The organism is Kitasatospora sp. NPDC092286, assembly GCF_044755565.1.
In the GTDB taxonomy this organism is placed as follows: domain Bacteria; phylum Actinomycetota; class Actinomycetes; order Streptomycetales; family Streptomycetaceae; genus Kitasatospora.
The window spans coordinates 1-54,866 of record NZ_JBIVRD010000037.1 but is presented as its reverse complement, the minus strand read 5'-3'; the positions used below and the strand labels follow the sequence as shown (position 1 = coordinate 54,866).

The following is a 54,866-nucleotide window of genomic DNA, read 5'->3' as shown; positions in this document are numbered from 1 at the left end:
GCACTCGCACCATCGCCGACCTCATCACCACCGGGCTGCTCGACACCACTGAGCTGCGCGCCGCGCTGCCCGACAAGCTCCCCGACCTTCCCCCGCGCATGCTCCAGGTCCTCACCCTGCTCGCCACCCACGAAGTCCGCACCGTCGCACGCCTGGCCGGTATCAGCCAGGACACCATCGGCAGCGTCATCACCCGAGCCGTCACCGCGATAGGCGCCAGCAGTCGCACCCACGCCGTCGTCACAGCCCTCCTCCTCAGCCGACCGGACCTCGCCGAATCCGGTGGCGTGCGGCGAGACTGATCGAGTACCCACGCCAGTACACCGCCGACGGCAGTCCGCCGTTGTACCTGGCCGGGACCAGTGCCGGCCGCCCGGGCTGGGAGGCCGGGCCTTGGAGCGGGCGGAGTCGCTCGGCGAGCACCGGCCGGCCCGGGAACTGTCGGACTGCACGGGGTCGCTGCGTGAGGTAGCGGAGGGCTTGGTGGGGGAGCCAGCTGGCTGCGCCGGTGGTTCCGTCGCGGTGACACCCCGCGCTTCGGTCGGCGGTTGATCTGGCGGCGGCCAAGGCGGCCAAGGCGGCCCGGGTCGGCGAGGCGCGCCCGGGCCGCGGCTTGCTACTTCGCGGCGGCCTTCAGCTTGGAGCCGGCCGTCACCTTGGTGCTGTAGCCGGCAGCGATCTCGATCGGCTCACCGGTCTGCGGATTGCGGGCCGTCCTGGCGGCGCGGTGGGTGCGCTCGAAGGTCAGGAAACCGGGGATCGTGAGCTTCTCGTCGCCCTTCCTGACGACCTCGCCGACGACCTCGGCGAACGCCGACAGCACTGCGTCGGCATCGTTCTTGGAGACCTCGGCACGGTCTGCGATTGCTGCTACGACCTCGGTACGGTTCATCGTGCTGCTCACTTTCGATCACGGAGTTGGGTTCCACCGCATGTTGCCAGATGCCTAGGACAGTCCGGTGAGCGGGAGGAACCGGCACGCCGGGCGTGACGGTACGAAAGGCCGCGTTCGATCTCTACCGAACAACGTCCTGGCAGGCCCGCTCCCGCACCCTGGACCACCTCGTCTCGCTCCTGCCATCGGATTCGGTGTCCGCGCCGATTCCGGCCAGGGTTTGCGGCATCCGGGCCGGAACCGGCGCGCACCAGCACGATGAAGCGCCGATCGGCCGAATCGTCCAACCGAGGTGGCCCTGGCTGGCAGGATGGCGGGACCGGCGTGTTGCCACCGGTGCTGGACAAGGAGAGTGCGTGGGATCACAGGTGATCAACGGTCGATTCCTGCTACTGGGAGGTAGCGCGCGAAGCGGCGGCCTGTCGGAGGTCCGCAAGGCGGTCGACACATCCAGCAGCGACAGCGACCGGCAGTTCGCTGCGGTCAAGCTGCTGAAGCGGCGCGACGACGAGATCATAAAAGTCTTCCTGGAACGAGAGACCGCCGCGCTCAAAGCCCTCGAGCACTCCCATATCGTGCGGATGCTGGACTCAGGCTGGGACCCGCTCCTGGAGCGCTACTACATCGCACTGGAGTGGGTGGAACGCAGCCTGAAGGACGATCTGCAGGCTGGCCGACCCGTCGGCTGGGACTCCTTCTTCGAGCGAATCGGCAAGTCACTGGCGAGCGCACTGGCGCACGCGCACTCCCTGAACATCGAACATCGCGACCTCAAACCGGGCAACGTGCTGCTCACCGACGCCGGAGTGTTCAAGCTCGCGGACTTCGGAATCGCCAAGATCCGCTCCAAGGTCGCCGTGAACGACGAGACCGTCGCCGAATACCGCTCCAACCTGTACTCCCCACCGGAGCAGGAGGACGCCGTCCCCTATGTCCGGGACGTGTTCGGCTACGGCGTCCTCGCCATCCAGACGCTGTCCGGCAGCAAGGCCCGCGACTACCCCGACCTCGTCCCAGCCCTGGACGAACTGGACCTCGCCACCGAATTCCGCGAGATCCTGCGATCCTGCATCGACTTCGACCCGCGGCAGCGCCCGGCATCGCCCGCGACGTCCCGGACCGCCGCACCAGCGGCCCGTCCGCGTTTGCACACCCGGCCGGAGCACAGCCGGACCCGCCCGTCGGGCCGGGCCTCCAGGACGAGGAGGAGCAGGGCGAGCCGGTCGGTGGGGGCGCCGCGGCCCGTGCGGGAGGCCAGCAGCCCGGGCGGGAGGCCAGCAGCCCGGGCGGGGTCTCGCGGCCGTCCCGGTGGTGCCAGCCCGGGCCGAAGAGCCGCTCGATGAGGCGCAGGAGCGTGGCCAGCGCGGGGCGGTCGAGGGCGAGCGGGTGGAGGCGGTCGCCCGCCCGCAGTGCCGCGATCTGCTCAGGGACTCCGACGAGCAGGCCCTGTACGGTTCCGGCCTCGCGGAACCGCTGGCGGGTGACGAGCGTGGATGCCGCTCGCTGGCGGGCGAGGGACTGGTGGACGGCGGAGGCGGACACACCGAGCCAGCGGGCGAGTTCGGGGGCGGCCGAGGTGGTGGCGCAGGTCCGGGCGAGTTCGGCCTCGACCTTGAAAGACGCGGCGGTGATCGCGCCGCACCGCTGCAGGTGGGGCCGGGCGTGCTGGACGGGTGGCTCGTGGCGGAGGTGCCGGTGGCCCGCAGGTCGGCGATGGTCTCCTCGACGGCGGTCATCGGTGCGAGGTCAGGGGGGTGGAGGGCGGGAGCGGTGCCGTCGCGCTGACCCTACGCCGCGGGCCGCCGCGCCGCCGCACCAACGAGGTACAGGCTTTCGACATTAGCGTCACCACTGCGTCGCGCAAGAACCTGGCGTCGTCATGGGCATCGCCGACCAAGCCACCCGATCGCCCAGCTGAACGATTTCGGTCATCGTCCCCATCGCATCCTCATGCTGTCGCTGTCGTGAAATGGCAGCAGCGGGCCCCGAGGTCCGGAACCCGCTGCTGCTCGTCAGTGCCCGTCCGGCATCAACCGAACGTCGGGACGATCTTCTTCTTGCCAGCCTCTGCCTTCCAGGAGATACGGGCGTCGAAGGTCTTGCCCTTGGACGAGACGAAGCCCGTGCCCTGGATGGTCTTGCCTGCCGCCAGGTCCTTGCGCTGCGCATCGGTGAAGGTCACCTGGCACCAGGACCGAGGCGGCTCGTCTCCGGAGCCGAGATCAGAGGTGATCTTCTTTGCTTTCGCGTCCCAGCTGACCCTGCAGCCGAAGGTCTTGCCCGTCCGCGCGCTGACGAAGTCGTCGATCTCCAGCGACTGGCCTGCCAGAAGCGCTGTGACCTCCGCCGGCGTGAACGTCCGGCCAGACCACTTCGTCGGCCTGTCCAGCACCTCCAGCTGGAACCCCACGAACTTGCGGCCCTTGAAGTCGCCGACACCGAGCGCACCGGTGGCCGTGAAGGGTTTGTCCTCCTTCGACCTCGCCTCGAACGAGATCGTCTCGCCCGCGAGCAGCTTCGCCACCTCGTCATCGCTGAACTTGTGGCCCGACCAGACCTTCTTGAAGGTGACCTTCTTCGGGCCACCCGGAGCGGCCTGCCACACGCCCTCGGCGCGGGCGGCGCCGACCTGCTCCTTCAGGCCCAGCTCAGCGCGCATGGACGTGGCGTTCCTCGCCATCGTGGCGATGTCCTCGCGCACCCAGTCGGCGACGACGGCCAGGCGCTCCTCGGCGGTCGCCGTCCCGGCGGCGATGTCGCGCATGTCGGCGTAGACCTTCTCGGTGAGTCCGAGATTGCCAATGCGCGTGCCGGGCAGGAGCCTCCAGCTCATCTCGCCGGCCTGCGCCAGCCTGAGCTTCCGGCCCGTCTCGGTCAGCAGCGGGTACTTCGCCCTGTCGTTGGTGACTTCCGAGTACGTCGACGTACGGGTCGCGCCCGTGCCCACGTCACGCTTTTCCAGCTGCTTCATGAGCCACTTCATCGTCGGGTGTTCGGGGCGCTTGTTCGCGCCCTCGAAGATGAACGGCTCAGCGTTCCGGCCCAGGCCCTTGCCGGACTCGTTCCCGTCGTCCTCGGCCGGGCCGTCGCCGGCGTCCGGATCGAACACGGCCTGCCAGCCGGGGCTCTTGGGCACGTTGGCGATGCCGACGAAGTCCGGGTACTTCTCCACGTGGCCCTTCTGCTGCTCGTAGAGGTAGTCCTCGGCAAGCATGGCCAGATAGCTCTTCGCGAGCATCTCGTAGATGAGCCGCCCGGCCTTGCCGTACTTGCGCTCGACCTCCTCTAGCGACGAGGGCACCTTCGGACCCGGACGGTTCGCGCCGTGAGCGCCCTGGGGCTTCACATGGGTGGAACGAGGCCGGCGGTGCGTCAGAAGCCCGGCGTCGACGCCGACCACCGAGGCGATCTTGTCGACCAGCGGCGTAAGGTCATTGAACTGCTCAGGCGTAATCGTCTTGTCCTCGGTGCGCGGGTACGAGACAACCTGGTCCTCGTACATCTTCTGGTAGGTCGAGAGCGTCAGGTTCGCCTTCACACCCTTGCCTACGAGCATCGAAGACAGGGAGGCAAGGTCGAGCAGCTTCGGCGGCGCGGTCTTCTTGTCCGCCTTGCTGTCCAGGACGACAGCGGAAGGGCCGTACTGCTGCGGCACCTGACCCTTCTGATCGAACCGCGACTCGTCCGGATTCGTGTACATGACGTCGTTCTCGTCGCGGAAGCGGTTCTGGAAGAACGGCTTCTTGACGTACGCGTCGTAGTCCTTCTGCTGGTCGCCGACGAGAGAGACCATCGCCGACTTCAGCCGGCCCTGGCGCAGCACGAGGTCCTGGCCGGACTGGCGGCCCATCGCCGTGGCGATACGGGTGAACTGCATCGAGAGGAAGTCCCACTGCGAGCGGTACATCGCCTTGCGGTAATCGCTCTCGTCCTGCATGGACTTCACAGGCCGGCGCTGCTCGAAGGCCTTCTGAATCGATGCCTTCGACTCATCCGTGAACTCCATGCGGCTGAACTGCTTGCCATGGAAGCCGAGTTCGTCGATCGCCTCCCAGAAGAGCAGGTCGCCCTCGCCGGACGGATCCAGGTCCGTGGCAATGACGATCTCGTCGCCGCGGCCGAGCGCGCTGCGCAGCGTCTTGATGACGTCCGCGACGTTCTTCTGCGGCTCGCGCTTCCACGTCAGATCATCGGGATCCCAGGGCAGATTGCTCAGGTCCCACTTCTGATAGGCGTCCGCGAGCGAGGAGTCCACCATCTTGTGCGGCTGGGCGAATTCATAGAGATGGCCCCGCAGACTCGCCACCTCATAGGCCGTGCCCTTGTAGCTGCCCTTCGTCCCGCCGAGGGCGCTGGCCATGTTCCTCGCTGCGCTCGGCTTCTCCGCCACCACGATCGCGACCATGCCTGACTCCTTCTCGTCATCGACTCGCAAGCGAGTTAAATCCTACTTGAAAGAGGTGATCGAATGGGAGTTGAATAGCTATTCAAGGAGATCCTTGGGTGGTGCTACGGGTGTGTAGAGAAAACCCGGTACTGGCGCGCTCTTCGGGCAATCACCGCTCGTCGAAAAAGGAGGAGACCCCGAGAAGAGACTTCTCGGGGCCTTCGTCTGTCGAGCGCTACTGCCGAGTCGGCATCGCCACGCCGAGCCGGACGCGGTACACCCGCAGTATCCTGCCGACGTCTCGAGCCCCTCAGGGTGCTTCAGGCCTTCCTCCAGCTCCTTCAATCGGATGGGCCGCACTCCAGCTACCTCAGCGACCTGCTTGCGCGTCGCCTGCCCCCTGAGCTTGATCAGCAGATCCGGCAGGTCTGCTGCGAGGTCCTCGAACATCCGGAACTTCTCCCGCTCGCCCATGCGCGTGTGGCCGAGGTGAATCGCGCCACAACTCTCCTCGCACCAGTACCAGCTCGTCGACGCATCTTCCCGGAGCCTCGCGGGGATCTCCTGCTCGCTCCGGTAGCGGCGCTTGAAGGCCCACGCCCCTTCACGCTGCGTCCGGCATCCGCGTGGCACGTCCTCGGGCTGCGAGGCCGGCGCGGCCATACCCGCACACTGCGGAGTGCAGTACAGGCCGAGGTACACCGGGTCCTGGGCGCGGAGGCCCAGACCCTTGCCGCACGTCTTGCAGCGCTGTCGGACGGGAAAGAGCTTCGCCTTGCCCGTCGTGGTCATCGAATCGGCCGTCCTTCCCGCTCGCGTTCAAGCTTCGACTGCTTCCTGGTCGCCTCCCGGGCCATGTCCCGGAGATAGATCGCTTCCTTGTGCGTGATCGGCGCGTCGTGGAGGTTGTGCGAGCCCCGCAGGAAGTTCTCCGTACGGTCGGCGATGGAGTACGCCAGCGCCTGCTCGACCACCGCGCCGGTCTGGCGCACCTCGCCCAACTCGTCGCGCAGCTTGCGCAACAACCCGTCCCGCTCGCGTTCAGCGGCCTCGATGTTCTTCAGGCGTGCCACCACGCTGCCCAGTAGCGGGTCGCGGGAGCGGAACAGCTCGACGGCACGCTCGGTGGCGGGATCGGTATCAAGGCGCAGGTCGAGCTGCGCCAGCAGGAACGCCGTCACCAGCGTGCCCTGGCTCAACCGCCGGCTGAACTCCCGAGCAGTGCTGTCGCTCACGCCCAGCTCACGGACTGCGGCTGCTCGCAGCTGCTCCCGCAGGGCGTTCATGATGCTCTCGGGCAGCGCCTTGATGTGCGGCTGGCTCTGCACGCCGACGAGCCGGAAGCCAGACTGGGGGAGCGTGGCGGCCTCGGCTGTACTGCCCGAACCTCCCTTCGAGGTCGCGCTCTGCGCGGCGTCCTGATGATCGGTGAACTGCAGCGATCCGGACGTTGCATGCTCGGGTTCATCCGGTGCGGCGACGACGTCATGAGCAGCGACTTCGGCTGTAGCGGCATCCTCGACGTCCGGCTGTGCCCCGGGAGCCGGAACGGCATCAGCCGCAGGGCCCGCCGGCGCACCGCCCGGGAGCACCCCGTCAGCGGTGTTCTGTCCGCCGCCGGCACCACCGCGCTGATGGGATCCGCCGGCCCGCTCGGAGTCGCCGGCGTCGGGCTCGTGGTCCGGCTCCAGGCTCGGGCGATCCGCTGCGGCTTCCACGTCGAGATCCGCCTGCGGACCTCCAACCGCGGGTTGAGAGTCGACGTCGCTGGCCTCATCGAACTGCACCTTCGGCTCAAGCGTTGCCGCCTCAGGCCCAGGCTGTGCCGCCTGGGCCTGGACACGCTTGAGCTCCTCGCTCCCACCGCGCCTGTAGGCGTCAAGGAATGACGTGTCCACCTCCATTACCTCGTTGGTAGGAGTGGTCGCCTCCAGCATCTCTGCGAAATCCCGACTCATGCGAGCTCACCGTTCTCGTCGTCCAGGAGATAGTTGTCGCCGCGGGTGAGCCCGATCAGCGAGTCGAAGCCCGTGGTGACGACGCGTTCGAGGTTCGCCGAGTTCTTCGCCAGTGCCGCAACCTGGTCGACGAGCTCGTTGAGCCGCGCGATCTCCAGGGTCGGCAGGTCGTAGTCGAGGTTCTCGCGCCGGATCTTCTCCACCACCGCCTCGGCCACGTACTCGTTCAACGAGGAGAACCCGCGCTTGTCAGCCCAGTACTCCGCCCGCTGCTTGTCGTCCGGGTCCAGCCGGATGAACATGCCCTGGCGGCCACTGCTGCTTTGCGTTGCGCCCTTCTTCGTGTCGCGCACGGACTGCGTCTTCTTCTTCAACTCCTGTGGGGCGGTCATGCGCGACTTCTCCTTGCCATGGTCGACTCATTCGATGGGGCGCTTTGTAGGCGCTACTCAATAAGTCATATTTGTTCTTTTCATTGGCATTCGAATGTCCGTAGAGTCGCTGACGTGCCCCGTCGGTCCTCCCTGGCGGGGCATTGCCGCAGCAGGCGACCCTGTCGGAGGAGGAAGGAGCTGAGCAGGGTCACCTGCTGCGGGCCACACCCGTTCTCGCTTGACCCGGCGCCACCTCGGCGCTGGTGGGACTCGGCGTCGCGTTCGTCGTGCAGTCGGCGAGTCCACGGGTGAACCTCGGCGGCTAGATCGCCTGGTTTTTGACATTGGGTAGATGTTCGACAAGCGACCCGGCGTCGGTGACCTTGGCGGTGCTCACAGTCGGACCCGGCGTAGACGGCGACCGTGGCGCCTGGGTTGTGCTGCCGTCGCCACTGGAGCATCCGGCCAGCAGACCGCCCGCGGCCACAGCGAGTGCTGCGGCCGCGAGCGCAGCCCTCCTCGTTCTCCAGGTCTTCATCGCTTCTCACCCTGTCTGCCCTGTCGCCGTCTAGTCGGATTGAATCGACTGGCCTTTGAGGGTACCTTACGCGAATGCCTATCGAGTGCCAGTCTGTGGCGAGTTGGAAAGGCTGTGAGGTGAGGAGGTGCAGAGGGCGTGCCCGAGCCCCGTCCGGCGCACAGGGTGCGTGCGGGCTGGTTTGGCTGACGGGGATCAACGGAGTTGATCCGGGCGCTCTGTGGCGCGTCGTGCGCGTGCCGACTGCGAGCGGCCCCCTGCCGGGTGGCTGTTCATGGGCTTTTCACCTCCTCCCGCGAAGGGCTGACTATGTATGCTGCGCACGTCCCCGCACCTATGAAGTCAGGTCCGGTCGTCTACACCGACCGGGAGCTCCTGTGCGTGCTCATCCGCCTGGCGCAGGGGGAGAGCACTCTCGGACGTCGCACGTTCGAACAGCGTCGCAGGGGCGCGGGCCCGTCGGCTCCGCTCTACGAGCGCCGCTTCGGCAGCTGGAGCCGCGCGCTGGAGCTCGCGGGCCTCGACGCGGTCGCACAGCCCGAGCAGCTGCGGGATGCGACGACGAAGTGGACCCAGGATCAGCTCATCGCCGCGATCCGCTGGTGTCTGCTGGTAACGGGGTCCACGACGCTGGCGGCCTACGAGGCTTGGCGCACGGATCCGGTGAATCCGAAGTCCGATGTTCCGCCGGCCACCACCATCCGCTTCCGGATGGGCAGTTGGTCGCGAGCCACCGAGCTGGCTTGCAGCTGAAGTCCATCGGCATCTGCGATGCCGTTCACGCCGCACGGCACACAGTGGATAAGCCCGAGTCGGCAGATTTTCCTGGGAAGGGGATTCATGGCGGATGTAGTCACCGTCTGCATTCTGGAGCCGTGCTGCGAGAAGTCGGAGCCGGGTTACACACCGAGACCGAAGCCTTACTGCGTGCGCACCCCGGGCTGGTCGGATTCGTGCAACCACCTCCGTAGCGAGCGGCGGAAGGCGACGGTCACGGAGTACGGGACGCGTGAGGAGGCCGAAGCCGAGTACCAGGGCAAGGCGCGCGGCTGGGGGTCGACGGATGGATGGTTGTACGAGGGCGAGATGCCGCCGGAGGGTGAGCGGTTCCGGATCATGCCGATCAAGGGCACCCTAACCACGCACTTCTGGCACGGGGAGCCGGTCGAGATCCCGTTCCTGACCATCGACCTGGCCCGCGAGTATGCCGAGGAGTACCACGAGTATCCCGACGGCGGGCACCACAAGCAGATCCTCTACAACATCGTCGGCGACCAGGACACGGTGGTGCGCTGGTCGTCCTACACGGTCAAGGTCGGAACTGAGCTGACCGCCGGCGACTGGGCATAGCACGTACTGAGCTAGCGAGGGAGCGTAGACCCGCTGCCTCCCCAGATCCTGTAGTCCCAGCGGAAGAGCGGCCGTAGAGCGGACGGCGAGACGGATGCGGATGCACCGGTCCCTGTCCGCCGGCTTCCGCTCCTTCATTCCGTTCCACCCAGCCGGGCTGTGCACAGGGCGCTACCCGGACCAGTCAGAGAAGGAGAACAGTGGTGCGCGTCTACGCGGTTTTCGACCTCGGCTTCAAATACGACGGGGTCGAGCACCCCGCCGAATTCGCCTGGGAGACGGGCGAACTCCCGGTTCCCCGGCGAGGAGACCGGATCGCCTTCGGTGAATTGATCACGGTCGTCGACAGAGTCCAGCACTCGTGTATGGACGCCGGATACATCGCCACACGCGACCACGAGGAATCTCCCGTGAAGATCGATCTCTGGTTGCGGCTGATCAAGGCCACGCGCCAGGGGAAGTACGAGCCGCAGGAGTTCCACTCGATCCTGTCCGAACTACCCAGTGTCACCGACCTGTGCGTGGCCGGCCTCTGGGAGTAGCCCCACCCTCTGACATCCGCGCCCGACCTTCGGAAGCGGCTAAGTGCGACACATCTGAACGGCAGTGCTGCCTCCGCGCCCGGCCTCGGCCACCCCACGCTGCCTGTCCTCCCCGACGGTGCCTCGTCCGCCTGTACTCACCATGAAAAGGAACGCCGTGTTCAAAACTCCCTTGGCTGCGCTCCCGCGCGACGCGGGCCCCGCCGATATCGCCGAAGTTCTCACCCAGCTTACCGAGGCCCAGGCCCTCCCCTTTCACCGGTGGGACCGCGCATACAGCGCGCGTATCCAGAACCTGGCCGGATGGCTGCACTGCGCCGCGATGTGGCAGGACCGAGACCTCGCCGAAGCCGCCGACATCCCCGAAGGGGACGGCCAGACCGTGCTCCACGCTCTGATCGACGCGCATGCAGCCATGCTGGCCCGCCACGAAGCCGAGCTCGCGCCGTACAAGGACGCCGACGGAGCACTGCTCGGCAACGACTACGACGCGGTCGCCGACCGGCACGCCGAGGAGGCCGTGGAGATGCTCGGGCTCGTCATAGCGGTGCTGGCCGGTGAGTTCGGACGGCCGGCGAGCACCCCGTAACCGCATCTCCCGCTCAGGCCCGGACCACAGCGGCAGCAGGCGGCCCGGCCCCGCCGTCCCCCCTCACCTCAAGGAGAAACTCACCCCGATGTCCACTCTCCCCTCTGTGTGGCAGGCCCACCGCGCCGCCCAGGTATACAGGACGGCCTGGGGCGAGCCGCACGAGCACTTCGACGGAGCCGAGACGCTGGAAGACTGCCCGCCCGGCAGCACGTTCGAGTGGGATGACAACCCCGCCGGTGACCGGCGCTGGTACGGGATTATGCGGGTCGAGGTACTCGTTGGAGGACTCGCGCGGCTGGAACTGTCGGACTTCTCTCTCGGCGACGTCGCCCTCGGGCTGGCATGCCTGACAACGGACTGACCCCGACAGGTGTGTGGTGGGGCCGACCGTCGGCCCCACCGTCACGGAGACGAAGCGTTCCTGGCCGCCCTACGTGAGCCGCTGAACTCGCTTCCGCTGTCACCCGCTGACCACCCGAGGAAGGCCAGGCCCGTGCCCGGCCAGCCGGACAAGGACCCCCGATGCCCATCGAACCCGACGTTGCCGCGCTCCTGGCCAAGCTCCCGGAGCGCATGCCGGAACTCCCCGTCGATCCGCGACGGAAGCTGCCCATCCCGGCTGTCTCCCAGCACGGCGACTCCCACGACTTCACCGCCATCAACTCCGAGCAGAGCCTGTGGCTCGCCCAGCAGCGCCGCTGCGCGATCTGCAGCGGCGACCTCGGCTACTGGGTGGCGTTCCTCGGCGGCGAGAAGCCGTTCCAGCTGCGCAGCTACTACGACCCACCCATGCACCCCGCCTGCGCCGAGGCATCCCTGACGCTGTGCCCGCACATCCGATTGGAGCGTGCCCGGCGGGCGAGCGAGAACCACGTGCTGGCCGGGGCGACAACCGGCGCCGGGTGGGTGGAAGCCAAGCCGCAGCGGTGGGTGCTGGGTATCACGCGCTCCTACGACATCCTCATGTCACCTGCACGGGGTGGCGGTCAGATTCCGGTATTTCGCCCCGCACCGTTCAAGTCGCACCGCGTGTTCGGGTACGGCCTTGACGGGCAGATCACCGAACTCTGACCCGGGGGCGGGTAACCCTCACGACGCGGCGCAACGAGAAACAGCCTGCCCGATTCCCCGCGCGGACCGTAGTGGGGCCGCACGGGGACCGCAGGCGGGGGAGTGAGGTGTCAGCGGCGGCGGTCCGCCGGGGCAGTTGAGCGCCGATCAGCAGGTTCCGGGGCACTGCCCCGCCTCGGCGCCGTCAGCCCTGCGGTACTGCCTCGAACCGGCCACGGCTGGGACGCTGCGCCCGACCCTGGCCGGCGAGACGCCCGAGCGTCGCCGTGACGTTGGCGAGGTTGTTGCTGGTCTCGTCCAAGCCCGCGGCCTGGAGGACTTCCTTCGCCCGAAGCGGTGCGCTGGCCTTGGCCAGGACGTCCTGGATGGCGTCCGAGAGGCTGCCGGATCGGCCGGCCGGAGCCGCCTTGCCGGAGGCCTTAGACGTTGCGGCCTTTTTCGAGGCCCGCTTGCGGGGCGCCGCAGCAGCTGCCGGTTCCTCGGCGGCCGGGGGCGCCGCAGCAGCCTTGCGGCCCTTGCGTGGCGTCTCCTTTCCGGGCTGCTTCGCGGCAGCGGCCCGGCGGGGGCGGGCCGCCTTCTTCCTCGCCGCTGGTGCCTCGCCGACCGGAAGCGGCTCCCGCTCCTCGACCGCAGGGGCAGGCTCGGTGGTCACCGCGGTGTCCGCCTCCAGAAGCGCTGGCGTGATCGACTGCAGGCTGCTGAGGGCAGTGCGTACCGCAGCGAGGTTCTCGGTGACCTCCGCCAACTTGCTTTCCAGGGCGGCCTGTTCCTCTTCGAGCTGGGGAAGTCGTGCCTGCAGCAGGGCGATGGTGGACTCGACGGCGGTATTCGTGCCGGAGGTGGTTGCCAAGGTTGGTGCCCTCATTCGTTGTTGCCGACGCGACCGCGTTCTGCATAGTCGTTGGGACGACTGTACGGCCCAGGTCTTCACCGCCCCCGGAAATCTCCCCAGCTGAGGGCCTGCCTGGGCCTGCTCCTGACGGGGCATCGCCTTGTGGAACGGGGGCCTCGTTCGACCCAAGTTGATAAATTTTTGTCATCCAAATTAGCGATTCGGCTTCGTGCTTGAAGTCGCACGCGACAAGGAGCACCCCCGTGAGCACCACCCCCGGCCTCCTGCGACCCGGCAACGCCGGAGCGAACACCGCCGCCGACCACATCACCGTCATCGACGCCGCCCTCGCCCAGATCCCCGACGCTCACCGCCACGGCACCCCGGTCCTCGTCCGCGCCGACAGCGCGGGCAGCGCCAAGACCTTCCTCGCCCACCTGCGCGCCCTGCGACAGCGAGGCATCCAGACCACCTTCTCCGTCGGGCACGCCGTCACCGAACAGGTCCGCAAGGCCATCCGGGTCCTACCCGATCAGGTCTGGCACCCCGCACCGGAACAGGACGGGACCCTTCGCGCCGGCGCCGAGGTCGCTGAGCTGTCCGGCCTGGCCGACCTCACCGGATACCCGGACGGCACCCGCATCATCGCCCGCCGCGAGCGTCCCCACCCGGGCGCCCAGTTGTTCCTGTTCGACCAGGACGAAGGCATGCGCCACCAGGTCTTCCTCACCGACACGCCAGTCGCCGGCGGTGGCTCGGTCCAGTACCTGGAGGTCCGCCACCGGGCTCACGCCCGGGTCGAGGACCACATCCTCCCCCAGACTCCGTCCGGGGGTACCCCCAGCGGCAAGACCACCGGCTTCGGCCGCTTCCCCTCCCGCCACTTCCACATCAACCAGGCCTGGCTGGAACTGTCCCTGACCGCGATCGACCTACTGGCCTGGACGCGAACCCTGCTGCTGGACGGCGAGCTGGCCACCGCCGAGCCCAAGAAGCTCCGCTACCGCCTCCTGCACGCCGCCGACCGGATCACACGCGGAGCCCGCCGCCTCTACCTGCGGATCGCGGGCACCTGGCCCTGGCGCCACGAACTGACCAGCGCGTTCAGTCGCCTCGTCGCACTGCCCCGACCAGCCACGTGACAGACGAAACCGCCACTGACCGCCCACCACCCGAGGACCCCGGGAGCAACCGGCCATCGCGCCGGGCCTTCGGCATGCCCACCGTCCGACAGCACCCTCGCGACCCTCCGCTACGAGGATCAGCCCAGCTCAACCACACCGAAGCGAAACACAGAGGCTAGGGGGTGTCCATGGGATATCTGCTCACCGGGCGTTACACCGACAACGGCCGGATCGCCTTGACCGGTGGTGAACCGGCCCCGGATGACTACGAATGGGATGACGACGAGGAGTTCCCGGAGGACTTTTTCGGGATGCACTACTCGACCACGGACGACCATGAGGAAGCGGTTCGGCTGGTCTATCAGGACAAGGTCGAAGGAATGCGGGACATGCCGGGGATCTCGGATGAGGTGTACGGCTCGGAATTGGACAACGAGGAGTTCGAGATGGCGCAGAACTGGACGCTCGGCGGCGAGATCGACATCGAGGACTGCGACCTGCTGAGGCTCGACGTGGCGACCGCAGACATGCCCGAGGACGAGATCAAGCAGTACGTCGAGGACCAGCCGGGACACCGGTCCTGGTGCGACACCGTCGAGACCGCGACGCTCAGCGACGCGATCAAGGTGATCTTCGAGACCTACGGGGACTTCGCCAGAGTCGTCACGCCCGGCGGCAAGGTCTTCGATCGGGCGGAGCCGGGTCCGGCCTCAGCAGCCCGGCGCGGTGCAGGCGAGGGTTCGATTCCCGCGCCGGGCGCGCAGCAGTCCATCACTGGTTCGGAAGGTAAGGGATGAGCGGGTACGGAAGCATTCGCACGGTACGCAACGCCATCGTGGAGAAGCTCACGGCGGAGGGGCGCGAGCCGAGCGCGTACAACATCACCGGGATCGCACGGGACGCCTTCACGGCGCGGAGCGGCGGCGGGTACGGCGCGGCCATGGAAGCCGAAGTCTGGCGGACCGCCGTCGACAAGCACCGCCGCCCGTACGGAATCGGCGACCTGGTGCGCGTCACGGTCAGCACGAAGAGCGGGCATGTGGAGCTGCACTACGGCAAGATCTCCCAGTTCCGGAAGGCCAACGGAGGTGCCTACCGCGGCCGGCCGGTCAAGCCGCGCTCCGCGTACGTCGAGCTGGACCACCACACCAGCGGCTGGCTGGGTCCGCTCACGGAAACCACCCCCGCGCTCGATGACTTCGAGATCGTCAGGGAGTGGGAGGCGATCCATCACGGCGCCACCAACGGGGAGGGCTACTACCGGTGCCTGCGCTGCGGGTTCCACTCGTACAAGGGCGCCGAGGTCATGATCCTGCACAAGGTCAGCGGCCAGCGCGTCCGCCTGTGTGAGGAGTGCTTCATCGACGACGAGCTCGGGCAGCTCGGGCACCAGGTCATGCTCTACGAGCGCAACAGCCGGCCCACCATCGCCGAGCTGACCGAGAACCCGGAGCTGATCATCGAACCGGCCGCCGACTCCTCCTACGAGAAGTCCGACGGCGAGGTGTACCGGGAGTGGGCGGACGCCTTCCCGTGGATGGTCCCGGCCAAGGCCGCCGAGCTGTACGCCACCTGGAAGGAGCAGACGGCGCCCGTTGCCGGGTGAGGTCGGAACAGCAGCAGTCCAGGGGCCCGGCAACTCCGCCAGGGCCTTTTTCGTTTCCGAAGGAGGTTGTGATGTACCGCATCGTGGTCGCCGAGCAGCACCGCAGCACGTTTCGCGGGTACCGGCTGGAGGACCTGGACGACAAGGACGCCGCAGCAATACGCGAGGGCCGCATGGTGCTGGCCGCCATCGGGCTGGAGAGGCGGCGCGACGACGGTGTCTGGGTCCGCAAGGCCGAAAAGATCAACTTCGTGGTCCCCCCGGATGTCGTGGGCGAGTACCCGCACTTCGAGGAGATCGCCGACGAGGAGACCCGGTTCTGGGCCTCCGACATGTGGGGCGCCACGCTCGAAGCGCAGGCCGGGGCGAAGGCCCTCTGGGGCCGGCTCATGACCCTCTGCACCGTGATCGAGACCGAGACCGAACCCTACGAACACGGCCTCAAGCACACCGGCTACGTCCTCATCCGCGACATGAGCGGCGAGCGCCGCCGGGTCTCCGCGGAATTGGTCTCGGTCGAGACCGACGAGGCGTGAACCACCCCTTGACTGGCAGCGCCCCCGCGCAGAGCGCGGGGGCGCCATCGCGATTGGAACCGAATGCAGACCGACAACACCTACAGCTACGCCGGGCGCGCCATCGTGCACCGGACCCCGATGCCGGACGGCCGGATGCTGATCCTCGCATGCGGCGGCACCCGGGACCCCTGGGCGACCGGGTTCCTCGGTGAGGACAACGGCGCGTACTTCGGCACCCGCGAGGCCGGGTGGCAGAGCTACGCGAAGCGCATGGCCGAGGGCCTGGGCCTCATGGTCGCCCCGGAGGGCTCCGTGGTCCTCAGCGCCGAGCAGATCAACCGGGTACAGGCCGGGGCGGCGGAGCTGGCGACGGCGCACGACGACTTCGAGAAGGCGCTCGGGACGGACAGCTGCGAGGCCCACATCCGCCTCAAAGCCGAGGACGACATCGCCGAGTCCGCCATCCAGATGGGCCGCCTCCTGGCGGACCTGGGGCTCTACACGCCTGCCAACACGCCTGAGGAGGACAGCGAAGACGAGCCTGCGGCGGCCGAGACGCCCCAGCACACGACCGGAACGTTCGTCGAGGCCGTCACCAACGACCAGAACTGGAACAGGTGAGTCATGCAGAACCGAGTGAAGCTCCCCTGCGGCCTGTCGACCGGGTCGGGCCCCCGGTTCAACAGCCGCGGAATGCTCGTCACGTGCAGCGCCGCGTTCTGCGACAACGAGGCGACGCACGTCCTGGAGTTCGTCCCGCGCGAGGGCAACCCGGAGCGATGGGGCGCGTACTGCGAGAACTGCCCGGAGCGCCGCATCGCGCCCGCGGCGGAGGTCGACGCCGCCCGTGAGCAGGGCGTGCGCCTCCAGGGCCAGTCCTTCGACACGACCAGGCTGCCGCTCTCGGACGAGCACTGGCGGTACCGCGAGTTCACCGACGAGGAGCGGGCCGAGATCGACCTGATCAAGAACGGGGAGCTGGTGGAGACCTACGTCAGCCCCGGCGTCTTCGAGTGGCGCAAGCCCAGCAACGAGAACGAGGAGAACATCCGCTGGTGACCGAGTCCTACTTCGACTGGTTCGAGGACCTGGCGCCCGAGCGGAAGCTGGAGCGCCAGGTCCTGCTGCTTGCCCTGGCCCACCCCTGGACCGGCGTCGAGTCCGACCGCCTGCGCAAGATCCTTCACCGTGAGACCACGAACCCGATCGCCGAGTTGGTTGACGTGACGTGGAGCCTCAAGCGCCGTGGCCTGCTGAACATCGTTCCTGAGCCCGACGACCCGGACGGCGGCCCGTGCACGTACACGCTGACGCCAGCCGGCACGGAACTGGCCGACGAGATTCTGGAGCAGGCCCGCGCCTGCGGCAGGCACTGGCGACAGCGGCAGCCGGACCTGCCGCGGACCGGGGAGATCGACAACACCGAGGGGAAGGGCGAGCGCACGGTCGTGTGGCACTTCCACAACATGGTGACCGACTCGGGCAGCCTGGCCTTCGCCACGTGGACGCGCGGTGAGCACTTCGTGCGGCTGTGGTCCCCGGAGGCTGCGTTCTGCGATGTGCTGGCGTGGATGCCACGTCGGCTGATGTCCTCGGATTCGGTGCAGGAAATCGTCGGGGCCTGGGGGCCGGTCGGACGTCGTATCCGCCAGTACCGCATCTTCCCCACCCCGGAGGCGTGAGCGTGCTGCCCGGACTCGCCAAGCACGTCGACCTCCTGCCCGCGCACAACGATTACACCAGCGGCTTCCTCGTCATCCGCAGGATCGCCCACGACACGGTCCACGGCTACGTGTAGAAGCACACCCTCCCGGACGGCACCACTCGGCAAGCCCCTCCCGGAGAGGGACTACCTCTGGGTTCTCCGGCCCCAGACGCAGTCCGGGGACCAGGACGTGTTCGAGTGGCTTGATCACCAGGCCGACGAATGGGTCAACATCCGGCCCACCCCCAAAAGCTAGTCGAGGCCCAGCCGAAAATTCCTACAGGAGAGTTCAACATGAGTCTGATTGGCACGCAGCGCGTCGAGGTGACGTGGGTGTTCTACCTGGCGATCAAGAATGGGCTGTCGTACGACGGGATGCTGCGTGAGGTCGACGGGCTTCGGTTCCGGCTGGCCAGCGGAGAGCGGATCGGGCACTCGCGGGTGTACGAGAACATCCCGGACCCTGCCGAGGGATACCCCGGCCGCAAGCTCATCGGCGAGCTCAGGACCGAGTTCGCGGGTGAGCTCCTGGACCTGGTACGCGAGATGAAGGGGCACCGGTGAACGACGTACAGAAGCACCTGGCGAAGATGCTGCGGATCGTCGGCATCGAGAAGATAACCACACGGAACACCGAGATGGTGTGGGTCCGCATCCGGATGTGGGAGCTCGCCGTCCAGTGCTCCCGCTGGGACGCTGACGCCGACGCCGAGCTACTCACAACGGTCAAGGAGGTCCGCGAGAACGTCGGCGTGACCGCAGCCGACGGCACGAAGAAGCTGACGGACGCACAGTTCGACAGGCAGCTCGCCCACAACGTTCGGGTCGAGGCCGAGAAGTCGTAGGCGTCTCTCGCCGCGCTTCTGCTGAAAGGGCCACGATGAACGAGTTGGACGACGAGACCGCCGGATCGCGGCCGTGGAGAACTTCGGACCGAAGGTGCTGCCGAAGATCGAGAGCGGGCCGAGGACGGACGTGATCGTCTACATCGACGGCGACGGCAACCCGCAGACCCAGTACTTCCTCGACGGCAAGGAGCTCGACTTCCCGTCCGTCCAGGGCATCCATGAGCACGTCATCGACCCAGGCCGCTCCGGACACGACCACGCGTGGGCCTGCTCGATGTACGACTCCGCGTCCAACTCGGGAATTCCCGCCGAGGTCCGCGCCAAGTTCGCCGACGCCATTGAGACCAGTGGCCACGACTGCCACAAGGAGCAGTGCACCTCCTGCGAGAACTGCGTCACGGAGACCTGCCCGCTGATCACCGACACCGCGCGGGAGCGCGTGGACGCCCGCGCCGCAGAGGAGGCCGAGGGCGCGAAGGAGACCGAAGAGTGAGCGTGCCCGAGATCCACCCGCGCGCCGTATCACTCGCCACGGAGCTCCTGGTGCTCGCCCCCCGGCAGCTGGCCCGAGGCGAGGTCCAGTGAGCCTCGCCGCCGACGGGCCGCACCTGCACCCGCTCACCCCGGCCGAACTCTCCGCTGATGGCCACGGTGGCAGGGCTGCCCGGACTGCACCACCGACTCTTCCTCAGTCGGCGCAGCCGCCCTTGCCGCACACCGCCGCACCGTCCACAACCCCTGCCGCGACTACGGCGATCACCAGCACCCCCATCACCATCCGGCTCGACTTCTGACGAGGAGGCCCTCATGGCCGTCCAGACCACCCGGACCGACACCTTCACCGCGCTCGACAGTTGCTTCACCGCGGAGCTCGCGGTCCTCATCGGCAGCGAACCGCCGCGTGGGCTCACCCCGAACCGGTTCATCTACCTGGTCGAAGAAGTCCGCGACGTCCTCGCCGACTCCAGTCTCGGCAAACTCCGGGCCGCCAGCGACCACTTGGACTCCGCCGCCACCCACCTCACCGACGCTCTGACCGAACCCGGCGCCGATCAGGCCGCGCTCCTGGCCCAAGCGCGTATCCACCTGCGCGGCGCGATCGCGTCGGCCAGTTGAGCCCCCGCCTGAGTTGAGCGCACTCTGTGCCGCCCCGGACCTCGCACCCGCCGGGGCCGGAGCGGTCGCAGTGGCCCCTCAACCCAGAGAGGAGACGGACGTGCCGCTGCTCTACTTCGAGGTGAATGTCCCGATGCGAAGCGCCGTGCAGACCGGCGTGCGCGGTCTGCACGTCTTCACCGGCCGGGCCGACAGCCGCAGTGCCGCCCTACGGATCGCGCACGAGGTCTACGACGCGACACGCGCCGCGACGGAGGTCGGACGGAAGGTCCCCCACGGCCGGCCGGACGGCTGGGGCGCCCGTGGATTCCGGCCTGGCTGGGCGCTCGACTGGCCCGCCGCAACCGCGGGCCGCTGGGCGAACCTCTACCGCTCAACCAAGCCCAGCACCTGCGAGTTGTAGCTCTGCCCCGGGACAGCCGCTCTGCTTGACCGGCTTCGACGGCTGCCCCGGGCCACCCATCCCGTACGAGACGAGAGGGATACCTCAGTATGCACTTCGTCCTGCGCACCAGGGGCCGGTTCGGCCCGCGCACCCTCCTGGTAGCCACCGCAGCCGTGCCGCTGACCGGCTGGGTGGTGCACGCCGTCGCGCTCCACATGAAGCTCGCCGCAGCGAAGAAAGACCCGCTGACCCGCCTTCTGCGCCGCGACGCCTATACCGCCCGCGCCCGCCGGCTCCTGGTCCGCCACGGCGACGACACAACCGCAGTCATGGTCGACGCGGACAGGTTCAAGCGGATCAACGACGGCCTCGGACACGCGGCGGGCGACACCGTCCTCGCAGCATTCGGCGCCCGGCTCACCGCCTGGGCGGGCCCACGTGCCGCCGTCGGCCGTCTCGGAGGTGATGAGTTCGCCGTGGTCCTGGAGCTGACCGCGGCTAACCTCGAGCAGCGCCTGGAGCAGCTGGTGCGGATGCTGCACACCCCGGTCACGCTGGACGACGGAAGCACCGTCGACGTGGCCGCGTCGGTCGGCGCCGCGACCCCGGCCTCGGTCGGTTCCCGCGACCTGACCGTGCTGCAGAGGGCCGCGGACGCCGCTCTCTACGACGGCAAGCAGTCGGGTCGCGCGGTCCTCGCGACGGCGCAGCACCGCACGGTGCCGTCCATCAACGGCCGCCGGGCCGGACGTCCGGGCACCAGCGTGTGGGGTGATCGGTGCCCCGTGATCACCGCCGCCAACACCGGGGAGGAATCCAAGTGAACGACACCCGGATCCCCGTTGCCGAGGTCCGTGCTGCGCAGAACAAGTGCCTGGAACCGCTGGGTCTCGACCCGGTGTCCGAGACCGAGTACGAGAACATGCACCACCACTTCGGCGACGACTTCATGACCGAGTACCGCTACAACCGCCGGGGCACGGCCGACAGGGTCGTGGGCACCGTCACTGAGTGGGTAAGCGTCGGCGAGTCCGTGGAGGCGACAAAGCGCGAGGTCCGCATCGGCGGCGCGCACCCGCGCACCTACATCGTCATTGAAATGCCGAAGGGCACCTACGACGGCGCGGACTACCGCATCACGCTGGACGGCGAACACATCGCCCACGCCGCAACGCTCCTGCGAGCGCTCTACCTGATCCAGCGGCACTTCGTCTACAGAACTGTCGAGCACCACGAGATCATGAACCGGCCGATGTTCACAGAACACATGGGCGACGGTCTCGACATCCTGGTGACCGAGGGACCGAGCTTCGGCATCAACCGGTACCCCGACGGCGGGTCGTTCATGTTCACGTACATCAACGACTACGACCCGTGCCGCGGCGAGTACTCCTACCTCGTCAACGACAACGAGGCCATGGCTACCGCGAACTGGGCCTTCATCGACGACAACGAGGAAGACCCGGCCGAGTGGCGGATCAAGTCCATCGACTACCACCCCGGCGAGCCGGCCGTCACCTACTGCTTCAACGACGCACGCGTGCCTGTCGACAAGGACGACACCTGAACGTCCGGTCAGCTTCCGCCCGCCCCTTCGGCGGCGTGGCGGGTGGCCGCCTCGCCAGCACGTACCGATGAGAGGACATCCGTGACCAGCAAGACCCAGGCCCCCGCGCTCGACGGCGTGAACTGGCGCAGGCGCGCCTCCGAGTTGCCCAGCCGCTTCAAGTACAACGTCGGGATACTCAAGCCCGAGGGGACCACCAGCGGGCTCGGCTACATGGTCGACTGCAACCAGAGCGAGACGAAGTGGGCCGCGTACTGCTACACCGCCGACAACTCCCAGTGGTGGGCTGCGCGCGGCAACGGCAACCCGCGGGACGTCCTCGCCCGCCTGGAAGTCGCCGACGGCAAGGACTATGCCGCCGTACAGCAGATCGACGACGGCACCGCCGCCTTCGAGCAGCTCGCCGCGATCGACTGGGACAACGTTCCGGTCGCGGCCGGCGACCACCATGTCTCCTTCCTGCTCGCTAGCAGGGTCCGCGACTACAAGGACTACTACCAGCCCGAGCACACGCACCTGCGCTCGACTGTCGAGGGCTGGCTCAGTCGCTACTCCGCCGTCCACGCCCACCGATCCGAGAACTGACCGCGGCCCGACGGCTCTGGACCACGCCCACCTCGGTGCCGGTGACCTCGCCCCGATCGACGTGATCGCCACGCCCGACGGCTGGAGGCTCGTGACCGAAGTCTGGGGAAGGACGACGAGCGCGAGTTCTGCGACAACTGCCCCAAGGTCCGGGCGGTGTAAGACAAGTTCCTCCATGGTTTCCAACTGCACATCCTGCTGAACCTCCTGCACGCCGACGAGACCGGACAGTAGGAGGAATGCCTCCAACCGCTCGGCTTCCTAGACCTCCTCCCCACCCAGATCCCGATCGGTACCACCAAGGACTGACCGTGGCCTGCTTCATCTACCTGTAAGCCACCCCCAAGCCCGACGACCCGCACTGCGACGGCGAGCTGCAGTACCCCGGGGAGATACGCCCCCCCACAAAGAGATCGCCGAAGCGGTCATACAGCTCCTCGGCAACCAGGTCCAGGGCCGCACGATCAGCCTGATCGAACTCGGCAAGAACAACGACAGCGCCGAAATCGAGACCAACCACGCCCTCACCGTGAAGGAGAACTGACAGTGCAGGAACCGACGTTCAACCCGCCCTATGGGGGAGCCAACCAGCACGTCACCGACCCCGCCAAGCACCACGGCTACCTCCACCTGGTCGCCTGGTCCGTCCACCTCGGCTCCTACAGCGAGTACATCGAGGGTCGGTGCGCCGAGGCGAAGGCCGCAGGCGCGCCTGCGGACGTCATCTACGAGCGCTCCGGCCCCGGCGGCGTCCGCACGGGTGAGTGGGTGAGGTTCAGCTCGATCGAAACCGACACCCACGACCGCGCCCACTCCTTCGTCAGCATGCAGGAGTACGTGGACGAGCTGGTCCACTTCCAGCACGCCCGCAGGAAGTACCACGCGCGGCGCAAGACCCTGCCGCCGTTCAAGTCGTTCACGGTCACCCTGACGGTGCCGCTCACGACTACGGTCACCGCGCTGAACGAGGAGGACGCCCGGCGGTCGGCGCTGGCCGGCTGGGCTCAGAGCCCGGACGGCACCGCAACGGCCCGCCTGAGCGGACCGCCGGGAGCATGGGTTGCGAACTTCAACGGCATCCCGACCGTCGAGGAGGCCCGACGATGAGCCCGATCGAGCCTGATCGGCGAAGCCGATTCGGGACTCGGAATGACGAAGCATTCGATCAGCGCAGCTGATTCGGATGAAGCATTGAAAGAGAACTTCATCTGATCAGCGAAGCTGATCCGGATGGTGGCATGACAGACAACTGACCATCTCAGCGACCCAACCCCACCCCACTGCGCGCGGACGGCGACATCGATCCGGGCGCTCTGCTGTTTCGAGGAGAAGACTCATGGCGAACCCCCGCAACAACGGACAGCTCATCGGCCGACTCGCGAACGACCCCAAGGTCTTCGAGAACAGGGACGGTTCCAAGAAGGTCCTGTTCACGGTCTTCACCGACCGCGCCTACACCAACGCCCAGAACCAGCGCGACGCGGACGCCGTGCCCGTCGAGGCCTTCGTCCGCGCACAGACCCAGGGCGCGGGCCCCTACACCAACATCCACAAGGGCGACCTCGTCGCCGTCAGCTACACGCTCCGCATGGACCGGTACTCCAAGGGTGGCGAGCTGGTATTTGACCTGAAGGTGATCTCCGAGGACATCACCTTCCTGGAGCCGCGCTCCGTGACCCAGGCCCGCCTGAACGAGCGCGTGCAGAACGCCGAGGCCCGGAACCAGGCCCTGCAGGCCCAGGCTCCCGCCCCGGTCGCGGCTGTCGCTCCGGCCGTCGCGTACGCCAGCGCCGTGGACGAGCAGCTGCCCTTCCCGACCGCCTGACCATCTGTCGAGCTTCACCCCTCCCGGCGGTCCTGGTTGAGCTCACGGAGTGGGCCCCATCATCTTCACTGCGCGAAGGAGCAGCACATGGCCAAGTCCCGACTCCGTATCAACCTCACAGGCAAGACCGCCAAGCCGCAGGACAAGACCGTCGATACCAGGCTGCGGTCCCGCGTCCGGATCAACCTCACCGGCAAGCGGGAAGAGACCACCGCCACCCTCTAAATCGGTGCCTTCGAATCCCGCTGTGGCCACTGCGGCAGGCCCACTCTCACGGCCGCGCTCCGTCACACCGACGTCCCGGGCTTGACGCCCAAGCCCGGGACGGGGTGCGGGGCGCGCTTCGTGAACATCGCCAGCGACTCCCACCGCAACACCTCCGACGACCTGCGCCGCGTCCGGCCCGACCTTCCCCTGCGCGATCACATTGCGTGACGCCGATGCGCCCCCGGCCGACGACCTCGTCACCACCCTTCTGCTCCCGCACATCAGCACAGCTGACTCGGGCGGTCGACGACAGATCGGGGGCCGCCCCGGGTCCGTCGGAGCCCGTTCCCCCGGCACCACCCACCCAACTCGCCCAGACAGGAGTCCGACTTGAGCACTACCGCCCCGACCGTCCCCGCCCGACGCCCCCACCAGCGGACCGTAAACACCGAGATCAGCGCCCTGGACCTGGGCAGCGTCGGAGGCGTCCGCAAGGCCATCGACCTCTTCGCCCGCCGGATGCTGGAGGCCGCCGCGATCGGGCACGACCGCGACCAGCGCACCCACGCCGCGACTGTCCAGGCCCTCGACGCGCTGCTGCTGGACATGCTCAACACCCGCTGTCCCGCCTGCCGGGGCAAGGGAACGCTCGACCACGCCTCGTGCCCCAACACCGCCGCCCACCGCTCGTAATCCCGCCCCCTCCGGGGGCGCCCGCCGGCGCGGCCTGCTTTTCGACGTCCTCAACCGGATCTGACCCCACTGCCGGCCAGACCTCGACTGTTCTTGAGTCATCAGCACAGCTGATGCCGGCGATCGACGAGAGACCACCACGACTTCTGCACGGAGCGGTTCGAATCCGCAGTGCGCCGACTGATCCTCGGCGTGCGCCAGTAGGCACACCGTGCAGACCGACCGCGGAACAGGTTCGATTCCTGAGCGCTGCAGCTGATCCCCGCAGCGCGTCCCTGGAGATCTCCGCGGATCCGGCTTCCCCAGCACCCCGGTGCGCGCTCTGCCTTCGGGCAGTTGCGGCGCCGGGGTGCTGTGTTCTTTTTCTTCGTGGCTCGCCTTACTCGCCCCGTGAAGGCAGCGAGCACAAGCGATCAGCGGAGCTGATCCGGATCTGGCGCTGAAGAACATCCTCGTCGCGTCAGGAGTCGAGCCATGAACTGCCCGAACTGCACCATCGACATGGAGTCGAACGCCCACGGTGTCCGCGCCAGCAAGAGGACCAAGAAGGTCACGCACACGTGCTCCGAGTGCGGCTACAGCGAGACACGCTGAGCGGCTCCGCCTTCCCTCCGGCTGCGATCTCGAAGGAGACCACGCTCTTCGGCCGGCCGTCGCTACCGCGCCTCTCCTCGCCGCGTGGCCTGTCCCCGGGTAGGCGGGCCCGTTCGATCCGTTCCGGGCCCTCAGAGCCGTCCACCAACTCACCGGAGCACACCATGGACCCCACCGCTACCGCACACGCTCTCGCGACCGCTCTCTCTCAGCACGGAATCCCCGCCGAGAGGACCGACCACTCCGGTGACCGCGCCGTCGCGGTCGAGCTCACCATCCGTACCGGCCCCGCAGGATCCCGTGACTACCACGTCCTCTACCTCGAACCCGACGACCAGGGCGACACCGTGCTGTGGCAGCTCACCACCGCCCACGGCGAGATCAGCGTCAACGGCACCGGCGCCTGGCACATCCCCGACGCCCCGCTGCTGACGACCGAGTACCGCCACCAGCACACCGTCACCGCCCTGTCCGGCTGGATGAAGGAGCGCGGCGCCCGTCCCGGCGCCCCCGCGCTCCCCCCGACCGAGGTCCTCCTCAGCCTCGAACTGCAAGGGTGGGAACTGGGACTTCTGCGTCTCACCGCCGCCTACGCCGAGGCACTGATCAGCGGTCAGGCGGCGGCCGACACCACGCCCGCCGACCTCGCCGCCCTCCACCCCGAACTCACCGCCCGGTACGACAACCCGTACCTGGAGGGATGACACCTCGCAGGGGACGCCATACGCGCGCTCGCGGACGGCCGCGTCACCGAGGACACGTCCGCCGCCAGCGACCACATCGACGTCACCCCCGACCTGGTCAACAGGTACGGTCCGCGTGCCCTCGCCCGACTTCGGCAAGGCTTCGACGGCGACGTCCTCGCTGCCGCCCGCCTCTTCCTCGCCGCCAACACCCCTATCTCAGACACCCCCTGACCCCGTCGGCCCACGGCAACCGGCAGGGCGGCGCCCGCTCCAACGCCGGCCCTCGAAGCCGACGCGGTGCTGCTCCCATCCCGGCCGGGATGGTTCCGACGGACCGTCCGTCCCGGCTGCCGGCTCCCAGCCGGGGCCCAGCCACTGCTCGGGGTCTGGCCGTCAGCAACGGAGTGCAGCGGTCTCACCTGAGCGTTCGAAGGCGGGTTGCTTGCCGGGAACGACGCGGCCTCCTCGACCGTGTATCCGTCACCGATCGCGTGACCGGATGGCGGATCAACGCCGATGGCAAAGCCGAGGACGCCCGGTGATCAAGCGATGAGGCCACGCGATCCAGATTCAGTTCGAGGTCGCTTCCCGCCGTGTGACGGCACCGCAGACCAGCGGCCTCGTTCCCGCGACCCGGAGGTACCACATGATCAAGCGCCACCAGGTCTACCGCGACTGCGACCCCCGTAGCAGCGTCACCACCCGCATCCTCCGCTACACCCCCGGCGACGTGCGGGCCCAGGTCGTCGACGCCATCACCGGCAAGCGCCAGCGTCAGATTCTCGCCAGCCGCCTCCACGCCAGCGCTGTCACCGCAACCGGGCAACCCCGCCGCAGCGGCTACGTGCTCGTCCAGGACGCCGGGGAGCCGTAGCCGTGACCGTCTACGCCCGCCCTGCACCGCTCTCACCCTCGCCGAGATCGACCGGCTCGGCGCCGTCCTCGATGGAGCCCGTAGCGCTGCGCTCACCGAGGCCGCCGAGCTGATCGAAGCGTTCCCCGCCGACTACGAACTCGTCGAGGCCAGCAGCCTGATCGACTAGATCATCCGCACACGGCGGAACCTTCGTCTCGGCTGAACACCACCGCCCGGCCGCGCACGACTCGTCCGGCTGTGCCACCACACCACCGCCCGACCCGCACCGCGCGCTGCGCCTCACCCCCGGCCAGGACACGGAACCGGCTACGCCGCTGCTGATGCCCCGGCCGGCCCCCCTCCAGGCCTGGTGCCGGCTGTGTCGCCGTTGCGTTTCCGGCGGCCCTGGCCGGCATCCCAGGGCCGCCAGGCGGTGTGTGCTCTCCCCTCGTGGTGCGGCCGGGTGGGGGCCGGGGTACCTTCCCGCTCCCTGTCCCTCGCCCCCTTCCCTCGGGGGCGGGTTGCAGGTGCCGTGGCCGCTCCCGCACCCCGGCTTTCCCCGGCGGGGGTGCGGGGGTGCGGGAGTGCGGGGGCGGCCACCTCCGGCGGGCGCGCACCGTCGTGTCCGCCGTCGCTCCCGTTCAGGCAACCAGGAGGGGGAGGCCCGGTGCGGGGCGGGTGCGCCGCGTCCGGCCGCCCGTTCAGAGCCACCACTCACCCGGCCTGAACGGGCCTGTCACCCACTGGGGTTGGGGTGTTGACCGGCTCCGTCTCGTGGCTACTTTCCTTCCCAGACAGAGCACCCGGCAGCCCGGCGCCCGGCCGTGCCGCACCCGCCCCGGTCCGGGTACGGGCCAGCACCGACGGCCGGCACCCGGCTGTACACGCTCTCCCAGGACGCCTCGCTCCTCGCGATCGACACTGCGACCAACGCCGTCGCCCCCGGCGAGGGCGTCCCGGGCCTGAGCGCCTCGGACGTGGCGCTGGGCCCGGACGGGCACACCTTCTACGCCCTGTCCGTCGCCGACCTGCGGATCATCGGCTTCTGACCCTCCTCGGGCCGCGCGGGCCCCGCTCCTCATCGGGACACTCCGCGCGGCCCGCGCCGAGCAGCGAACCGACACCTGGAAGGACCGCTACAAGATCCGCGCCGGGGTCGAGGGCACCATCTCCCAGGGCGTCGGACGCTGCGGCCTGCGCAGATCCCGCTACCAAGGCCTGGCGAAGACCAGCCTCCAGCACCAGCTCACCGGCGCCGCGATCAACCTCGTCCGCATCGACGCCCACCTGACCGACACCCCCCGGGCCCGCACCCGCACCAGCCACTTCGCACGACTTCGCCCCGCCGAGCACCAGCTCGACGGGGCGAAGTGATCAGGGCCCCGAATTCACCAACAGTGTCTTCCACACCCCCGGCGGGGCCCTGCCACACACCTGCCGGCTCCCGGCCGATCTCGTCGAGCCTCGTGATCCGGGCGACAGCAACCGTGCTTGCTTCGCCAGGGTCGAGGGCCTGGAAGGTGCGGCCAACCGTGCCGGCCGTCGGCAACGCGGCGGCGACCACGGTCACCAGGTCGCCGCGCTGCGGCAGCAGCGCCGACAGCGGGGTGACAAGCCCGTACCAGGACGCGGTGTCCTCCAGCCACCGGCCGCCGACCAGGTGCTCGACAGCGGCGAGGCCGTGAGCGGAGAGAACGGCTCCGGCGCCCTGCCACACCGTGATCGTCGGTGCGGGCCCCACCAGTCCGGTTTCGACGTCCAGCGGTGGTGTTCCGGTCGGCCTGCTGATCTTCACCTCGTCGACCATCACGGTCGTCTCCAGGGTGTGCTGGACCGCCTCAAGATCGACGGGTGCCGTGGGGGTGCTCACGCCGCGCCGCCCGTCTTCGCGATCCGCATCCACGTCGTCCGCACGACGGACATGCCGCCCGTCTCGCCCGGGTCGAGGGCATGGAAGGTGCGGCCGATCGCAGCCGAGTCCTTGCTCTTCACGATGGTCACCGTGTTCCCCTCGGCCGCGACGGGCGCGGACAGCGGGGTGAACAGCAGGTACCGGCCGTCGCCGTCGTCACGGTACGGCTGGCCCTCCAGACGCAGCACGAGCCCCGGACCGCCGGACGCCCGGTGAAGGCCGGGCCCCTCGTAGGCCACGCCGTCGGGGCCAGGCACGTACTGGCCGGTGTTGGGATCGAAGATCTGCGGGCCGGGTGCGGAGATCCGCACCTCCTCGTCGGACAGGAGGATCCGCTCAACGGCGGAGATGATGCCTCCGGGCGCGGGCACGCCGGTGCTGGGGCCGGGGGGTGGGGTGGTCATGATCCAAGCGTAGGAACCACGACCGACACGCGGGCAGCCCTCTTGGCGGGAGGGGCCACCTGGTCAGCCACCCCGACGCAGCAGGGGGCGCTGGGCCGCTTCCCGGACGCGTTGTCAACAGTCTGGGGATAACTGTCCCGGGCCCCGGTTTGGGACAGTTACCTATGGGGACAGTTACCGGCCCCATTCACCCGGCTCGGGACTCCCGCTGGTGGGGCTCACACGGGCGGGCCGACGCTATCGTCTGCCGCATGATCGACAAGCCGTTCCCTCGCCTCGGCCTGTAACCCGCCTGCGGCCACGAAGGCCCCGACAACGGGCACTGCCGTCGGCCGCGCGGCCACCGCGAACGCACCGACGGCACCGGCGCACTGGTCCACCGCGACGACAACGGCGAGTGGCTGGAGGAACAAGCCGCCCGTGACCTCTGGTGGAACAACCCCTTGTGATCCCGGCACTGCCGCCACCGCATGCCGAACCGGTCGGCAGCCCTCCTCCAACAGGCCCACGTACTGGGCGACACCGCCATGAGGTCCGGCCGGATGGCGCCCACCTTGGATCGGCTCCAGCACCGACCCGGGCCCCGGTGCCAGACGCACTACCAGTCCACAATGACCTTGATGACGGTCGAGTCCGCCGCCGCCGAGCTCTCCCACGACCACAACGTGTACGGGCCGAGGTCCGCCGGGTGCTGGGAGCGCACCGCGCACACCAGGAGGCCCGTCTCGGCAAGCTCCCAGGGCCAGCCGTCCGGGGCGTTCTTGGACGCGGCCTCGAAGTACGGATTCTTGGCGACCACCCCTACGGTCCAGGCATCGTCGTGGCCTTGCTCGGTGATCCGGCCGACGACTTCGAGCACTGGCCGCGGCAGCTCGACCGTACCCCGGGTGATCGACGGGGCGGACAGCGGCCGGTAGAAGCCCCGCAGCGGTACACCGAACTGCCCGACGAGTTGCTGAAGCGGCCCCTGGTCGACCGGGACACCGGGAAGGTGGAAGGACAGCCGTGTGAAAGCGGCCCGGCGGGACTCACCGCAGTGCAGATCCGCACTCAGACAGAACCAGCCATCCTGGATCTTGTCGAACAGCGTAATGCGCTCGCCGAACCACTGGGGGCCGTCGCTGGAGCCCCGATCCCGCCAACCTGGCAGCATGGCCTCGAACGACCGGGCGCCGACTCCGTGCCACACCCTGCCGGACTTCTGGATCGTCCAATGCGTGTGCCGGCTGAGCCAGCCCAGTTCATTCAGACGGTGCAAGGCGTCCAGGAGTTCGGCCTCGGTGCGGAACCCGATCGGCACGTCGAGCGACACCCCGAAACCGCCGGAGTAGTTCCAGTCGAGGTCCGGCAGATCCAGGGTGAACACCGCCCGCGTGACACGACCCGGCGCGTCGGCGGACGGCTGAGGCGTGCCATCAAGGGCAACGATCTGCCGTGTCGAGTCCGGCAGAACCTGAGCCTGCTGCCGCCCCGAGCCCTGCCGGTGCGTGCCCTCCGCGCCAAGGTGGACGTGACCGTCCATCTCCAGCCGGGTGCGCTTGTACCCGAGCATCCCGGCCAACTCGTACGGGTCTTCGAGAAGCACCCGGATGTCGGCCTCGTCAAGGACCACGATCAGTGCTTCCTCGCGGTACCGGACGATGCGATCCGCGGACGGCTTGGTGATCCCCGCGACCGTCACCAGTACGCCGACCGCCTGCCTGCCGACTTCCTTGACGCGCACGCGGAGGTTGTCCACGACATCTTGGCCCGCTGGCGTGGACTCCCACTTGGCTTCGACGATGAACGTGCCATCCCGGGAGGAAATCATCAGGTCGATCTGCCGGTCGGCGGCGGGCGGATTGTGCTTGACCGTGAAGTGGGCGCGACGGAACAGCCGGTCAAGAAGGCGTTCCAGGTCGGTGCCGCGGCCGTGGGCGTTGCTCGCCGCGTGAAGGCGGGTGAACTCTGCGCCCAGGTCATCCCACGGCCCCGGTGGCAGCAGCGCCCCGAGGTCGCGGTCCGGGTCGTACTCGGCCGGTTCGATGTCCTGACCGGATGCCGGTGCCATGTGCCGTTGCCCTCCTGCGGTGAACGTCTCTTGCCGACAGGGCAGCGATCGTAGCCCCGCCCGCCGACAGCCACCCATCCGTGCCGGCACTAGACGGGGGTGGATGCCCGGCCCGCTTCGCCTCGGGCACCGAGGCGTTCCAGCGGCCTTCAGGTCGAGCAGGATGACAGCGTGGGCGGGGTACAGCCGGCGCTTGGATCGCCAGCGGCACCGCCGCATCTCCTTCTTCACTGAGGAGATGCGGCGGTGCCCACACGCCGGTTAGCGGCCGGAGACCGACCAGATCGGAAGGTCGGTGGCCGACTGGCTGGCCCAGAGCGGGAGGCCGGAGGCCTCCGAGGCCTTCTCCGGAGCGGTCCAGATCGGGGTGTCGGCGGCCACCTGGGTGGTTGCCGGAGCAGTCCAGATCGGCATCTCGGTCGTCGCGGCGGCGGCAAACGCGGAGGCCGCGAGTCCTGCGACGACGGCGGCGATGGCGGCGATGGCGATGGAGCGGTGCTTCACGGGGGTTCTTCCTATGAGAGTGAGGTTCGTCGGGCTGCTTGCGGTCGGCTCTGCTCCGGGGGGCCGCGCGCCCGGGGCTGTCGGTGCCGTGTGGTCCAGCACAAGTGGGGTCTCCTTCAATCAGCACCTGGGTCGGGGCGCCCGGACCAGGTGGCGCGGGGTACGGGGCGTGGTTGTCAGCCGGTCTGGAGGTAGTCCGCGAGGGTGGAGAGGGCGCGCCGGGGGTGTTCCAGGACGGTCAGCGGCGGCGCCGGTTGAGTGCCGCTTCGACGAGGCGCCAACAGGTGCTGTGGCCGACCGCGACCAGGGTGGTCGCCGGGGGCCAGTGGTGTGCAGATCCAGGAGACGGGCGTCCTAAGCTGCGAAGGGGAGCGCGTGCCCGCCGGGTGCTGCGGCTCTCGTCCACCGGCCGGGCGTTTTCCGCCTGGCCGCAGGAGAGGTGTTGCGCCATTGCCCTATGTCCTCGGATACTCCCAAGTGCATTTGGGGCTTCGGGCGTTGACAAGGTCGATGGCTGCGGCCACGGTGCTGGTCAGGGTCTCGCGCACCGGCGCACCCCAGTACTCGGCGAGGAAGGCCGGGTATCGGTTGCGGTCCGCATCCGGGCAGTCGGGCGGGCAGCCGAGCACCGCCCGGCCCGTGTGCGCGTCGGCGCCCAGCTCGATGTTGGTGGTGAAGGCCGGCATCGTCAGCAGGTCCCGGGGGATCCAGTAGAGGACCGCCGAGGCGATGCGGCGGGCTTCGGTCTCCCAGCGCACTTGGTCCCTGTAGTGCTCCGCGCGGATTCCGCCCCGGGACTCGGGGTTGAGAACACTCAGCGGCACCCTCCCCGTCCACCGGGCCTGGAGTTCGGCTATCGCCTCCGGACGCCACGAGTCGACCGGGTGGTCGGCGCCCGGAGTGGGACCGGCCAGGAACACGGACGGCCCTCCGGGCAGGGGCTCCCTGGCCATCACCACGTTGACACCGGAGCGGTCGGCTCCGGCCCGTGCGGCGGCGCGCGCGGCATGCTGATGGGACCAGGGCAGCAGCACGCCGTCGCCCACCTTCCGCTCGACCACATGGAAGTGCGTATGTCCCACGCTCTGAGTGGCGGCCGTGCCGATGCTGGTGATGATGTTCGCCGCGGAGAGTTCGGCAGCGAGTTCGGCAGCGGCAGCCGCCGTACGACCAGCCACATCCGGGTCGCACCCGGCATCAACCACGTGCTTGTGCGGAATAACCAGGAAGTGATTGGGGGTGACGGGGTGGCGCGGGAGGATTGCGATGGTGTCAGGCCACTGGCGGACGATCTGGGCCGGGGCGCGCCCGGCGATGATGTCGCAGAACGGGCAGGGCAGGGTCGAGAGGCTCATGGTTGGCGGGTCCTTGGGATGGTGTCGGTTCGCGCGGCGGCCCGGGTGTCGATGATCTGGCAGCCCTCAAGGGACATGAGCTGGTGGACGGCCACCACGAGGTGGCGCTGCGGGTCGATGTATTCGAGTTCCACCGTTTTGGCTCGTACGAGGAAGTCGCCGTCCTGCTGGCAGAGGTAGCCGCGGACACCAGCGATCTCGGGGGTGCGGACCCTAAGCAGCACGCTGCCGGTGCGTCGCAGGTGGGGGCACAGTCGTCGGGAGCGGTCGGCGCAGGGTCGGCATGTCGGCGGGTGCATCGTCATCTGTCGTTCGGGCCAGTCGACCTCGGCCCCGGCTCGGTCGTCCTCGATCAGCCAGAGCGTGCCGTTCTGGTTCCGGTCGGCGGGCTGTTTGCATCCCTGGCAGAGGAGTTGGCGCATCGCGCGGCGCTGGCGGAGGGAGTGGACATTGGCCATCTGGGGGCGGCCGACAGGTCGGCCGCCCCAGCGGGTCCACAGCACGCCGTGGTCGTCACGATCGAAGGGGGTCTCGTCCGGAAAGGCGACGCCGCGGGCGGTGAGGACGAGGCGCTGGTCGAGCATCCTCTCGCCGGCCCGGGTGACGACCCACGGTGCGTGGTTATCCGGGGTCCTCTCAGCGGTGGCGGTCACGCGATGGCCGGGGCATCGAAGGGGCGGCCCGGGCGGCCGGTGGGCAGGGAGTCCGCGCCGACCAGGCGCAGCCCGGACAGGAGGCTGCGGGTGCCGTTGTTCTCGGTGACGGTCAGCAGGGTCCAGCCGTGCCAGGTTCCGGCGCGGGCCGTGAGGCCGTCGTGGCGAGTCTCGACGCCGAGGGTCATCGTGTCGGGGGTGGCGAGGTAGGCGGTGGCGGTGCCTTCGGCGCCGGGCACTGCCTGGCGGACGAGTTCGTCGGGGGCGTGGACCTCGGTGCGTAGGCCTCCGGGGTAGGTGGCGGTGGTGGTGTAGTGGCGCGGCTGGCCGTTGATGCCGGCGGTGAGCGTCGGGAGGCTGCCGGGGTGGTCGGCGAGGAGCAGCACGGGTATGCCGGTGCGGCGGGTGAGAGCTGCGGCTTCGTCGCCGAGGACCGGGACCGGGGCCGGAGCCGGTACCGGTTTGGTGAGGGTGGAGGTGGGGGTCACTGAAGGGTCTCCGAGGCGGGTTCGGTGGTGAGGCTGCTCAACGTCATTCCCCTTCAGGCGTTTTTGTGCGGGCCGTCGACGGCCGCGCGTAGCCTCGCCAGGTCGAATGCCCCGACGAGCGGGCGGTGGTCGCTGATCTCTTCCAGGCCACGGACCGGCTCGAAGGCAACGAGAGCGGACGCGGTGCTCGGGTCGGCGTAGGCGCGGTCGATGCGTTGCTCGCCTCCATGGCCAGCCGCCGAGGGCGCGTAGCCGGCGGTCGGGCCGAGCGCCAGGTGGTAGCTGTTGCGGACGGCAGCATGCCGGGCGAGGTCGATGTACCCGGCTGTGGTCAGGTCCTCGTCCGGGCGGGTGTCCGGGACTCGGCCGACGCTGGGGTGCAGGTAGGTGCGGTCGTGCAGGTGCGCGAGATCGGTGATGGCCCCGAGGTCGGGTACCTCCCCGACCGGGTAGGAGTTCCAGTCCCCCATGGCCAGGACCCGTCTGCCGTGCTTGATGACTGTGCTGTACCACTCGGCTTCGATCTGGCGGATGGTGGGCCCGTAGTAGCAGGAGTGCTCGCCCACCAGGATGAGTCGGCCCGATCCGGTGCTTCCGTCGCTGCGGATGCCGACCTGGATGTTCGCCTTCGGGATCCACGGGGCCCTGCGGTGCTGGCGTTTGAACTCCCTGTCGAAAACGAACGGTCCATCGGGGCGCAGGAGAATGGCGTTGGTGTTGTCGGTCACCTCGGTGTCGGCCGCGGCGTAGCCGACCATGTCGAGCGCGTCTTCGACGCGGCTGAGGTCACCGGGTTGCAGCTCTCCCCAGACCAGCAGATCGAGGGTCTGGGTGCGCAGCCAGGCGCAGGCGTCGGTGAGCCGTCTGCCGTGTTCGACGTTCCAGTAGGCGAATCGGGCCAGCTGGGCATCGGGGGCCGGTGGTGCGGTGTTCAAGGGGGCTCCTGTTCGAAGTGGTGGGTGGCCCGTCCCGCGCCACTCGGGCTGGTGGCCGCTCAGGCGCCGGGCGGTGTGCGGGGGCGGCGTGGGCTCGCCCAGAACCGTTTTCCAACGGTGAGCACGCAGCGTGGGGCGGGCAGCCCGCCTGCGGACCGGCAGCAGTCTGGCCCGGCTTTGCTGGGGAGCACCGGGTCGGCCGACAGGCGGGTCGGTGGCGCGGGCGGTGGACCGTGTGATGGTCGGCCGGGTCCTGCCGGTGTCGACGACGAGGCCAGCTATGGAGCTGGTGGGTGGGGCGGGCATGAACGGGTTCTCCGTGGGGATGGGGCGGACAGTCCCGGTGGGCCGGCCGGTCGCGGTGACCGGCCCGGTCCGCTGGGTAGGGGTGTTGTTCAGCTGGCGGGCCGGGATCGGGCCCAGGTCCAGGGCTGTTCCCCGGCGAGGTGGTAGTTCGCCTCCGCGCGGGCGGCCGCGATCGTGTACGGCGAAGAGCCGGTCGGACAGCAGGAGGGCCGCGTAGCCAGCACTGATGACGCTTGCCAGGACGGCGGGACCCCGCAGCACGATCCGGCCGTGGTGTGCGATCGCTGATGTCGCGACCCCGGTGCCGACGACGAACAGCAGGCAGGCCAGGGCCTGGAGGAGTGCCGTGGTCGGCTTCGCGCGGTGTTGGCCACTCACGCGGCGCCCGTGGACGAGGCGGCTTGGGCGGGGCCGGGCGGTCGGCGGGTCTCCCGGTGGCAGATGCAGGGGCGGGTACCGAGGCGTTCGCGTCAGCGGTGGCCACGCGCGGTCGGTCGGGCCCGGCCCGGGCGGGCTATTCGAGCGCGGCGGTTCGGCTGCATCGGTGTCCCCGTCGTTCGGGGATTCGCGGCGGCGGGTGGCCGGGATGCCGATCGGGCGAGCGGCCCGCCGATGCGCGCCGGGGCTCCGGCGGGTCAGCCGGTCGGGCACGGTCGTCACCGGGATCGTGATCACGGAGCCGGGGAAGGTGAGACGGAAGCCGATGAGGCGGTAGCTCTCACCACTCTGGGGCGCGTAGGTGCCCGGGTCGGTGCGCCTCTGCGTGATCGCCGACGGGCTGTCGATCGCTTCGGACGCGGATATCCATCTTTTGGCCATGAGGTGCTCCGTTCGGTACGGGGTGATCAGGTGCGCTGGGCGGCATAGACCCGTGCGGCAGCGTGGGTACCGTGCCTCAGCCGCCCGGCTCGGGCGATGCGCGTCTGAACGAGGGCAGTGGCGAGGTTCGCCGGGGGCGGGCCGGTGCGGTGGCGGTCGGTCCGCCCCGTGCCGGGGCGGGTAGGTTCAGCACGCCAGGGGGTGTAGGGGCAGGCGTCGAGCCGCTGCTGCCACCGGTGGGCGCGGACGGTGTGCCGGGCCTGGCTGGCCTCTTCCGGGTCGCCCGGCAGCGTCCAGCGGTGACCATGGAAGCCCTCGGGCGGGGACTTGGCTACGGCTACGACGGTCATGGTCTGCTCCGGCGCCGAAGCCGAAAGAAGATGCCGTTCACCGCACCGGCCAGCAGTGCGGGACGCGCTTTCGGACGCCGATGACTCCGTCCTCCGCCGATCTCGGGCACGCGGCGAGGCACGGACGGAAGGCCATCGGGTTCACCGGCGACTGGGTCAGGGGTGGACAGCGCGGGCGGATAGGCGGCTGGAAGGACCGGGCTGGCCGGGACTTCCCCGGTGTCAACCCAGAGAAGGTGCTCCCACACAAGACTGTTCAGATGGGCGATGCACTGGGCGCAGGCGAACATCGGGGCGGTCGCGGCGGCGATCGTCACCGGACCGATCCACACCACCCATAGCTGGTCACGCCCGCAGTACAGCCAGCATCGGCCGAGTACCCAGGGGTGCCCGTCGTCGGGCACCGGAATCTCCGGGCGCTCTCCCCGGGCGAACGAGGCGATGCCGGGGATGATCATCCGTGCGGGCAGGTCCAACTCCAGCACTGACATCACGCTGTCCCTCCCCCGCCCTCGCGCATCTGCCTGGCGGACTCGGCGCGGGCTACGCCGATGCCGTTGAACCACGCGGCCAGGCCGGACTGCGCGCTCTGGGTGGCGGGTGGGAACAGTCCGCCGGTCGTGGCCTGGACCCGGGCGAGCGGCGGGCGACGGTGGCGCTGCGGAAGCACCCGAGCAGGTACGGCCGGGGTCTGGTTGAGCACAGCAAGTCCGACCACCCGGAACGATGTGCCGGGTGCCGGCGTGATGTACGTCGCTGGGTCGCAGGGCTGCGTCGGCGGGCCCGGTATCAGAGGGCTGAGGGTGAGCTGTGGCGGGCGGGTCATCTGTAGTTCCGTTCAGTTCGTTCGAGGTAGAGGCGACAGTGGGTCGAGGTGGCGTGGTGCCACTCGGCCCTCCGTGTGGGTGAGCCGGGAGAGCCAGTGGCGTCGGATCGGTGCTGGTCGCGTGCTGGATGCGTCAACTACCCGGCTGAAAGCTGTGGTTCACGATGCGATCACCGGGGTGGTTGTGGCAGGGTCTGGCGGGTGCTGTTGGACTACGCGGACGTCCGCGACCACCGAGACTTTGACCACCTGACCGCCGAGGCCCTGCGCGAGCTGGCAGCCTCGGGCACGCGCGAGACCCAGGTGGAACTGATGCCTGCCGGTCAGTTCGGGACGGACGGCAGTGCGACGACGGCCGAGTCGTCGTTGTCCCCGAGTCGGTGGCCGACCCGATCGGCTACTACGACCCCAACGTCACCAAGGGCCTGGTCGTCGAGTGACGGCGTCCGGGCCGGGGCCGCGGCGCAGGGAGCCGACGGTGGTGTTCGCGAAGTCCTGGACGCGCAGGTCCGCGCGGCGCTCCGTGGTCGTGGCGGGCACGAACACTCTCCGATCCGGTCGTAGCCTCCGGGACCGGCCGTTGCCGACCCCGCATTGCCGGTCTGCCGCACCCCCGTGCGGCAGACCGGCCGGCCCGCGCGCTCGCCCTCCAACGCGCGGACCTGTATGCCGCCGCTCCTCCTCGCTGGAGGGAGCGGCGGGCCGCCGCACCGGAAGCTCAGCTCCCCTTGCGGCAGTTCAGGGTGGGTTCCGGTACCTGCGGGTGCCAGGCGCACCGTTGCCCGGAGTGCCTTCAGGGGGCGGTGCCCCGCCGTCGCCCGCGCCCGAGTCGCAGCGGGCGACGGCGGGTGGCATCAGGCGACGAGCCGGTGTCCGGCGTGCTCGAGAAGCCGGCGCGCGGTCGCCAACGCGGCGGCGAGGCGGTAGGGATCGGTCAGCGGCGGCAAGGCTCCCAACATGGCGAGCGGCGGGTGCAGCCAGTCCCGGCCTGCCGCACGGACGCGCGGCGGCGGACACTTGATCATCCGCTTAAACTCCAGTCTGCCGTCCAGGAGTTCGGTGCCCCGTCCCTGCCACACCGCAGGCGTGGCAGGGACGAAGAACTCCACGGAGCTCTGGCTGTGGTTGAAGATCACCGGACCGGGCGCGGCGGGGGTGCGGCTCAGCGCGTGGAATGCCGTACGGCCGAGGCGCTCGGCCACCCTGACGACGAAGAAAGCGTCCCCGACGGGGACCGGCACGGCATTGCCCGCCTGCCAGGCCTTCCACGTCTTCTCTGGCTCGCGGGTCTGCTCAGCGAGCCAGCGGGCCCCGACGACCAGCGGGTGCGGCGGCTTGGCGGGCGGCCTTCGGTTCGGTAAGGCGGTCTTGCTCATTTCAGGTGCTCTCTCAGGTCTCGGTCTGGGCCCGTTGGGTGTCCGGCGGTCGGTTCACCGTGCTGGGACTGGGTGGCTGCCCGGTCTCACGGGGGATCGACCCGGCGGCCCGGCCTGCCGCGGGGGTGAGCAGGCCCGGTTGGTGCGCCTTCCCTGGCCAGTCGTTCTCATCTGGCCGGGGAAGGCGGTCAGGGGACGGTTGCGGTCGGCTGCCGCAGCCTCTCGCGGGACCGGCGGATCGCAACGGCGAGGTCTTCCGGCCGGGTGAGGAGCCCGGTGCCGTCCGGTTCGACCAGCCACTCCAGGTGGTCGACCCGGCCGACGCCGGGGACGGGCATCGGCACCGTCAGGGCTTCTGTCCCTGAGCCTGTACCTGGCCCGGTCAGCAGCTCCGTTCCACGCATGCCCCAGACCTGCGTCGGCCGAATGGTCACGAGCCAGTCGCACCGGCAGTTGGAGTGGTCAAGGAGTACGGGGCCCTGCGGCAATCCGGCGGACTGCATGTCCTCGATCGCGGCCCGGCCCAGATCAGACGACATACGGATGATGTTGAAGCGGATACCGACAGGGATCTCGGCGAGTGGGCCCTGGCGCCACAACTGGCGCGTCAGATCCGGATCGTCTGTGGTTTGGGACAGCCACCACCCGCCGAGAACGGCAGCCTCGGTGAGCCTGCGGAGCATGGTGCGTGACGCCATGGCGGTTCTCGTCCTTCTCTGTGCCGGTGGAGGGTCCGGTCGCCGCCGGAATCGAAAGGGGCAGCCAGTTGGGGTCCGCGAGATCGGGGCGGAGGACCTGGTGCCGGGAGGCGTCGAGGCTGTCTACGCCGCAGTTCGGCTGGTTACGGCCGGCAGCCGGCTCCGCGCGCTGAGCGTGTCCAGCCGGACGGTGGGCCGAGCGTGATGCAGAGCTGAAGCGGCCGTCATAGCGGCTGTGCGGTGACGAATTCGCTTACGGCGGCTCAGATGGTCGAGGTCGGCTATGGCCTCCGGCTGCGCTTCCGCCTCGGCGGTGGCATGGCCGGACCTGGCAAGGGAAGCCACGGTCATCTCGAACCAGACGTCTCGGCCGATCACTGCCCCGGCCTCGTTCGTCCTCGCCACCCAACCGAGGGTGTCGGCCCAGTCTCGGACGATGCTGAGCCCGCGGCCACCAGCGGCCGTCAGGTTCTTGTCCCGCACAGTCGGGCCGGACGGACCACGACCGCAGTCGGAGACGGTAATGCGGATCCTGCCCTCGTCGACGGAGGCTTCAACGAGGACCTGCGCGTTGCCGTCGGACGGTTCGTCCGTGACCCCGTGCTTGATCGCGTTGCCGAGAAGTTCCGTGCTGCACAGGCGGAGCGTGTACCGCTCGTCATCGTCCATGACGATGCCGGCGAGCGTGCTGAGGTCCCGCAGGAGCCTGTTGCGCGCTTCGCCAACCGAGGCGCGTCTTGCGGGCATTTCGAACATCGTTACAGGTTTCATGACAGATCCTCCGGGCCGTGCAGTGAGCAGGGGGTGTTTCCGGGGAAGCGGCCGTGGCGGTCGCGGGTGATCGCCACAGTGCGATGCCAACTCGGGTCAGGCCTGGAGGGCCCGACCGATTGGGCTGGCGATCTCACATGACGGACAATCAGTGCATGTAGCAATGACGGTCCATGACGGACCATCGCCGAAGTTGATCACTGTCGGCCCGCAGCCCGTCACACTCAGCATGGCGGTATCGCGGCCATCAATGCAACGGGTTCCTAGAAATTCGCAACATTGCGTATCGAACCACGATTCGGGTCCCTACACTGCGAGCTGCCGGTAGCGCGCACGCGCGACCGGCGGGCAAACTGGTCGCAACACAGCGCAGGAGGATCAGGTGGCACTCGTTCAGACAGTTCGCCGCAGGCAGCTCGGCGCCGAGCTGCGAAAACTCCGCACCCACGCCGGCCTCAGCGTTGACGAGGCAGGAGACCAGGTCGAAGGGTGGAGTGGCACCAAGATCAGCAGGGCCGAGAACGCGAAAGTAGCCGTCAAGGAGAAGGACGTCATTGCCCTCCTCAACCTCTACAACGCCGACAAGACCCTGACCGACGCCCTGCTCGACCTCGTACGGAACGCTGGCAAACGTGGGTGGTGGCAGAGCTACACCGGCTCCGTCAACGGCGAGACCGTTGACCTGGCAGCCCTGGAATCCGAGGCCTCGTCGGTCACCACCTTCGAGTGGGCGGTCGTCCCCGGGTTGCTCCAGACCGCCGACTACGCACGATCGGTAGTCGAGAGGCTCAACACCAGGCCGGACGTCAACATCCAGGCGCTCGTTGAGGTCCGGATGGCCAGGCAAGCTGTCCTGTCGCGTCCGAGCCCGCTGAAAGTCTGGGCAGTAATCCACGAGGCCGCGATCTACTCCAACATCGGCGGACCAGCGGTCATGGCCACTCAGCTCGATCGCCTCATAGACCGAGCCAAGCTGCCCAACGTCAACGTACAGATCATGCCGACGCACGCCCCGGCCCACCCCGGAATGAGTGGCGCGTTCAGCATCCTCGGCTTTCCACAACGCCAGGACCTCGACCTGGTGCTGGTCGATACAGCACTCAGCAGCCAGTGGTACGAGGAACCCGACGAGGTGGAGTTGTTCCAGGGCAAGTTCCAGCAGATCACGGCCGAGGCCATGGGTGTTGAGGACTCCCTTACGTTCATCACCGAACAGAGAGACAGGCTCACCAAGTGACCCACTATCCCAACGCAGCTGCCACCGGGCTGATCTTCCGAAAGTCAAGCCGGAGCACCGATCAGGCGAACTGCGTCGAGTGCGCCAACCAGCCTGGCGAGGTTGTTGTTCGTGACAGCAAGAACCCGACTGGGCCCGCGCTGCGCTACCCGACCCCGATGTTCGAGGCGTTCTTGACCGCCGTTGCCACCGGCACCCTGGTTCCGGTGGCTGCCTGACCTACGAACCACACCTGACAGTGCGGCCCGACACCTCGGTAGTGTGTCGGGCCGTACGCGTGCCCAGACACCAAAGTCCAGCCAGGGCCAACTCAAGGTGTCGTCGCAGGCCGGATGATCGTACGAAGCCCCGGCGCTTCCTGGCTACACCATGCCGTCGCAGATCACGCCCTACTTGGCACTGCCGAGGCTCTAGCCCATGGAGTTGAACTCACCGGCTTCGGCACCAGCCCGGAACGCGTCCCACTCCCCTTGGTCGAAGACGAGAACCGGCCCATCCGGCTCGACGCTGTTGCGCATCGCGATGTAACCGCCGATGAACGCGACCTGTGGTCCCCCGGGCGAGTCCGGCGCGGAGTGCCACACGGCCCCGGTGAGGTCGATGTCCTTGGGCTTCGGCATTCGGCCGGAGGGTTCGGTCACAGTAGGTCTCCTGCATTGGTCTTGGCGTGCCCCGGTGAGGGCAGTGACATCAGCCAGTATCGCGCCGCAACGGGAACGTCCGCCCCAGCCATCGGCAGGCCGGCGAGGCCCGCGCCTGAACCGTGATGCACGCGCGGGGCACCGGAGGTGCCCCGGGAGGTGCCGTGGATCTCGCGGATCTCCGCGGCCGGGAGCCCAGCCAGGCGTAGTAGGTGGAGCGGTTGATGCCCATGACACGGCGCATCAAGGCGACGCTGAAGCCGCCGGGGTTGGCCTCGGTCGCCTTCTCCGCATCGATGAAGCGGCACACGATGCCTACTTCATCGTCCTTCGCGAAGAAGGCGAGGCCTTTTTCAAGATCTCGATGGTCTGCTGCTGTTCCCGATTTCTCTTGCGCAGCCGCGCGAGCTCCTCCCGCTCGGCCGTCGTGAGCGCGCCCGCAGGGCCCTCACCCCGGTCAACCCGGGACTGCTTCACCCAGCCACGCAGCCCCTCCGGCCCCCCAGTTTCCGGGCGATCTCGGTGACGTTCCGATGCGGCAAGGATCGGACGAGCGCGATCGCGTCCCGTTTGAACTCCGCCGTGTACCGCTTACTCATGTTGCTCTTGCCACTCAACCTGGACTGTTTCCGCCGGGACCCAACCGTCCCAGTATCAGGCTGTCCAGTTCAGCGGAGGAACTTCAGCCCCAGGCTCCTCTTCCGGAAGGACACCGCATGACCGTGCGCACCCGCCAGTTCCCGCTTCGCGGATGGACGTTCGCCCTCACCACCGGCCCCGGCCGTCTGAATGCTGCCCTCACCCGCCCCCGCCCCCTGGACCCGGACCGGTGGGACGGCCCCCAGCCCGCCTTCGCCCTCACCGTCCGCGCGGCCCTCACCGACACCTACGTCACCGACCCCGCCCCTGAGCGGTGCGCCCTGCGCCACTACCCCCACCGCGTGTGGCAGCGCTGGGCCCACCGCCACCCCGACGCGGCCCTCCAGCTGGCAGGTCCCGTCGCCACCGGGCCCCGGGACCGCTCCGGCCGCACGCTCACAGCCGGGCCGTGGAGCGCCACCCTCGACCGGTCCGGCGTACGGGTGCGACGCCTGCCCGAGTTCGACTGCGACTGGCACGCGCCCGTCACCGACGAGGACTGCCTCCCCGCCGGCCGCTACGCCTTCGAACCCGAGCCCCGCCCCCGCGCCGTGTGCACCTGTCCCCGAATCCGACCCTGGTTGCGCGTGCACCTCACCCGGCCCGAGCGCATCCCCGCCCAAGCGCCGTTCTGACAGGCCCCCGCACCCCGTCCCCGGGCGGGTCCGGCACACCGACGGCCGGGACCCCGCACCCCTCGCAGGCCCCGGCCACCACACACCACCACCCGACGCCCCGCCACACGGTGGCCCCGGCCCGGCCCTGCTCCGTTGAGGGTTGACCGGCCCGTCACCGGTTCTACTGTGCGTCTTGTGCCCGCCCGTCGGCCGTGACCACCCCGGCCGTACGGGCTTCCCCCTGTGCCTCCCCACCCCGGCCCCCGGCGGCGGGTCGGCGCCGCCCGTGCCGCCCCGTCACCCACGGCTCGACCCTCGAAGCCGTGGTCACCTACGTGTCCCCGGTACCGCTGTTCTCCTCGGGATCCGAGGCGGCCGCCCACGGCCAGGCCGACATCGACCGCCCCGGCCCCGAGGCCGACCGCCTGGTCGACAAGATCATCCGCACGCGGCGGGACATCCGCCTCGGCTGAGCCTGCTGAGTCGCCGGATTGAGCTCGCCCAGCTGATCGTCACCCACGTCACCCTCCGCCGGGACGGCATCGACGTGCGCCTGGTCGACCATGGTTGATGGGTCACCTCATCAGGCCCCGCCATCAGACCAACGAGCATCATCTTCGATGGTCACGCTTCCGGCGACGCAGCCAAGCCCGAGCCCGTCGCTCTCACTACAAACGTCGAGGCCAGATCCCCCAGATGCGGTTGCAGTACTAACCCCGTCGTACGGAGCACCGCGCTCCTGCGGCGGGGTTCTTCTTTTTCACAAGCAGATCGGCGAAGCCGATCTCGGGTGCCTCCCAGAAGAGCACTGCCTGCTGGTCAGTGCCGGGCCCTACAGAGCCTTCACAGGCCCTGTTCCACGCTCCGCGGGAGGCAACCATGTCCGAGAACAGCGAGCGCGTGCTGCTGCACGTCAAGTTCCTCAACGACCACCTCGAGCCGACCGTCGAAGGCGTCCGCACCGGCGCGAGCCTCCGCGTCGTCGCGCGCACCGCACCCGATGGCCGCGTGACCGTGTCGGGCTCCGTGTCGCACCGCGTGCACCGGATGCGCGCCTCCGGAAGGGTCCTTCACCACTGGCAGACCCAGCAGGCGTTCTCGCTGCTGCGCACCAAGGCGGACCTCGTGGTGCTGCGCATGCTGGAGAAGGCCAGCCGGAAGAACCGCACCCAGCACCTCTTCGCTGGCGGCGAGCGCCAGCTCGCGGGGCTGCTGTACCGGCTCGGGGAGCAGACCCTGCTGGCTCCGATGTGCCACTACATGTGGGACGCACACCGTCAGAACACCCGCGTCGTCGAGGGCCCCGAGTTCCAGGACCTCGAAGGCGGGATCCAGGCCCAGATGAGCTCGATCCTCCAGGCCCTCCAAAGCGAAATCCTGCACCTGATCGGCGACCTCCCAGCCGCCGGGGAGCGGTTCCCGCTGCTGAAGCAGGTCTCTCCTATCGGGCTCGCACACTCGGGCCAGATGCACTACCTGGACGCCGAGGACTACAAGACGGTCGCAGAGAAGGTGCTCGGCAAGACCCGGTACCGCAAGCCGCTGGCGCGCGAGATCCAACGCCTGACCGAACACATGCTGACCAAGCAGGACTGGCATCGTCAGCCCCACGACATGAGCGTGCTGAACTGGTTTCGCCTGTTCCGCGGGCTCGTGCCGATCGACTGGATCATCGAGTCGATGCGCCGCACCGAGACGAACCACTACATAGGCCTCAAGTCGGCCGAGCTCGTGCAGGCCCGTGCGCTGTTCCGCCGCGTGCCCCAGCCGATCCTGGGGCGGATCCTCGCCGAGCCGGCCACGCAGAGCGTCCGGATCATCGGGGACACCGTACGGGACCTCGGCAACGTCCATATGCAGCTGCGCGACCTGGACCTCCTGCCCGAACTGATCAAGGCCCGGGGGCAGCGCCGCATCCGCGGCGCTCAGGACCTGGAGACCTTGGTGCGCTCGATGCCCGAGACCCGGGTGGAGAGCCGCTCGTTCGCGCGCTCGAACCAGGCGATCAGCGCCATGATTGACGAGGCGAACGCTCTGCACGAGATGCACAGCTACAACGAGCAGATCGCCCGGCTCGAAGGCCGTGACCTGCCGGTCGCGACCTGGGAGCTGTGGAAGGACCGAGCGTTCCGCGAGGCCGCCGACGATTTCCTGATCGAGCACCGGCGGGCGCTGATGACAGCCCAGCAGCGCGAATGCGAGGCGTGGGCCGGACGCTACCACCAGAAGCAGCTGGCCCGCGAGAAGGAGCGGGCCGCCTGGGCCGCGGACGTCGCCGAGAAGCTCGACGGCATGCACGTCGGCGGGTTCCGGCTCGTCGTCGCACGTGACACGGACACTCTGGCCCGATGGGGATCGCAGCTCAACAACTGCATCGCCGGCTACACGCACAGGCTGGGCCTGGACGTCTTCGTCGCCGTGATCGACGACCAGGGCGACTCCGCCGGCCGCGTACGGCTCAACATCGAGATCAACCGCGAGGGCGGCATCATGCAGTTCCTCGGCACCAACAACCGCGACGCGGTCAAGGTGAAGGAGCTGGGGAAGGGGCCTGCTCAGCTGGTGCTCGATGCCATCACCGGCGCCGGGATCCCGGTCCACGAGCACGCGCTCGGACTGCGGCAGCTCGCGATGCCGGGCCGGAACGCGGTGACTGCATGACCGAGACCCCCCGGCCGCAGCCCCGTGCAGCGCCGGGAGGGCTTCTTACCTGTACAGGTGAAGATCCGCAGCCGCGGATCCGGGTCGACTTCGCAGTCCTGGCCCTGACCTCGAGGAGACGACCGTGACCCAGACCAATAATCTGAAGCCGATGTTCCGAGACGAGCTCGGCTTCCTCTCCAACTTCGACGACACGCCCTTCGCGATGCCCCTGCTCGCCGGAAGCGGCACGGTCGCCTCCGGCGAGCATGCCTTCAACGCACTGAAGACGATCGACCCCGTCGAGCGGGCCCGTGTGCTCGGCGAGGCCACACCCGGCGGCGCGAAGCGCGAGGGCCGGCGCGTCTCGCTGCGCCCGGGATGGGACACCGGCGGGCGTGTGCGCGCGATGCAGCAGGTGCTCGTCACGAAGTTCGCGCTGCCCGACCTAGCCGCGCGGCTGGAGGCCACCGGCGACCTTGAGCTCGTGGAGACCAACCACTGGCACGACCAGTTCTGGGGCTCGTGCTTCTGCCCGGCCCACGCCGGGACGCCGGGCCGGAACATGCTCGGAGAACTGCTCATGGCGATCCGGGACCATCGACGGTAGAGCGGCGGCCCGCAGGAACCCGTACGGGCGTACGTGAGTCATACGGTGCCCTCGGCTGTCGTGGCTGATTCCGCAGGAGGCTGTGAGTCGTCCTTCTTCGCTTGCTCGGCGAGGATCTGTTTCACCTGCCAGGCCGGTGCCCGTGTTGCCAGGGCGATGTCACGCCGCGTGGTACGCCGCAGAGCCAGGGCATGCACCGCGGCGCGCAAGGCCTGTTCGCGTGCGTCGTCGGCGGCCCGGAGCGTCTCCAGCTCCGGTGTCACCGGGATGAGCGTGACCTCGGCGCTTACGCCGACGAGTTCGAGCCCCTGCGCGGCGTTCGCCTCGGTCGCCCTCAGCGTCCGCCCGTGTGCGTACACCCCGTGCTCGGCAAGGTGCGTTGCCCAGGTCCGGCCGCGCCGGTGGGCCTGGCCCTCGATGGTCTCGCTCACGCCGCGCTCCCCATGTCCTCGATGACCTGCTGGACGAGGGTGTCCGGCACGGGGGAGGGCAGGACGATCTGCCGGTTCCCGATCCGGTACAGCGTGTGCGTGGCGCTGCTGCTGACCGCGGTGACGGTGAACCCGAGACGGGAGGCCGCGGCCCGGATCCGCAGCAGCGGGCCGCCTTCGACGCCCGCGCGCAGTCCCGCGGTGACCTCCTGGGCCTGCATCCACTCCTCCAGGCTCACCACCGGCTTGTGCACGACCTTCGGCGACCACACCCACTGGGAAATGGGGTTGCGCCGCGAGAACCCGGCGCGGCCGGTGCGGTTCGCCCGCCGGTTGTACACCTGATATCCCGTCAGCTTCGGGTTCGATACCAGACCCTCGACCCTGTTGTAGGTCCACTCGCCCTCGATCGGGTACCGGTCGGGCTCGGCCTTGAGGATTGCGACGATGTCCGGCCCCTTCAGGCGCTCCTCGCGCCGGAGGCGGCACAGCTCCCGGGCGGCGTCGAACCGGCGTGAGTCGGGGTGCGGAGCGAGTTTGCTCTTCGGCCGATCCGCGCCGAAGCGTCCCTTTTCCCGAACCGGGGCGTTCTCGTCGATCAGAGTGATGTACGGGTACGGCGCATAGCCGTGGTTCCAGCCGTTGATGGCGTGCTGGATCTGCCCGCCCATGGACATCTCGTTCAGGACGGTGCGGTAGACCTCGGCCTCGACCTGGCCGTAGCGGCGGCTGCGTAGCTGGCCGGACTTGGTGCCGCCGACCGGCTCGTTGGCGTACACCACCTCTGCCCCGAGGCGCTCCAGCTCGTGCTCCACGGTGAGGCTGGTCAGCATGGCGCGTGCCATGCGGTCGGAGCGCTCGGCCAGGACGTGGGTGACACCCAGCTGCTCGGCACGGTCCACGAGGTCCTGGAGTCCGCCGTCCCGGGGGGTCGGTACGGCGAGCGCGTCGTACATCTCCTGCGGCCCGAGGCCCCGCAGGTTCGGGGGCAGCATCCCGGACTCGACGTCCCAGAAGTACGCGACGAACTCCTCGCCCTCCGCCAGGCGCTCGGAGGCGAGGACCACCTGCCGCGGGATGGACGAGGCCGGGTTCTGCTGGTCCTTGGTGGAGACACGGCCGAGGAACACCGAGCGGCGAGGACGCGCGTCGGCCAGCCGGTAGTTCGGCAGGTGGCTGAGGTCGATGGGCGGGGCGAACGGGTTGGTCATGACGTTCCTACGGACTCGGAGCGGACAGTGGTGCTCTGATGGGGCCCCGGCGGCCCCCGGGGGGGTGGGGGGCGTTCACCGTGCGGCGTACTCGCTGTGGAGGGTGGCGGCCTTCTTCCACCAGTCCTCGCGTATGCCGGCGTCATCGCGGGCTCGCGCGCACTGGCCGCGCTGGTCGCCCATGCCGCCGGCCAACGGCGCGTGCAAGTGGGGGACGGATGCCAGAAGCAGTGCGGCGTAGTCCTGGCCGCCGAGGAAGATGACATCCGCGTCGTCCAGGCCGAGGCCCGCCGCTTGCCAGCGGATCGTCTCCGGCGCGACGGCCTCCTCGTCCTTGAGTGTGACGTCGTAGGGGTGCAGGGGCCGGTCGAGCGGGACGAGGCCGTGGAGCGCGGAGGCGATGAAGATCAGCGCGGAGTCGGTCAGGGCGTCCGCGGCGGCGCGCAGGGACCGGTGGTAGTCGCCGATGTAGAGCTCGCCAGCCGGGTGGCCAGGAAGCGGGTTGCCGTACTCGTTGACGCCTGGAGCTGGCAGCTTCTTCTCCCCGCAGGCGATGACCACGACGCGCCGCCGGTGGACAGCGATGTTCCCGCGCTGTCGGGCGTAGAGCCGCCCGGCCTCCGTGAGGTAGAGAGGGCGGCCCGTCGCCTCCCATGTGGCCTCGCTCTTGTCGTGTGGCTCGGGCCGGATGGCGGCGTAGCCGCTCGCGACGACCTTCCGCAGGGTGGAGCCCCGGAACCATGCCTCGCCGGCGCGGTAGGCCGGATCATCCTGGCCGGGGACGTTCTGGTCGGGGCGCCGCGCGGCAGCGAGCACTGCCTCGTGCTGCCGACCAGGCAGCTTCGGCAGGACGCGTGGGGCGTCCGCCAGCGCAGCACGGCCCGGATTCTCCTTCCGCCAGGCGCCGAGGGCCATCCAGCCGGCCTCGGTCATCCGGTGGGTACCGCGGTCGGCGGTGTGCGGGACGAGCAAGCCGTCGGACATCAGCTTGGCGAGCGCTGCGGGGTGCCCGGCAACGAGGCCGTCGTCGTTGGCGTCGAGGATCTTCGCGCCGGTAGGGCTGAGGCCGTGACTCATCTGGTGGTTTCCTCGTATCTCTGGGGTAGACGGTGAGGGTGAACGGGGCCCATGTCGCGGAGCTGGAAGAGCGGGCCCAGCTAGCAGAAGTCGCTTGCGCTGCGGGCCGATGGTCCGCGCGTACTTGTGGCAGCCGCCGTGGTACAGCGCCGTTGCCCCGACATCTTCGAGTGCCCGAGCGAGCCATCGCGCGCCGTCTTCCTCAGCTCGGCGGGCGGTGGCTCCGAGTGCGATGAGCCGCCGTTCGACTGCCGCGTGGCCAGTCTCGTCGCGGCGAACCTTGGCTGCTGCGCGGTCGGAGCCTCGGATTCCCTTGGCGGCGGCGTCCTGGAATGCTCTCGCGCAGGCCCAGGATTCGCCGTTCGAAGCCACTGAGTCAAGAAGACACATACGCGAGAGCTCAAGCGATTCCTTGAGCGGCTCCTTCTACGCATCGTTGCAAGTAGTCGAAGCAGGTCAGGGTATGCGAAGCCTGTAGGTCGAAAGGTCGCCCTACAGGCAATCGAAGCGTGGCGGATGCGTGAAAGTAGAGTCAGCAGCGGATTGGGTCAGGGCACGGAGAATCTGGCGGCTGGTGGATGTTGATTGACCATCGGGGGACGTTGTGACGACAGAGCAGGTCGGATCTCTCAGTCAGGCTGAGGAGCGGTTGGTCGCCTACCTCAGCCAGGCGGCCGAGACCATCGCCCCAACGGCGCGTCCGATCGTGGAGGGCTGGGCCTACACCAGCCAGTTCGACCTGCTGCTGCGTGAAGGACGGCTCTTCACGCCGGCTCCACTCCCCGTTGAGGTCGAGCGTTTGCACCCAGGCTTCTGCTTCACGAACGCCGCTCAGTTGGCCAACGACCATCCCGAGCTCCAACTGACCTATGCAGAAGGTTACGGTGCGGCGCAGATCGACGTGACCCAGGCACTGCATACTCCGCATGGCTGGGCCGTAACTTCCGAGGGCCTGGCGCTCGATCCCACCTGGCCCCATGAAGGCGGCAGCGCTTATCTCGGGCTTCCCTTCGCTGACCCGAGTATGTGGCCCCACCCGCTCCTCGGCCGGAGCCTTCTCCAGGAGCCGCCGTTTCTGCATGACGTGCTCCGGTTCGGCCTACCTGACGGTCTGCTCGCCGACCTTGGCCGCCCGATCTGTGGGTAGGTTTGGCAGTCGGGCTGAGGTTGGTGGACGACGCTGGAGGGTTGATCCGGTCTCCGTATTAGTGCGCTAGCCCGCGGTCTTCGCGGCGAGGGCCTGCTGCTCAACGTGCCGGGCCGCGATGTACAGGCCCTCGCGGTTCAGGTGCCGCGAGTAGCTCGAGTCGAGGTAGAGCACGGGCACGTCGCCCGCGGCCTTCAGCAGCGCCGGGTGCAGCAGGTGCTTGATCGGACCTGAGCCGCCGCCGTAGACGTAGACGACCTCGGTCGTCGCGCCGGCCTGCGAGAGAACGTCGCCGAAGGAGGAGACGATCTCGTCGACCAGGTAGCTGGCCTCGTCCTCGACGAAGCCGGCGGCCCGCTGGTGACGGTTCCTCACCAGCACAGACGGCTCCGCGTGGAGGAAGTCCGCCAGCTGCTTGCGCGAGGAGAACTGCAGCGTGGCGTCCGACTCGCTCATGCGCTCCATGGCGTTCATCAGCGCGGTGCCGTAGCCCTCGTCGAGCGTGGCGGCCGCCTCGGCGTTGAACCGCCCGTCGGTGAAGACCGGGAAATTCACGGTGCCTTCGCCGACGTCGACGCCGATGGTGTGCTGGACCGCCACCAGGTCGGAAGCGGAGACACCCTCGACAATGGACGCGTCACGGGTGCGCAGATCATCGAGAAGAGCCTGGGCCAGCGGCTCGCCCTTGTCGGTGATGGCGAACTGCGCGGAGGCACCCTCGGCCATCACCTGGACGTCGACGAACTGCAGGCGCACCGAGACCGGGGTGCTGAAGTTCTTGATCGTCACCAGGTGCACCGCGGGGTCGGAGCTGCCCAGCAGGCCGATGAACTCGGTGGCGTAGGCGTGGCGGCGCGCGACGAACTCGGAGATCGGCAGCGCCAGGCCGGCACGCACGTGCACGCGCAGCTCGTGATCGGGCAGCGCGCCGTTCTCGCTGACGTAGTCGCGCAGGGCCTTCGCGGCGAAGACACCCAGGACCAGGACCTTGCTCAGCTCCTGATCGGCCTTGGAGTGCTTGCCCAGCACCTCGAACTCGGTGAACTTCGAGCCGCGTACGCTCAACGCCGCCCGGCCGAAGATCCGGCGGTCCGACGCCGCCACCAGGGGAGTGGTGAGCGAGCAGTCGATCTGGTTGTAGAAGTCGCCGGCCATCACGGTGGCCGCATCCGCGTCGGGGAGCGGCACCTTCGGCGAGGTGCGGGAAGTCGAGACGACCGCGCTGGGCAGATCGATCTCGTCGAAAGTGCTCTGCTTCGTGTTCTGGATGACGCCCTTGACGTAGCCGTTGCCGACGTCGATGCCGCCGGTGAGGGTGATGATGTCGGTGGTGTTCGTGCTCATGAATTCGGCCCCTCGGTGTCTGCGTTGTCTGTCTGGAAGGTGAGAGCCACCGCGTCACTCAGCGCCGAGTGCTCGCCATGATTTCGTCGATGGACGCCTGCTTCGGCGGCTCCGGCGGTGGGATGGGGGCGGAGGCCTCGGCCGTCTCGACCGGTGCGGGAGCTGGCTCGGGCCGGGACACCGGCGCTGGGGCTTTCTGCTCGACGACGACGTCGGCCTGGTCGGTGACTACGGGCTGCTGCTGCGGCTGAACCGGCCGGACGGCCGGACGGGGCTCGGCTGTTGCTTCGTCGTCCTCGCGCTGCTCGGCAGTCTCCAGCGGTGGTCGGCCACGACGCGGCAGCTGATCGACGGGCTTGTAGAAGACGTCGATGTACCCGTCGCGCTGAATGGACTCCCGAATGAGCTGTCGCAGCGACTGCGAGATGTTCTCCTGCTGATCGAGCCACTCGATCACCGAGGTATCGGCAGCGGGCACGGTCCAGCGAACCTTGCGAGGTTCACCCGACTGATTCGCCATCGCACTCACCTCGCCCGGCCACTTGCTCATGCACTTCATCCAGTCGCTCACCGGATGTCTCGCGCTCTGCCATATGAACTCACCGCCTTCCGGGTTTCTGCTTGAATTCGAATCGATGCAACGTCACTCTAGTGGCCCTATCGAGTCCCCTGCAAGTCTCATTCGATACGCGAGTGAGGCGCCATTGGTGTCCCTGTTGAGTACTGGCGGGTACACCGGCGAGACGTCACAGTGCCCCACCTGGGACGACCGCATGCGCCTATGAGCTCTACGTGCGACGCAACAAGGGCTCCAAGGGGGCACCCTCGAGACACCTGGGGTCACGGCGCCGTCCCAGGGGGAACCGCATTCGAGTACACAGGGCGTCCCGTCGGCGTCCTGACTGTGTCTCCTGAAGGGCCTCGCCGGTCGCCGCTACCCAGACGTGCCCTGCGAGGGTTCCGTATGCGACACCAGGGCGGCATCGTTGGAGCGGGCGCGAGACGCCGTAAGGACGCTCTCGGGACTCTGATAGCCGCAATGCCGGCCAGTCGGCGTCTTGTGCGTGCCCTAGTTGCGTCCCCCGTGTATCCCGATGGGTCACCTCGGAGACGCGAGGGGGACGCTTTTCACTGCCGTTTCGTAGGGACGAAACGCCTGTCTGCGCTTCACGCCGAATCGCGGCGGTCGGTAAGGGGGTGGGTGCCATCGGCTCGCTTGATGGACGGACGGGGCGGGGGCTGGTCGCCAGCTTGGGAGCCGGCGATTTCTCACCCAAGTGCCGCCAGCTCCTCGCGAGTGAAGCCGATCGACTGGTCACAGGTGCCGGGGTGGTCTTCGACGAGCAGGAACGCCTCAGAGACGACGACCTTCTCGCACCCCGGCGCGATCCGTAGCTCCCGTCGGCCCTCGTCGTCCCAGAACAACCACCACAGTGCGAGTCCTCCAGGCTCGTGCTGCATGTCTAGGACGGTCTTCTTTGGCCCCACCCGCCTGTATGGACGTCGACCGTCACGGTTCGGATCGAGCCCCAGCCTCAGCGGTCCGGCCAGGCGAGGACAATCACGGTGACGTCGTCCCGGGTGCCGCCCCTGGTGGCAGCGCAGGCCAGCGCCGACCCGACCAGACTGTCCGCGATCCGGCTCGGCGGGTGCTCCGTTGAGCCGGGGGCCCCATGGTTCCGGATCAGGCGGACAAGACGGTCCTCGCCGATCGCTCCGTGCAGGCCATCGCTGGCCAGCACCACCAGCCGCACCCCCTCGGAGGCCTCCGACTCCCGTACCGACGCGACGGACGACCGCGCGAGGGAGACCCGTACCCAGTCGTCGTGGTGCTCGGCCCGCGTCGCGGGCCCGCCCGGGTGCACCGTCCGCAGGAAGGAGCCCATCGTGTGATCGGAGGTCAGCCGCACCACCTCATCGGTGACCGGGTCGTACGACCAGGCCGCGCAGTCACCCGTCCACCCGACGGTGACCTCCCGGCCGGGCCTGGCGACGACGGCGACCGCGACCGCGTCCTCCTCCGGGCAGGAGTCCGGGCCCGGGTCGGCGATCATCTCGGCGGCGGTCAGGATGCCGTGCAGTGGCCCCCGGGTGGCGGCGATCCGCGCGCCGACCTCCGCCAGGAAAGCGGAGCGCGCGGTGATGCGCTCCGAGTGCCCGATGCCGTCGACCACGCAGGCCGCCGTGGTGCCGTCCTGGAGGACGTGAACGTAGGCACCGTCGCCGGTGGGACCACCCGTTCCGACAGCGGTGGCGACGGCTGTTAGAACGCCCGCGGGGACGTCCGTGAGCTGAGTGTGCATCATGCCCATCAGCCTATGGGGGGCTCCTGTCGGCCTCTTTCACGGTTGGTTAACGCAGCCGCGGCGAGGGCTGTGCCGCCTGCGGCAGCAGGTCGATGAGCCAGGGCTGCGCCCCGTCGGGAGCAGACCCGTACCCCCGCCTCGCTCGTGCTTCACGAGGACGGATGAGCATGGGGGTACGGTCGTATCACGGACGGCAAAACAGCAGTACAGCCAAGGGTGCAATGACCAGGGGAAACAGCCCGTCCCGTACCCCCGCTGCGCGGAAAGGGGGGAGGGGTACGGGTCAAGAGGGTACGGCCTGTTTCCCCTGGTGTTCCAGGCTTCCGCTGACGCTCCAGCCGTGGAACAGCGACGACGACGACAAGGAAGCAAAAAGGGCATAAGGGAACCTGATAACACGTGTCCTGCGGACCCTCGCTTCGCTCGGCCTCTCCGCTGCGCTCCGAGGACGTGTTAGGGCGGGTATTCGGTCGTGATCAACGGGTCCGGGTGAGGTCCTTGATCCAGATCATCGCGCCACGGAGGTGGAGGCCGGCGAGGTAGCTTTCCGGGGTCTTGTCATACCGGGTGGCGATGCCTCGCCAGGCCTTCAGCTTGTTGATCAGGCGCTCGACGGTGTTGCGCTCCTTGTAGAGCTCGGCGTCGTGGCTGACGGGCCGGCCGCC

Annotated in this window: 66 protein-coding genes and 3 pseudogenes (1 of these 69 running past the window's edge); 39 read left to right on the top strand and 30 right to left on the bottom strand. The window is 68.8% G+C overall.

Annotated elements, in window-relative coordinates; genetic code table 11:
• Nucleotides 1-302: the 3' portion of a hypothetical protein gene (locus ACIQIB_RS30300; protein WP_400761887.1), read on the top strand. It extends 265 nt beyond the left edge of the window; only the last 302 of its 567 coding nucleotides appear in the window; the start codon falls outside the window, past its left edge; the stop codon is at nt 300-302.
• Nucleotides 303-616: 314 nt separating this feature from the next.
• Here the strand turns inward: ACIQIB_RS30300 and ACIQIB_RS30295 are convergent, their stop codons facing one another.
• Entirely contained in the window at nt 617-892 is a 276-nt protein-coding gene (locus tag ACIQIB_RS30295) for an HU family DNA-binding protein (RefSeq protein WP_400761885.1), read from the bottom strand.
• A gap of 359 nt (nt 893-1,251) precedes the next feature.
• On the opposite strand from ACIQIB_RS30295, the gene ACIQIB_RS30290 reads away from it, so the two are divergent.
• Entirely contained in the window at nt 1,252-2,238 is a 987-nt protein-coding gene (locus ACIQIB_RS30290) for a serine/threonine-protein kinase (RefSeq protein WP_400761884.1), read from the top strand.
• Complete coding sequence (locus ACIQIB_RS30285) at nt 2,204-2,680, top strand: hypothetical protein (protein ID WP_400761882.1); 477 nt, start codon at nt 2,204-2,206, stop codon at nt 2,678-2,680. Before ACIQIB_RS30290 ends, ACIQIB_RS30285 begins: the two co-directional genes overlap by 35 nt.
• A 244-nt stretch (nt 2,681-2,924) precedes the next feature.
• Here ACIQIB_RS30285 and ACIQIB_RS30280 read toward each other — a convergent pair whose 3' ends face one another.
• From ACIQIB_RS30280 to ACIQIB_RS30265, 4 genes are all read right to left on the bottom strand, one after another.
• Nucleotides 2,925-5,300: a DNA topoisomerase gene (locus ACIQIB_RS30280; protein WP_400761880.1), complete on the bottom strand. Its 2,376-nt coding sequence runs from the start codon at nt 5,298-5,300 to the stop codon at nt 2,925-2,927.
• A gap of 78 nt (nt 5,301-5,378) precedes the next feature.
• Nucleotides 5,379-6,074, bottom strand: a complete 696-nt coding sequence (locus tag ACIQIB_RS30275) for a hypothetical protein (protein WP_400761878.1) — start codon at nt 6,072-6,074, stop codon at nt 5,379-5,381.
• Entirely contained in the window at nt 6,071-7,186 is a 1,116-nt protein-coding gene (locus tag ACIQIB_RS30270) for a hypothetical protein (protein ID WP_400761876.1), read from the bottom strand. The genes ACIQIB_RS30275 and ACIQIB_RS30270 overlap by 4 nt, the downstream gene beginning before the upstream one ends.
• Before the next feature lie 50 nt (nt 7,187-7,236).
• Complete coding sequence (locus ACIQIB_RS30265; RefSeq protein ID WP_400761875.1) at nt 7,237-7,632, bottom strand: hypothetical protein; 396 nt, start codon at nt 7,630-7,632, stop codon at nt 7,237-7,239.
• An 829-nt stretch (nt 7,633-8,461) separates the two neighbouring features.
• On the opposite strand from ACIQIB_RS30265, the gene ACIQIB_RS30260 reads away from it, so the two are divergent.
• The 6 genes from ACIQIB_RS30260 to ACIQIB_RS30235 all read left to right on the top strand — a co-directional run bounded on the left by ACIQIB_RS30260 (nt 8,462) and on the right by ACIQIB_RS30235 (nt 11,707).
• Nucleotides 8,462-8,905, top strand: a complete 444-nt coding sequence (locus ACIQIB_RS30260) for a homing endonuclease associated repeat-containing protein (RefSeq protein ID WP_400761874.1) — start codon at nt 8,462-8,464, stop codon at nt 8,903-8,905.
• A 174-nt stretch (nt 8,906-9,079) separates the two neighbouring features.
• Nucleotides 9,080-9,502: a hypothetical protein gene (locus ACIQIB_RS30255; RefSeq protein WP_400761873.1), complete on the top strand. Its 423-nt coding sequence runs from the start codon at nt 9,080-9,082 to the stop codon at nt 9,500-9,502.
• Nucleotides 9,503-9,705: 203 nt separating this feature from the next.
• Entirely contained in the window at nt 9,706-10,044 is a 339-nt protein-coding gene (locus tag ACIQIB_RS30250) for a hypothetical protein (RefSeq protein WP_400761871.1), read from the top strand.
• A 172-nt stretch (nt 10,045-10,216) separates the two neighbouring features.
• Entirely contained in the window at nt 10,217-10,633 is a 417-nt protein-coding gene (locus ACIQIB_RS30245; protein WP_400761869.1) for a hypothetical protein, read from the top strand.
• A gap of 88 nt (nt 10,634-10,721) precedes the next feature.
• Nucleotides 10,722-10,997: a hypothetical protein gene (locus ACIQIB_RS30240; RefSeq protein WP_400761867.1), complete on the top strand. Its 276-nt coding sequence runs from the start codon at nt 10,722-10,724 to the stop codon at nt 10,995-10,997.
• A gap of 161 nt (nt 10,998-11,158) precedes the next feature.
• Nucleotides 11,159-11,707, top strand: coding sequence for a hypothetical protein (locus tag ACIQIB_RS30235; RefSeq protein WP_400761866.1), 549 nt, complete (start codon nt 11,159-11,161; stop codon nt 11,705-11,707).
• A gap of 184 nt (nt 11,708-11,891) precedes the next feature.
• Here the strand turns inward: ACIQIB_RS30235 and ACIQIB_RS30230 are convergent, their stop codons facing one another.
• The gene (locus tag ACIQIB_RS30230) at nt 11,892-12,557 is read right to left on the bottom strand and encodes a hypothetical protein (RefSeq protein WP_400761864.1); all 666 of its coding nucleotides are present in this window, start codon (nt 12,555-12,557) and stop codon (nt 11,892-11,894) included.
• 260 nt (nt 12,558-12,817) lie between these two features.
• On the opposite strand from ACIQIB_RS30230, the pseudogene ACIQIB_RS30225 reads away from it, so the two are divergent.
• The 23 genes and pseudogenes from ACIQIB_RS30225 to ACIQIB_RS30115 all read left to right on the top strand — a co-directional run.
• Nucleotides 12,818-13,681, top strand: a pseudogene (locus tag ACIQIB_RS30225) (transposase); the annotation flags it as partial.
• Nucleotides 13,682-13,851: 170 nt separating this feature from the next.
• Nucleotides 13,852-14,460: a hypothetical protein gene (locus tag ACIQIB_RS30220; protein ID WP_400761863.1), complete on the top strand. Its 609-nt coding sequence runs from the start codon at nt 13,852-13,854 to the stop codon at nt 14,458-14,460.
• Nucleotides 14,457-15,269: a hypothetical protein gene (locus tag ACIQIB_RS30215; protein ID WP_400761861.1), complete on the top strand. Its 813-nt coding sequence runs from the start codon at nt 14,457-14,459 to the stop codon at nt 15,267-15,269. The genes ACIQIB_RS30220 and ACIQIB_RS30215 overlap by 4 nt, the downstream gene beginning before the upstream one ends.
• 71 nt (nt 15,270-15,340) lie before the next feature.
• The gene (locus ACIQIB_RS30210) at nt 15,341-15,805 is read left to right on the top strand and encodes a hypothetical protein (RefSeq protein WP_400761859.1); all 465 of its coding nucleotides are present in this window, start codon (nt 15,341-15,343) and stop codon (nt 15,803-15,805) included.
• A gap of 63 nt (nt 15,806-15,868) precedes the next feature.
• The gene (locus ACIQIB_RS30205; protein WP_400761857.1) at nt 15,869-16,408 is read left to right on the top strand and encodes a hypothetical protein; all 540 of its coding nucleotides are present in this window, start codon (nt 15,869-15,871) and stop codon (nt 16,406-16,408) included.
• Between the two features lie 3 nt (nt 16,409-16,411).
• Nucleotides 16,412-16,846: a hypothetical protein gene (locus tag ACIQIB_RS30200; RefSeq protein WP_400761855.1), complete on the top strand. Its 435-nt coding sequence runs from the start codon at nt 16,412-16,414 to the stop codon at nt 16,844-16,846.
• A complete protein-coding gene (locus ACIQIB_RS30195) occupies nt 16,843-17,469 on the top strand; it encodes a hypothetical protein (protein ID WP_400761853.1) in 627 nt (208 codons plus the stop codon). The genes ACIQIB_RS30200 and ACIQIB_RS30195 overlap by 4 nt, the downstream gene beginning before the upstream one ends.
• A 317-nt stretch (nt 17,470-17,786) precedes the next feature.
• Nucleotides 17,787-18,056 carry a hypothetical protein gene (locus ACIQIB_RS30190; RefSeq protein ID WP_400761851.1) on the top strand — a complete coding sequence of 90 codons (270 nt, stop codon included), beginning with the start codon at nt 17,787-17,789 and terminating at the stop codon, nt 18,054-18,056.
• Complete coding sequence (locus tag ACIQIB_RS30185) at nt 18,053-18,337, top strand: hypothetical protein (RefSeq protein ID WP_400761849.1); 285 nt, start codon at nt 18,053-18,055, stop codon at nt 18,335-18,337. The genes ACIQIB_RS30190 and ACIQIB_RS30185 overlap by 4 nt, the downstream gene beginning before the upstream one ends.
• A 73-nt stretch (nt 18,338-18,410) precedes the next feature.
• A complete protein-coding gene (locus tag ACIQIB_RS30180) occupies nt 18,411-18,833 on the top strand; it encodes a hypothetical protein (protein ID WP_400761848.1) in 423 nt (140 codons plus the stop codon).
• A gap of 314 nt (nt 18,834-19,147) precedes the next feature.
• Nucleotides 19,148-19,456 (top strand): hypothetical protein, encoded by a 309-nt coding sequence (locus ACIQIB_RS30175; protein WP_400761846.1) that lies wholly within the window; start codon nt 19,148-19,150, stop codon nt 19,454-19,456.
• Between the two features lie 100 nt (nt 19,457-19,556).
• Nucleotides 19,557-19,859, top strand: a complete 303-nt coding sequence (locus ACIQIB_RS30170; RefSeq protein WP_400761845.1) for a hypothetical protein — start codon at nt 19,557-19,559, stop codon at nt 19,857-19,859.
• An 89-nt stretch (nt 19,860-19,948) separates the two neighbouring features.
• Nucleotides 19,949-20,665, top strand: a complete 717-nt coding sequence (locus tag ACIQIB_RS30165) for a GGDEF domain-containing protein (RefSeq protein WP_400761843.1) — start codon at nt 19,949-19,951, stop codon at nt 20,663-20,665.
• Complete coding sequence (locus ACIQIB_RS30160) at nt 20,662-21,408, top strand: hypothetical protein (RefSeq protein ID WP_400761841.1); 747 nt, start codon at nt 20,662-20,664, stop codon at nt 21,406-21,408. The genes ACIQIB_RS30165 and ACIQIB_RS30160 overlap by 4 nt, the downstream gene beginning before the upstream one ends.
• 81 nt (nt 21,409-21,489) lie before the next feature.
• Nucleotides 21,490-21,993 (top strand): hypothetical protein, encoded by a 504-nt coding sequence (locus ACIQIB_RS30155; RefSeq protein ID WP_400761839.1) that lies wholly within the window; start codon nt 21,490-21,492, stop codon nt 21,991-21,993.
• A 546-nt stretch (nt 21,994-22,539) separates the two neighbouring features.
• A complete protein-coding gene (locus ACIQIB_RS30150) occupies nt 22,540-23,100 on the top strand; it encodes a hypothetical protein (RefSeq protein ID WP_400761838.1) in 561 nt (186 codons plus the stop codon).
• A gap of 229 nt (nt 23,101-23,329) precedes the next feature.
• A complete protein-coding gene (locus ACIQIB_RS30145; RefSeq protein WP_400761836.1) occupies nt 23,330-23,818 on the top strand; it encodes a single-stranded DNA-binding protein in 489 nt (162 codons plus the stop codon).
• Nucleotides 23,819-23,905: 87 nt separating this feature from the next.
• Nucleotides 23,906-24,043 carry a hypothetical protein gene (locus ACIQIB_RS30140; RefSeq protein ID WP_400761835.1) on the top strand — a complete coding sequence of 46 codons (138 nt, stop codon included), beginning with the start codon at nt 23,906-23,908 and terminating at the stop codon, nt 24,041-24,043.
• A gap of 372 nt (nt 24,044-24,415) precedes the next feature.
• A complete protein-coding gene (locus ACIQIB_RS30135; protein ID WP_400761833.1) occupies nt 24,416-24,718 on the top strand; it encodes a hypothetical protein in 303 nt (100 codons plus the stop codon).
• A gap of 758 nt (nt 24,719-25,476) precedes the next feature.
• Nucleotides 25,477-26,016 carry a hypothetical protein gene (locus tag ACIQIB_RS30130; RefSeq protein ID WP_400761831.1) on the top strand — a complete coding sequence of 180 codons (540 nt, stop codon included), beginning with the start codon at nt 25,477-25,479 and terminating at the stop codon, nt 26,014-26,016.
• A gap of 628 nt (nt 26,017-26,644) precedes the next feature.
• Nucleotides 26,645-26,872 (top strand): hypothetical protein, encoded by a 228-nt coding sequence (locus tag ACIQIB_RS30125; protein WP_400761829.1) that lies wholly within the window; start codon nt 26,645-26,647, stop codon nt 26,870-26,872.
• Nucleotides 26,873-27,678: 806 nt separating this feature from the next.
• On the top strand, nt 27,679-27,903 hold the full coding sequence (locus tag ACIQIB_RS30120; RefSeq protein WP_400761827.1) for a hypothetical protein: 225 nt from the start codon (nt 27,679-27,681) through the stop codon (nt 27,901-27,903).
• Nucleotides 27,904-27,943: 40 nt separating this feature from the next.
• Nucleotides 27,944-28,228: pseudogene (locus tag ACIQIB_RS30115) on the top strand (transposase); the annotation flags it as partial.
• On the opposite strand, the gene ACIQIB_RS30110 reads toward ACIQIB_RS30115, so the two are convergent.
• The 15 genes from ACIQIB_RS30110 to ACIQIB_RS30040 form a co-directional block, all read right to left on the bottom strand.
• On the bottom strand, nt 28,116-28,724 hold the full coding sequence (locus ACIQIB_RS30110) for a DUF6093 family protein (RefSeq protein WP_400761826.1): 609 nt from the start codon (nt 28,722-28,724) through the stop codon (nt 28,116-28,118). The pseudogene ACIQIB_RS30115 and the gene ACIQIB_RS30110 overlap by 113 nt on opposite strands.
• Nucleotides 28,721-29,170 (bottom strand): DUF6093 family protein, encoded by a 450-nt coding sequence (locus tag ACIQIB_RS30105; protein WP_400761824.1) that lies wholly within the window; start codon nt 29,168-29,170, stop codon nt 28,721-28,723. Before ACIQIB_RS30105 ends, ACIQIB_RS30110 begins: the two co-directional genes overlap by 4 nt.
• 598 nt (nt 29,171-29,768) lie before the next feature.
• Entirely contained in the window at nt 29,769-31,220 is a 1,452-nt protein-coding gene (locus tag ACIQIB_RS30100) for a restriction endonuclease (protein WP_400761822.1), read from the bottom strand.
• Between the two features lie 261 nt (nt 31,221-31,481).
• Nucleotides 31,482-31,724, bottom strand: coding sequence for a hypothetical protein (locus tag ACIQIB_RS30095; protein ID WP_400761820.1), 243 nt, complete (start codon nt 31,722-31,724; stop codon nt 31,482-31,484).
• A 455-nt stretch (nt 31,725-32,179) separates the two neighbouring features.
• Nucleotides 32,180-33,079: a nucleoside 2-deoxyribosyltransferase domain-containing protein gene (locus ACIQIB_RS30090; protein WP_400761817.1), complete on the bottom strand. Its 900-nt coding sequence runs from the start codon at nt 33,077-33,079 to the stop codon at nt 32,180-32,182.
• Nucleotides 33,076-33,732, bottom strand: coding sequence for a hypothetical protein (locus ACIQIB_RS30085; RefSeq protein ID WP_400761814.1), 657 nt, complete (start codon nt 33,730-33,732; stop codon nt 33,076-33,078). Before ACIQIB_RS30085 ends, ACIQIB_RS30090 begins: the two co-directional genes overlap by 4 nt.
• A complete protein-coding gene (locus tag ACIQIB_RS30080) occupies nt 33,729-34,220 on the bottom strand; it encodes a hypothetical protein (protein ID WP_400761812.1) in 492 nt (163 codons plus the stop codon). Before ACIQIB_RS30080 ends, ACIQIB_RS30085 begins: the two co-directional genes overlap by 4 nt.
• A gap of 53 nt (nt 34,221-34,273) precedes the next feature.
• On the bottom strand, nt 34,274-35,155 hold the full coding sequence (locus tag ACIQIB_RS30075; RefSeq protein ID WP_400761810.1) for an endonuclease/exonuclease/phosphatase family protein: 882 nt from the start codon (nt 35,153-35,155) through the stop codon (nt 34,274-34,276).
• A gap of 1,151 nt (nt 35,156-36,306) precedes the next feature.
• Nucleotides 36,307-36,630: a hypothetical protein gene (locus tag ACIQIB_RS30070; RefSeq protein ID WP_400761807.1), complete on the bottom strand. Its 324-nt coding sequence runs from the start codon at nt 36,628-36,630 to the stop codon at nt 36,307-36,309.
• A complete protein-coding gene (locus ACIQIB_RS30065; RefSeq protein ID WP_400761804.1) occupies nt 36,627-37,121 on the bottom strand; it encodes a hypothetical protein in 495 nt (164 codons plus the stop codon). The genes ACIQIB_RS30070 and ACIQIB_RS30065 overlap by 4 nt, the downstream gene beginning before the upstream one ends.
• Nucleotides 37,121-37,348 carry a hypothetical protein gene (locus ACIQIB_RS30060; protein WP_400761801.1) on the bottom strand — a complete coding sequence of 76 codons (228 nt, stop codon included), beginning with the start codon at nt 37,346-37,348 and terminating at the stop codon, nt 37,121-37,123. The genes ACIQIB_RS30065 and ACIQIB_RS30060 overlap by 1 nt, the downstream gene beginning before the upstream one ends.
• A 522-nt stretch (nt 37,349-37,870) precedes the next feature.
• Nucleotides 37,871-37,996, bottom strand: coding sequence for a hypothetical protein (locus tag ACIQIB_RS30055; protein ID WP_400761799.1), 126 nt, complete (start codon nt 37,994-37,996; stop codon nt 37,871-37,873).
• A 314-nt stretch (nt 37,997-38,310) separates the two neighbouring features.
• Nucleotides 38,311-38,832 carry a hypothetical protein gene (locus ACIQIB_RS30050; protein WP_400761796.1) on the bottom strand — a complete coding sequence of 174 codons (522 nt, stop codon included), beginning with the start codon at nt 38,830-38,832 and terminating at the stop codon, nt 38,311-38,313.
• Between the two features lie 188 nt (nt 38,833-39,020).
• The gene (locus tag ACIQIB_RS30045) at nt 39,021-39,515 is read right to left on the bottom strand and encodes a hypothetical protein (RefSeq protein WP_400761793.1); all 495 of its coding nucleotides are present in this window, start codon (nt 39,513-39,515) and stop codon (nt 39,021-39,023) included.
• A 138-nt stretch (nt 39,516-39,653) separates the two neighbouring features.
• The gene (locus ACIQIB_RS30040; RefSeq protein ID WP_400761790.1) at nt 39,654-40,286 is read right to left on the bottom strand and encodes an ATP-binding protein; all 633 of its coding nucleotides are present in this window, start codon (nt 40,284-40,286) and stop codon (nt 39,654-39,656) included.
• Between the two features lie 397 nt (nt 40,287-40,683).
• Here ACIQIB_RS30040 and ACIQIB_RS30035 point away from each other — a divergent pair, with 397 nt between their 5' ends.
• Together ACIQIB_RS30035 and ACIQIB_RS30030 are read left to right on the top strand one after the other, a co-directional pair.
• Nucleotides 40,684-41,538 (top strand): helix-turn-helix domain-containing protein, encoded by an 855-nt coding sequence (locus ACIQIB_RS30035; RefSeq protein ID WP_400761788.1) that lies wholly within the window; start codon nt 40,684-40,686, stop codon nt 41,536-41,538.
• Nucleotides 41,535-41,756: a DUF397 domain-containing protein gene (locus tag ACIQIB_RS30030; RefSeq protein ID WP_400761786.1), complete on the top strand. Its 222-nt coding sequence runs from the start codon at nt 41,535-41,537 to the stop codon at nt 41,754-41,756. Before ACIQIB_RS30035 ends, ACIQIB_RS30030 begins: the two co-directional genes overlap by 4 nt.
• Before the next feature lie 192 nt (nt 41,757-41,948).
• Here the strand turns inward: ACIQIB_RS30030 and ACIQIB_RS30025 are convergent, their stop codons facing one another.
• On the bottom strand, nt 41,949-42,179 hold the full coding sequence (locus ACIQIB_RS30025; RefSeq protein ID WP_400761783.1) for a DUF397 domain-containing protein: 231 nt from the start codon (nt 42,177-42,179) through the stop codon (nt 41,949-41,951).
• A 716-nt stretch (nt 42,180-42,895) separates the two neighbouring features.
• Here ACIQIB_RS30025 and ACIQIB_RS30020 point away from each other — a divergent pair.
• From ACIQIB_RS30020 to ACIQIB_RS30005, 4 genes are all read left to right on the top strand, one after another.
• The gene (locus tag ACIQIB_RS30020; RefSeq protein ID WP_400761780.1) at nt 42,896-43,453 is read left to right on the top strand and encodes a hypothetical protein; all 558 of its coding nucleotides are present in this window, start codon (nt 42,896-42,898) and stop codon (nt 43,451-43,453) included.
• A 305-nt stretch (nt 43,454-43,758) separates the two neighbouring features.
• The gene (locus ACIQIB_RS30015; RefSeq protein WP_400761778.1) at nt 43,759-43,908 is read left to right on the top strand and encodes a hypothetical protein; all 150 of its coding nucleotides are present in this window, start codon (nt 43,759-43,761) and stop codon (nt 43,906-43,908) included.
• Between the two features lie 406 nt (nt 43,909-44,314).
• The gene (locus ACIQIB_RS30010; protein WP_400761776.1) at nt 44,315-46,096 is read left to right on the top strand and encodes a PcfJ domain-containing protein; all 1,782 of its coding nucleotides are present in this window, start codon (nt 44,315-44,317) and stop codon (nt 46,094-46,096) included.
• Nucleotides 46,097-46,220: 124 nt separating this feature from the next.
• On the top strand, nt 46,221-46,685 hold the full coding sequence (locus ACIQIB_RS30005; RefSeq protein ID WP_400761773.1) for an NADAR family protein: 465 nt from the start codon (nt 46,221-46,223) through the stop codon (nt 46,683-46,685).
• 38 nt (nt 46,686-46,723) lie between these two features.
• Here ACIQIB_RS30005 and ACIQIB_RS30000 read toward each other — a convergent pair whose 3' ends face one another.
• The 3 genes from ACIQIB_RS30000 to ACIQIB_RS29990 form a co-directional block, all read right to left on the bottom strand.
• The gene (locus ACIQIB_RS30000; RefSeq protein ID WP_400761772.1) at nt 46,724-47,116 is read right to left on the bottom strand and encodes a hypothetical protein; all 393 of its coding nucleotides are present in this window, start codon (nt 47,114-47,116) and stop codon (nt 46,724-46,726) included.
• Nucleotides 47,113-48,327, bottom strand: coding sequence for a recombinase family protein (locus tag ACIQIB_RS29995; protein WP_400761769.1), 1,215 nt, complete (start codon nt 48,325-48,327; stop codon nt 47,113-47,115). The genes ACIQIB_RS30000 and ACIQIB_RS29995 overlap by 4 nt, the downstream gene beginning before the upstream one ends.
• A 75-nt stretch (nt 48,328-48,402) precedes the next feature.
• Nucleotides 48,403-49,404: a DUF6884 domain-containing protein gene (locus ACIQIB_RS29990; protein WP_400761768.1), complete on the bottom strand. Its 1,002-nt coding sequence runs from the start codon at nt 49,402-49,404 to the stop codon at nt 48,403-48,405.
• 649 nt (nt 49,405-50,053) lie between these two features.
• Between ACIQIB_RS29990 and ACIQIB_RS29985 the strand changes: the two genes are divergently transcribed.
• A complete protein-coding gene (locus ACIQIB_RS29985; RefSeq protein WP_400761765.1) occupies nt 50,054-50,551 on the top strand; it encodes a hypothetical protein in 498 nt (165 codons plus the stop codon).
• Between the two features lie 66 nt (nt 50,552-50,617).
• On the opposite strand, the gene ACIQIB_RS29980 is transcribed toward ACIQIB_RS29985, so the two are convergent.
• The 5 genes and pseudogenes from ACIQIB_RS29980 to ACIQIB_RS29960 form a co-directional block, all read right to left on the bottom strand.
• Nucleotides 50,618-51,895 (bottom strand): hypothetical protein, encoded by a 1,278-nt coding sequence (locus ACIQIB_RS29980; protein ID WP_400761762.1) that lies wholly within the window; start codon nt 51,893-51,895, stop codon nt 50,618-50,620.
• 58 nt (nt 51,896-51,953) lie between these two features.
• Nucleotides 51,954-52,445 carry a hypothetical protein gene (locus tag ACIQIB_RS29975; protein WP_400761760.1) on the bottom strand — a complete coding sequence of 164 codons (492 nt, stop codon included), beginning with the start codon at nt 52,443-52,445 and terminating at the stop codon, nt 51,954-51,956.
• Nucleotides 52,446-53,164: 719 nt separating this feature from the next.
• Nucleotides 53,165-53,356, bottom strand: coding sequence for a hypothetical protein (locus ACIQIB_RS29970; RefSeq protein ID WP_400761757.1), 192 nt, complete (start codon nt 53,354-53,356; stop codon nt 53,165-53,167).
• A 74-nt stretch (nt 53,357-53,430) separates the two neighbouring features.
• Nucleotides 53,431-54,201, bottom strand: coding sequence for a hypothetical protein (locus ACIQIB_RS29965; RefSeq protein ID WP_400761754.1), 771 nt, complete (start codon nt 54,199-54,201; stop codon nt 53,431-53,433).
• A gap of 476 nt (nt 54,202-54,677) precedes the next feature.
• Nucleotides 54,678-54,866, bottom strand: a pseudogene (locus tag ACIQIB_RS29960) (IS5/IS1182 family transposase); the annotation flags it as partial.

Coding starts and splice junctions, on each gene's coding strand:
- ACIQIB_RS30295 (WP_400761885.1), bottom strand. CDS start 892: ATGAACCGTACCGAGGTCGTAGCAGCAATCGCAGACCGTGCCGAGGTC.
- ACIQIB_RS30280 (WP_400761880.1), bottom strand. CDS start 5,300: ATGGTCGCGATCGTGGTGGCGGAGAAGCCGAGCGCAGCGAGGAACATG.
- ACIQIB_RS30275 (WP_400761878.1), bottom strand. CDS start 6,074: ATGACCACGACGGGCAAGGCGAAGCTCTTTCCCGTCCGACAGCGCTGC.
- ACIQIB_RS30270 (WP_400761876.1), bottom strand. CDS start 7,186: ATGGAGGTGGACACGTCATTCCTTGACGCCTACAGGCGCGGTGGGAGC.
- ACIQIB_RS30265 (WP_400761875.1), bottom strand. CDS start 7,632: ATGACCGCCCCACAGGAGTTGAAGAAGAAGACGCAGTCCGTGCGCGAC.
- ACIQIB_RS30260 (WP_400761874.1), top strand. CDS start 8,462: ATGTATGCTGCGCACGTCCCCGCACCTATGAAGTCAGGTCCGGTCGTC.
- ACIQIB_RS30240 (WP_400761867.1), top strand. CDS start 10,722: ATGTCCACTCTCCCCTCTGTGTGGCAGGCCCACCGCGCCGCCCAGGTA.
- ACIQIB_RS30235 (WP_400761866.1), top strand. CDS start 11,159: ATGCCCATCGAACCCGACGTTGCCGCGCTCCTGGCCAAGCTCCCGGAG.
- ACIQIB_RS30220 (WP_400761863.1), top strand. CDS start 13,852: ATGGGATATCTGCTCACCGGGCGTTACACCGACAACGGCCGGATCGCC.
- ACIQIB_RS30215 (WP_400761861.1), top strand. CDS start 14,457: ATGAGCGGGTACGGAAGCATTCGCACGGTACGCAACGCCATCGTGGAG.
- ACIQIB_RS30210 (WP_400761859.1), top strand. CDS start 15,341: ATGTACCGCATCGTGGTCGCCGAGCAGCACCGCAGCACGTTTCGCGGG.
- ACIQIB_RS30205 (WP_400761857.1), top strand. CDS start 15,869: ATGCAGACCGACAACACCTACAGCTACGCCGGGCGCGCCATCGTGCAC.
- ACIQIB_RS30200 (WP_400761855.1), top strand. CDS start 16,412: ATGCAGAACCGAGTGAAGCTCCCCTGCGGCCTGTCGACCGGGTCGGGC.
- ACIQIB_RS30190 (WP_400761851.1), top strand. CDS start 17,787: ATGAGTCTGATTGGCACGCAGCGCGTCGAGGTGACGTGGGTGTTCTAC.
- ACIQIB_RS30175 (WP_400761846.1), top strand. CDS start 19,148: ATGGCCGTCCAGACCACCCGGACCGACACCTTCACCGCGCTCGACAGT.
- ACIQIB_RS30165 (WP_400761843.1), top strand. CDS start 19,949: ATGCACTTCGTCCTGCGCACCAGGGGCCGGTTCGGCCCGCGCACCCTC.
- ACIQIB_RS30145 (WP_400761836.1), top strand. CDS start 23,330: ATGGCGAACCCCCGCAACAACGGACAGCTCATCGGCCGACTCGCGAAC.
- ACIQIB_RS30140 (WP_400761835.1), top strand. CDS start 23,906: ATGGCCAAGTCCCGACTCCGTATCAACCTCACAGGCAAGACCGCCAAG.
- ACIQIB_RS30130 (WP_400761831.1), top strand. CDS start 25,477: ATGGACCCCACCGCTACCGCACACGCTCTCGCGACCGCTCTCTCTCAG.
- ACIQIB_RS30125 (WP_400761829.1), top strand. CDS start 26,645: ATGATCAAGCGCCACCAGGTCTACCGCGACTGCGACCCCCGTAGCAGC.
- ACIQIB_RS30105 (WP_400761824.1), bottom strand. CDS start 29,170: ATGACCACCCCACCCCCCGGCCCCAGCACCGGCGTGCCCGCGCCCGGA.
- ACIQIB_RS30100 (WP_400761822.1), bottom strand. CDS start 31,220: ATGGCACCGGCATCCGGTCAGGACATCGAACCGGCCGAGTACGACCCG.
- ACIQIB_RS30090 (WP_400761817.1), bottom strand. CDS start 33,079: ATGAGCCTCTCGACCCTGCCCTGCCCGTTCTGCGACATCATCGCCGGG.
- ACIQIB_RS30070 (WP_400761807.1), bottom strand. CDS start 36,630: ATGACCGTCGTAGCCGTAGCCAAGTCCCCGCCCGAGGGCTTCCATGGT.
- ACIQIB_RS30065 (WP_400761804.1), bottom strand. CDS start 37,121: ATGTCAGTGCTGGAGTTGGACCTGCCCGCACGGATGATCATCCCCGGC.
- ACIQIB_RS30050 (WP_400761796.1), bottom strand. CDS start 38,832: ATGAGCAAGACCGCCTTACCGAACCGAAGGCCGCCCGCCAAGCCGCCG.
- ACIQIB_RS30045 (WP_400761793.1), bottom strand. CDS start 39,515: ATGCTCCGCAGGCTCACCGAGGCTGCCGTTCTCGGCGGGTGGTGGCTG.
- ACIQIB_RS30040 (WP_400761790.1), bottom strand. CDS start 40,286: ATGTTCGAAATGCCCGCAAGACGCGCCTCGGTTGGCGAAGCGCGCAAC.
- ACIQIB_RS30020 (WP_400761780.1), top strand. CDS start 42,896: ATGACCGTGCGCACCCGCCAGTTCCCGCTTCGCGGATGGACGTTCGCC.
- ACIQIB_RS30010 (WP_400761776.1), top strand. CDS start 44,315: ATGTCCGAGAACAGCGAGCGCGTGCTGCTGCACGTCAAGTTCCTCAAC.
- ACIQIB_RS29995 (WP_400761769.1), bottom strand. CDS start 48,327: ATGACCAACCCGTTCGCCCCGCCCATCGACCTCAGCCACCTGCCGAAC.
- ACIQIB_RS29990 (WP_400761768.1), bottom strand. CDS start 49,404: ATGAGTCACGGCCTCAGCCCTACCGGCGCGAAGATCCTCGACGCCAAC.
- ACIQIB_RS29980 (WP_400761762.1), bottom strand. CDS start 51,895: ATGAGCACGAACACCACCGACATCATCACCCTCACCGGCGGCATCGAC.
- ACIQIB_RS29975 (WP_400761760.1), bottom strand. CDS start 52,445: ATGAGCAAGTGGCCGGGCGAGGTGAGTGCGATGGCGAATCAGTCGGGT.
- ACIQIB_RS29970 (WP_400761757.1), bottom strand. CDS start 53,356: ATGCAGCACGAGCCTGGAGGACTCGCACTGTGGTGGTTGTTCTGGGAC.
- ACIQIB_RS29965 (WP_400761754.1), bottom strand. CDS start 54,201: ATGATGCACACTCAGCTCACGGACGTCCCCGCGGGCGTTCTAACAGCC.